Source organism: Streptomyces sp. NPDC050509, from assembly GCF_044457965.1.
Taxonomy (GTDB): domain Bacteria; phylum Actinomycetota; class Actinomycetes; order Streptomycetales; family Streptomycetaceae; genus Streptomyces.
Map to the genome: position 1 here is coordinate 112,366 of NZ_JBITHL010000004.1, position 55,535 is coordinate 167,900.

Below are 55,535 nucleotides of genomic sequence, written 5' to 3' on the forward strand. Positions count from 1 at the left end.
GCGAAGAAGAAGGCGTCGGGGCTGTGGAACAGCATCGCGACGGAGTACGACCTGACGAAGCGGGCCCCGACGCAGCTCTGACGACGCGGTCCGCCGGGCGGGGCAGTCACCGGGCGGGGCAGTCACGGGGCAGGGGAGTCACCGGGTGGGGAGCCGTACCTCCCGCCCGGCGCGACCGGCTCCACGTAGGGCCGTAGGGCCGTACGGCCCTACGGCTACCGGGCCGCGCCGCCCAGCAGCGTCTCGCCCACGTCCACGAAGCCCTTCCGCTGGCTCACCAGCCGCCCCTGCTTCACCACTTGGAACGTCACGTCCCCGTTGACGATCCGCGGGAAGTTCGGCGTCCCGAGCATGTCCTCGTACCGCCAGCGCAGCGTCGGCGTGAGGCCGCCGGTGTTCACCTCCACCCCCCGGTCCAGGGTGTCCGTGATCTTCTCGGGGGTGATCTCGTCGGTGTCGAGCGACTCGACGACCTGCTTCAGCACGGTGTACGCGATCCACGTGGTCTGCGTGCCCGGGTTCGTCGGGTCGATGTCGTTGTTCCCGAAGGCGAACCGGTCGATCACGCCGCGCATCGGCCCCCACGCCCGGTCGTTCGCCACGGGGTACCAGCCGGTGAGGTACGCGTTCTCGAAGATCCCGTCCTTGCCGCCCGTACGGTCGATGAGCGACTGGTCGACGCTGCCCAGCACGGAGGAGACCCGGATGGACCTGCCGTCCTCGGGGAGCCTGCGGTAGGAGTCGAGGAAGGTCTCGGTGCGGTCCCCGAGCACCGCCGTGACGCAGCCGCCGTCCCGGGCCCGCTCGCGCGCCAGCTCCGCCCGCCGGGTGTAGTCGGTGGCGTCCTCCGCCGCGCGGATGTCGGAGACGGGCCCGCGACCGCCCTGGGAGAGCCCGGCGTCGATCAGGTCGGGCAGCTTGTCGCCGCCGATGGTGTCGGGCCGTACCAGCGCCGTACGGGCGCAGTTGCGCGCGACCTGCCGGCCACTGCCCGCGAGGAGCGTGGCCTGCCCGCCGTTGACGGGGTAGGAGAGGAAGCTCGTGAACTCCTCCTCGCTGATGCCGTATCCGCCGATGTACGGGATGCCCGCGGCCTCCAGCGGTGCCATGAACTCACGGCCGAACTGGCTGTACGAGCCGACGACCGCGACGGCCTTCGCCTTCACGGCCCGGCGGGCGCACTCGGCGGCGCCCGCCGAGTCGTTGCGTTCGTTGCAGGTCAGGACGCGCAGCTCGTGGCCGCCGATGCCGCCGGAGGAGTTGACCCAGCGGGCGTACGCCTGCGCCATGGCCGGCATGCCGGGCAGATTGGTCGCGTTGGTGTCGATCGGCGCCCAGGTCATGACCGTGACAGGGGTCCGGGAGCCGCCGGAGTCCCCTGGCAGGATGCCGCAGCCGGACAACAGGGTGGCGACGGCGAACAGCGCACCGCTCTGGAAGGTGCGGAAGGAGGAGAAACGTCGCCGACCGGTCATAGCTCCTCACGCTCCCGTCCCGCGGGGAACTGCGCAGTGAGCGCTCTTCAACGGTGGGTGACGTGGAGGTGAACACCGGGGGCCCTAGGTGACATCGCCCGGCGGACCGTAAAGTCGGGGCTGTGCAGCCAGCTTCCGAGAACCCTTCCCGTCGCGGCCGTCGCTCCCCCACCATGGGCGGCATGCCGCTCAACGACATGCCGTGGTGGCGCTGGCGCAGCAACGTGCGCTCGGCGCTGCACATGCTCTCCGATCCCGTCTTCCACCACGAGTGCTGGCTGGCCGGCCGCGAGGGGTACGGGGACGTCACCGACGCCGTGTACCGGCTGGTCGAGGACACCTGGCTCGACAACTGGTCCGCCGAGAAGTACGTCGGAACGATTTTCCGCGACTCCGGCGAGGCCGCGCTCGTCGATCTCGCCGTGCTGCGGGTGCTGCGCATCATGCACCAGGTCGGCGCGGACGCGCCCGTCTCCGCCTACCTGGAGCACCACGGCTGGCCGGAGGCGGTCCGCGCGGCCCGCGAGGCGCACGTACGGCTGGCGGCGGGCGACGGGGACGACCCGGACGCGCCGCCGCAGACCCTGGACGTGCTGCGCATCATGACGCGGTCCGCCTGAGGCGGCGCGGCGATGTGGGATCCTTTGTGGTCATGAGCACCGCCGCGCAGCCCTCCGCCACGCCTGCCCCGTCCGGCCGCACCGACCACCGGGACCGCACCGATCAGTACGTGCTGACGCTGTCCTGCCCGGACAAACAGGGCATCGTGCACGCCGTGTCGAGCTATCTCTTCATGACCGGCTGCAACATCGAGGACAGCCAGCAGTTCGGGGACCACGACACCGGGCTCTTCTTCATGCGGGTGCACTTCTCGGCGGAGGAGCCGGTGACCGTGGAGAAGCTGCGCGCGAGCTTCGCCGCGATCGGCGACTCCTTCCGGATGGACTGGGCGATCCACCGTCCCGAGGAGCGGATGCGGATCGTCCTCATGGTCAGCAGGTTCGGCCACTGCCTGAACGATCTCCTCTTCCGGGCGAACATCGGCGCGCTGCCGGTGGAGATCGTCGCCGTCGTCTCGAACCACACGGACTTCGCCGAGCTCGCCGCCTCGTACGACATCCCCTTCCACCACATCCCGGTGACGAGGGACACGAAGGCGGCGGCGGAGGCGGAGCTGCTGGAGCTGGTCAGGGCCGAGCAGGTCGAGCTGGTCGTCCTCGCCCGCTACATGCAGGTGATCTCCGACGACCTGTGCAAGCAGCTCAACGGCCGGATCATCAACATCCACCACTCCTTCCTGCCGAGCTTCAAGGGCGCGAAGCCGTACCACCAGGCGCACGCGCGGGGCGTGAAACTGATCGGCGCGACGGCGCACTATGTGACGGCCGACCTCGACGAGGGCCCGATCATCGAGCAGGAGGTCGAGCGCGTCGGCCACCAGGTCACACCGGAGCAGCTCGTGGCGATCGGCCGGGACGTGGAGTGCCAGGCCCTGGCGCGCGCGGTGAAGTGGCACGCGGAGCACCGGATCCTGCTGAACGGCCACCGTACGGTCGTCTTCGCCTGAGCCGAGGCCCGAAGGGGACCGGCTCTTCGGAGGGGCGGGCTCAGAGCCGGCTCATCGCCGCCGCCGCGAACAGCACGTCCCTGATCGCCTCGCGGTCGCCGTCCTGACCCGCCGCCGCGTCCTCCGGCGAGACGCGCCCGGCCACCACCTGGCAGAACTCGACGGCGTCCAGCGCGACCTGGCCCACGGACAGCTCCCGGCAGCCGACCGCCGCCGGGGAGTCCAGCGGGATGTACCAGTCGCCGCCGCCCACCCCCTCGACCAGCAGATGCAGCGACCTGCCGGGCGAGCCCGCCGCCACGAGCTGCTGCGCCGGGCCCGCCAGACCCGCCCGGCGGCGCAGCGCGAGGGCGGCCGGGAGCAGCCGCGCGCCCAGGTCGATCATCGAACGGAGATGGGGCCCGCTCGGCGGTTTGTACGGGTAGGCCACCGCCTCCGCGATGTCCGTGCCGTGGATCCAGCACTCGAAGGCCCGCTCCAGCAGCGCGTCGCGCAGCGGAAGGGCGAATTCCCCGTACGTCACGGAGAGTTCGGCCACACCCCGGCCCGCGAAGGAGACCGTACGGATCAGGGCGTGGTTCTGCTCGCGCCAGGGCTCGTGGAGCGCGCGGGTGGGCGGCGGCGTCGCCGCGCGCCAGAAGGCCTCCGTACGGTCGGTGGGGCCGGCCGGTGCCCCGGGGCCCAGCGGGTCCTCCAGCCCGAGGGCCGCCGCGACCACGCCGTCCACGGTCATGAGATGGCCCATGACCCCGGCGACCGTCGTCCTGCGGAAGGCCGCCCGCTCGTTCTCGAACCACTGGAGCCGTACGGGCGCGTGCCAGTCCTGGGCGCCGATGTCACGGAGCAGCGCGTCGAGCCGGGCGGTCTCGGCGTCGTACGGAGCGGCCCAGCCGGGCACCGGAACGCGGGCGGGGCGGCGGCCGAGGCAGTCCTCCAGCACACGGGAGCGCAGCAGCGGGTCGAGGTCCAGATTCCCCTCGGCGTGCAGCAGCCCGACGGCGTCGCGCAGCCGCAGCGCCTCCTCGGCGCAGGGCGCGCACTCGGTGAGGTGGTCCTCGACGAGCCCGGTCTCGGCGGCCGAGCAGGCGGAGAGCGCCCAGGCCCCGAGGAGCGACTTCAGCACCTTGTGGGTGAGCGGGGGTATTTCGGGTGCGGGGACGGGTGTCGGCTCCGGGGCGGGTGCGGGTGTCGGCGCGGGTGCGGGTGCGGACTCCTGTGCGGGGTCCGGCGCCGATTCCCGTTCCGATTCCGATTCCGGTTCCGGCTCCGGCGGGGCCTGGTCGTCGCCCGCCGGCCTCGGGCCGGGTATCCGGAGGAAGGGCGTCGGTTCGCCCGGGTCGCGGCCGTCGTGGGAGCCGCCGTCCAGCGGGCCGGTCACCGGGAACGCCCGGTTTCCGGCGGCGGGAGACCGTCCCCGGTCCGGCTGTTGGCCGTGGAGAGCAGTTGCAGGCCCAGCCGCAGCCGGCGCCGCGCCTCGTCCTCCGTGACGCCCAGGTCCTCCGCCGTCTGACGGCAGTCCCGGCGCTGGAAGTACGCCAGCTCCAACGCGCTGAGCAGGGGCTTCGGCATCGACCTGACGATGTAGTCCGCACGGGCCGCCGCCGAGGCCCGGCGGATCTTCTGCTCCATCTCCTCCGTGGTGCCCTCGCCGCTCGCCTCGAACGCCCGGCGCTCCGTCTCGCGGAGCCGCCGCACGGCGAGATCCTGTGTGACATTCGCCACCCAGGAGCGCAGGGAGCCCTGCCGGGGATCGTAGGTGTCCGGGTTCTCCCAGAGGTGGCCGAACACGTCGCGGGTGACGCGGTCCGCCGCGTCGTCGTCGTCCAGTACGCGGTGGGCGAGGCTGTGCACCAGGGACGCGTACCGGTCGTACAGCTCACCGAGCGCCGCAGCCTCGCCCCGCGCGAGCCGCTGCTGCATCCTGCGGTCCCAGCGGGGCGGTGTGTTCTTCGCCATCCGACCCCCAGCCCTGTTCCTCTGGCCCTCGCCCTGTTCCCCCGGCCCTCTTCGGTTCCCTCATGATGCCGAAGTCAGGACCCCGTCGTCTCGTCGAATGTAGTGGGCACCACCGACAGCGCACGCCCCTTTGCGGTAAGTGCGCCCCATACGCCGACCAGCACGTCCCCGTACGCCGCCCCACGAAGTTTCGGCCACGGCTAAAGGGGCAGAGGCGACCAGGAAGCAATACTTCCGGATCGTCCCATCCGCCGAGGAGAAGGGCATCAGACGCGTGACGCTCAAGGTGAACGAGTCCGAGCAGGGCGCGTGGACCGTCCTGCACATCACCGGCGAGCTGGATCTCGTGACATCGCCGGAGGTCCGCCAGCGGGTCCACGACGCGGTGGCCGAGGGACAGCACGAACTCGTGCTCGATCTCTCGCATGTGTTCTTCTGCGACTCCAGCGGTGTCGGCGTACTGATCGCCTCCCGCAGACTGCTCCACTCCTGTCGCGGCAACCTCCGTCTCATCCTGCCCGCACGGGGCTCGGAGGAGGGCTCGCACGTGAACCGCGTTCTCGCGGCGCTCGGCGTACGCCGGCTCTTCGACGTCTTCCCCGATGTACCCAGCGCCGTCGACACCCAGGCGCAACCGCTGTCGGCGTAGTCTTCCGGGCCCCTCCACTCCCCGTTCATCTGCGCTTTCTCCGTAGGCCTTCCGGGCAAGCGGACACACGGCGGCCCTCCGCCGTCGTACGCTCCCGGCATGGACAGCGCAGAATACGAGGGCAAGATCGCCTCCAGGTTCGCCGCATTCGACCAGGACGGCAGCGGTTACATCGACCGGGAGGATTTCAGCGGGGCCGCGGCGGCGCTGCTCGCCGAGTTCGGCACGACGGCCCGTTGCGACAAGGGCCAGGCGCTCTACAGCGGGGCCGAGGCGTTCTGGCAGGGGATGGCCGGGATCGCCGACGTGGACGGTGACCAGCGGGTCAGCCGCCAGGAGTTCGTCACGGGCGCGGTGAAGCGGCTGCGCGACAACCCGGAGCGGTTCGCGGAGATCGCCCGGCCGTTCGTGAGCGCCGCGATCGATGTCGCGGGCGGGGACGGCGCGGCGCCCGCCGGTGGCCGCTCCGTGAGCCCGGCGGCGGCCGAACGCGCGCTGCGGGTACTGGGGGTCGAGCCGGAGGCGGCGGCCCGGGCGGCCGGCGAGCTGGACGCGGACGGCGACGGCAGGATCGGCGAGGCGGAGATCCTGAAGGGGTTCGCCGCGTACTACGTGACGCCGGAGCCCTGATCGGACCGGACACGCCACGGAAGTTGACCGGCTCAGGACCGAATCGAACCGGTCCTGAGCCGCTGTGTGTCCGGTTCCGACCGTACGGAAAGCGTTGGCCTCAGCCCTCTGATGCGTCACCGTACGTGGTGAGGGGCCGACCGCCGCGGTCGATACCGGGTTGTGTCCTTACGGTTCGCCGTCACACGCCGGAGTCACCACCGGGCTCCGGTACGCTCCCTTGGGTGCGAGAGGTAGTGAGGCGCGAAGGGCGCGGTGTTGCCGGTACGGCGGCTCCCGCGTCGTGCAAGTGCGCCGCTCGGGCGCCGCGAATGCGCCGTGCACGCCCGTGTTCGACTCCCCGCAGCGTGCGTCGCACAGTATGCACCACGCCTACTCCTTCGCGCTGGAATATGCCCGAAGCGCTTGTTGCGGTGACTGTACGTCAACCATGCTGTCCCGTAAGGGAATCACGTTGGGTGATCTCGTCGAGGACCCTGTCGAGGCGCGAGGCGATGTGTCCGCCGGTTCGGATGGTGTGAGCGGTGCAGGTGCTTCAGGTTCAGTTGGAGATCGGGCCCGACCCCGCGGAAGTGGGGCGGGCGCGCAGATGGGCCAGATCCAGGCTCGTCGGTTCGGGCATGGGGGATGACGAGCCGGTCGCGGAGACGCTGATCCTCCTCATCTCCGAGCTGGTCACGAACGCCGTGGTGCACACCGGCTGTCCGGCCGTGCTGCGGATGCTCTTCGGCTCGGGCGCGGCGGAGGCGGGCACCGTACGGGTGGAGGTCGCCGACATCAGCGCCTGCCCGCCCCGCCCGCGCCACGCGGCGGGCGAGGACACCAACGGCCGCGGCCTGGAACTGGTCGACGGCCTCGCCGACCGGTGGGGATGGCAGCCGGAGGGCGCGGGCAAGCGCATCTGGTGCGAGGTCGACCGGGGCGCACCGGGGTGCGCGGCGGACGGCCCCGACGAGCCCCAGGGCGCGACGGCGCGTGCCACGGGCGTGCCGAGTACGGCGAGCGGCCCGGCGAGCGCGTCCGACGCCGGTTCCCGGGCCGGTTCCGGCTGCGGTTCCCCGAACGCCTCCGGCGGCTACGGCGCGACGGCGGGATACGGCTCCCCGCCCCGCAAGCCGTCGTACGGCGTCCCGCGCCCGGCCTAGGCAGCGACCATCCAGGGGGCTCGGGGCGCCCGCCTAAGGGGTGCCCGCCCGGAACGTACGCCGGTACACCGTCGGCGGGACACCCAGCGCCGCCTGGAGATGCTGTCGCATCGACTGCGCCGTACCGAACCCGGCGTCCCGCGCCACCTGGTCGACCGACAGCTCCGTCGACTCCAGCAACTGACGGGCCCGTTCGATGCGCTGCCGCAGCAGCCACTGCCCGGGGCTGACGCCCGCCTCCTCGCGGAACCGGCGCGTGAACGTCCGTACGGACACGGACTCCCGCTCGGCCATGTCCCGTAGCTGGATGGGCTCGTGGAGGCGGGCGAGCGCCCAGGCCCGCGCCGCCGCGGTGGTCGCCGCGTGCGGCTCGGGGACGGGGCGCCGGATGTACTGCGCCTGGCCGCCGTCCCGGTGGGGCGGGACGACCGTACGGCGCGCGACGTCGTTGGCGACCGCCGCGCCGTGGTCGCGGCGCACGATGTGCAGGCAGAGGTCGATCCCGGCGGCGACCCCGGCCGAGGTGAGCACGTCGCCGTCGTCGATGAAGAGCACGTCGGGGTCGACCGCGACGCGCGGGAACAGGCGCTGGAAGCGGTCGGCGGAGGCCCAGTGGGTGGTGGCGGGCCGCCCGTCGAGGAGCCCGGCGGCGGCCAGGACGAAGCCGCCGGTGCAGATCGACACCAGGCGGGTGCCCGGCCGGATACGGGCGAGGGCGGCGGCCAGTTCGTCGGTGAGGACGCCCTCCTCGTAGACGGGGCCGAGTTCGTACGACGCCGGGACGACGACGGTGTCGGCGGTGGCGAGCGCCTCGGGGCCGTGCTCCAGCAGGATCGCGAAGTCGGCGTCGGTGGGGACCGGGCCCGGCGCCCCGGCCCCGCAGGTCACGGTCGCGTAGAGCGGCTTCCCCGTGGCGTCGCGGGCGCGGCCGAAGATCCGCTGCGGGATGCCCAGTTCGAAGGGGATGACGCCGGGGAGGGCGAGCACGACGACACGGTGCGGACGCGCGGTGTGGTGCGGACGCTCGGGGCGGTGTGACGTGCGGTGCGGTCGGTGGGCCATGGCCCGATCCTAGCGAAGGGTGTCCTCCGGGCCACTCGTACGACCGGGGCCCGCGCTCGATGCTGATTGACGTGACACAGTCAACGGATCTCTCGCCGAAGGACCCCTCGAAGGATCCTCTGAATGACCTCCCGAACGACCTTCCGAAGGGCACTCCGAAAGCCACTCCGAAGGCTCCTCTGAAGGACCTCCCGCCGCTGGGCGCCCCGCGCGCGCCGGGGCGGGTCCACCGGGCGTGGTCCGTCGCCGCCGTCACCTTCGTGACGATCATCGGCGCCGCCGCCTTCGCCTCGCTCCCCGGTCTGCTGATCGAGCCGCTGCACGCGGAGTTCGACTGGTCACGCGGCACGATCGGCTTCGCCGTCTCCGTCAACCTGGCGCTGTACGGGCTGACCGCGCCGTTCGCCGCCGCGCTGATGGACCGCTTCGGGATCCGGAAGGTCGTCGCCGTCGCGCTGACCATGATCTCGGTCGGCGCGGTGCTGACGGTCTGGATGACCACGGCCTGGCAACTGGTGATGTACTGGGGCGTTCTGGTCGGCCTGGGCAGCGGCTCGATGGCGCTGGCCTTCGCGGCGACGGTGACCAACCGCTGGTTCGTGGCCCGCCGCGGCCTGGTGACCGGCGTGCTGACGGCCGCGGGCGCCTCCGGGCAGTTGGTCTTCCTGCCGCTGCTGTCCTGGCTGGTCGAGGACCACGGCTGGCGCCCGGCCGCGGTCACCGTCTCGCTGACCGCGCTCGCGGTCGTCCCGTTCGTCTGGCTGCTGCTGCGCGACCACCCGGCGGACGTGGGCCTCTCCGCCTACGGCGCCCCGGAGTTCACCCCGAAGCCCGCACCGGTGCGGGGCGCGGCGCGGCGGGCGCTGTCGGTGCTGGCGTCGGCGGTGCGCACGGGTCCTTTCTGGCTGCTCGCCGGTACGTTCGCGATCTGCGGCGCCTCGACCAACGGCCTGGTCAAGACCCACTTCGTACCGGCCGCGCACGACCACGGCATGCCGATCACGGCCGCCGCCTCGCTGCTCGCGGTGATCGGTGTCTTCGACGTCGTCGGCACGATCGCCTCCGGCTGGTTCACCGACCGCTACGAGGCGCGCCGCCTGCTCGCCGTCTACTACGCGCTGCGCGGCGTCTCGCTGCTCTTCCTGCCGATGCTGCTGGCGCCGACCGTCCACCCGGCGAGCCCGTCGATGGTGCTCTTCATCGTGTTCTACGGCCTGGACTGGGTCGCCACCGTCCCCCCGACGCTCGCCCTGTGCCGTGAGCACTACGGCGAGGACAGCGCGATCGTCTTCGGCTGGGTCCTCGCCTCGCACCAGGTCGGCGCGGCGGTCGTCGCCTTCGCGGGCGGTGTGGCACGGGACGTCTTCGGCTCGTACGACGTGGTCTGGTACGCCTCGGGCGCCCTGTGCGCGGTGGCGGCGCTGATGGCGCTGGTGATCAGGCGCCGGCCGGCGGTGGCGTAGCGGCTGCCGGCCGGGACCCGCCCGCGCGGGCCTTGCCGCGGGTCCGGCGGGCGACCGCCTTCCCGATGCGGTGCGCGTCGAGCGCCATCTCGCGGAAGTTGCCGCTGATGGGGTTGGTGAAGCCGGTGAAGTACAGGCCGGGCGCCTGCTTCGGGGTCCTGCGGCCGTGGGTCACCGGGCGGCCCCGGGCGTCCAGTACGCCCAGGTGGCCCACCAGGCCCTCCAGCGCGCGGTGGTAGCCGGTCGCGGCGATGACGGCCTCGGGGGTGACGCGCGAGCCGTCCGCCAGGACGACCTCGTTCCCCTCGAAGGACTCCACCGCCGCCACCGGCTCGACTCTCCCTCTCCGTACGGCCTTGATCAGCCCCACGTCCTGCACCGGGATCGCACCCTGGCGCGCCCGCGTGTAGAGCCCCGTGTCCGGGCGGGGCAGCCCCTTCGCCGACAGGTCGGGGAGCGCGATCCGGCACAGGACCGCGGCTCCCAGGTCGACCAGCCGGGTCGGCAGCCGGCGGACCAGGATCCCGGTCATCTGCGCGGGCCAGCCGAGCGTGGAGCGGCGCAGGATGTGGGGGACGGTCCTGATGGCGAGGCGCACCCGCGCGGCGCCGCCCTCGGCGAGGTCCACGGCTATCTCCGCGCCCGTGTTGCCGACGCCGACGACCAGGACGTCCTTCCCGGCGTACGGCGCGGGGTCGCGGTACGCGGAGGCGTGCAGCACCGTGCCGCCCGCCTCCTCGTACGCCGCCAGGCCCGGCCAGGACGGCAGCCGGGGCGTGTGGTTGAAGCCGGTGGCCACGACGACCGCGCGCCCGGTCAGCTCCCGGCCGCCGGTGGCGCGCAGCAGCCATCCCGAGCCGTCGGGGGAGCGGTCGATCCGGGTGACCTCGACGCCGGTGACGATGTCCAGACCGTGGTGGACCGCGTACTTCTCCAGGTAGCGCACCACATCGGCGCGCGCCGGCCAACGCCCGAAGGAGCGCGGCATCCTGAGCCCCGGCAGCCCGGAGCGGGCGCGCGTGGTGTGCAGCCGCAGCCGGTCGTAGTGGCCGCGCCAGGAGGTCCCGACGGCGCCCGACTTCTCCAGTACGACGGCCCGTACGCCCTGTTGACGCAGGGCGGCGGCAGCGGCGAGCCCGCCCGGGCCCCCTCCGATGACGTACACGGGACGGTCGTCGGCGAGGGCGGAATCGGCACACATGAAAGCTGAGCGTAGGCTCCCGGACACTTGTTGGGTGCCGGTCAACAAGGAAACCGGTTGCGAATCGGTCACGCCCCGTTCCGTGCCGGCGGGTGTGGGTCACAGGTCGAGGACCAGTTTCGGGCAGGCGGCCCGGGACACGCAGATCATCATGGTGTCGTTCGCGGCCCGTTCGGCCGGGGTGAGGAGGGAGTCACGGTGGTCGACCTCGCCCGCCAGGACCTCTGTCTCGCAGGTGCCGCAGGTGCCCTCGCGGCAGGATGTGAGGACCTGGACACCGGCCGCCTCGACCACGTCGAGCACGGACTTCCCGGGCGGTACGGCGAGGGTGAGTCCGGTACGGGCGAGATCGATCTCGAAGGTTCCGTCCAGCACGGGCGCGGTCTGTTCCCCCGGCGTGAACCGCTCCACGCGCAGCGCGCCCTCCGGCCACTTCCGGCAGGCTTCCTCGACCGCCGTCAGGAGGGGTTCCGGGCCGCAGCAGTACACGAGTGTGCCGGGCCTCGGGGTGCCGAGGAGCGTGTCCAGGTCGAGCAGCCCGTGGGTCTCCTCGGGCCAGGGCCGCACCCGGTCCCCGTACCGCCCGCGCAGTTCCTCGCGGAAGGCCATGGAGCCGAGGGCACGGCCCCCGTAGACCAGTTCCCAGGTCCGGCCGTGCCGTTCGGCCTCCTCCACCATCGGGACCAGCGGGGTGATCCCGATGCCTCCCGCGAGGAAGAGGTACGCGGGTGACGGAGCCAGCGCGAAGTGGTTGCGGGGGCCGCGGACGCGGACGGTGTCACCTTCGGCGAGCCTGTCGTGCACGCGGGCGGAGCCACCGCGCCCCGCCGGCTCCCGCAGGACCGCGATGCGCCAGGCCCGGCGGTCGCCCGGCGACGAGCACAGCGAGTACGGGCGGGTCAGCCCCCCGGGCCCGGCGGCCCCGGCGGGTGCGTCCGGCCCGTCGAGCAGCAGGTCGATGTGGGCTCCGGGCTCCCAGACCGGCAGGTCGCCCCCGTCGGGCCGCCGCAGGACGAGGGAGACGACTCCGTCGGCCTCGTCCGTACGGCGGGCCACGACGAGGTCGAGTTCGGCCTCGGGCGCGCGGTCCGTGCTGGTCATCGGTGGTCCTCCGGCGTTACGGGCGGAACGGGCGCCGCGTCGGCGCGGGGATGGCGCCCGGGGTGGGCGAGCAGCCACTCCCACAGCTCTTCGGGACCGTCGCTCTCGCGTGACTCGCCGCACCAGCACCAGCCGCGCAGCCGGTCGCTTCCGGGGATCCAGACGACCCGGTGGACGGTGTCGCCCCGGAGCATCCGGTTCGGGTTCATCGCAGGGCCGCCGTTCCCGGTGCGGCGCCCTCCTTGACCAGCCGCTTCAGGATGCGGCGGGCGGCCAGACCGCCGGTGTCGATGTTGATGGAAAGCTCCTGGGTGCCCTCGGGTTCGGAGGCGATGACGGTCTCCAGCTTGTCCAGGGCCACCACGTCCTGGAGGACGACGGTCCGGTTGTTCTGTGCCAGGAACGCGGAGACCTCCTCGTCGCCGAGGGCGAAGTCACGGGCGACGGCCCAGAAGTCGTGCGTGGTGTGCTCGGTCTCCGGAGTGATCGCGTAGACGACCTCGACGTGGAAGGCGTCCGGGTCACTGCCGTCGGCGGCGGGTCCTGGGGTGCCGACGGGGGCGATGCGCGAGTGCAGCAGGTAGAGGCAGGGTGCGTGGTACTCGATGTCCTGCCAGCGGGTGATACGGCCCTCGATGCCGGTGGACTTGGCGTAGAACGGCGGGCAGGCCGCGTCGTCCATGTGCCGGCTGACGTGGACGACGCCCGCCGCGTCGTCGACCTCGGTGGTGATGGGGGTCTCGGCGACCTCGGGGGTGCCGATGTAGCCGCCGTGCAGATACGTCTCGTGGGAGAGGTCCAGGAGGTTGTCCACGAGCAGGCCGTACCGGGCGGCCAGCGGCTCCATGCCGCACACGGTGCTGTAGCGCTCCGAGTCCAGCCAGGGCGCGCGCGGGATCAGGCTCTCGTCGGCCCGGTCGCGGTCCCCGATCCAGACCCAGACGAAGGAGTCCCGCTCCTTGACGGCGTACGTCGCCAGCCGGGCCGTACGGGGGACGCGCTTCTGGCCGGGGACGCTGACGCAGACACCGTCGGCGCCGTACGTGAAGCCGTGGTAGCCGCACACCACGGTGTCGCCGTCGAGGCGGCTCGGCTCCTCGGAGAGCGGAAACCGGCGGTGGACGCAGCGGTCGGCCATGGCGGTCACCTCGCCGGCCCCGGTCCGCCAGAACAGGATCGACTCGCCGCACACGGTCCGCGTGAACAGGTCACGCCCGATCTCGGTGCCGTAGGCGGCCACGTACCACTGGTTGCGGGCGAAGTACGGCGATGTCGCGGTGGCCGTGTTGGCCGCGTTGGTCGCGTTGGTCATCGTTGACTCAACTCCCTAGCGCTGTGCGGGTTTACGGTGCCGGGTCGGGAGGGGCGTGTCCAGGGTGCTGCGGGGCGGCGCCCCCGCCCAGGGGCTCTTCCGCTCAGCGGAAGGGTCAGGGCTGGGTCACGGGGCGGGGGGCGGGCACCGGCCCCGGTGGAGGCTCCGTGGCGAGCGCGCCCTCGGCGTCCGGTGGCAGCCGCCGCTGAGCCCGGCCGAGCCCGAACAGCAGCACGATCATCAGGACCGGGCAGAGGGCGAAGACCGTGAAGGCGCCCCGCGCACCCATCCCGGTGTCGAGGAGGACACCGCCGAGCCAAGGACCCACCATCGCGCCGATCTTGGCGACGGACGAGGCCCAGGCGGCGCCGTTGGCACGGACCGCGGTCGGATAGAACGTACTGGCGATGCTGGTGATGCCGCCGTGGCCGCCGTTGACGAACATCTTGGCGCTGATGATGAAGGCGACGTACATCGCGGGGACGAGCGCCCCGAGCCCGAGGGTGAGCATGCAGGCCGCGGCGGCCAACGGCATCCACAGGATGACGCCCGCGCCCTTGCGGTCCACGAACCGGCTGATGGCGAGCTGCCCGAGCGCTCCGGCGACACTGGCCGCCGCGGCGATGGTGGCGGCGGCACTCACACTGAAGCCCATGCGCTCATTGATCATCGGCGTCCAGAAGACCATGAAGTAGATCAGCGCCGACGACAGCAGATACACGGACCAGAGAAGAGGTGTGATGGCGGCGAGCGGGCCACGGAACAGGGCGGACGGCCTGAACCCCGTGGACGCGGCGGCCTCCTGGGGGTCGCCGGTGACGAAACGGGTGCCGGGGGCGAGGGAGAGTCCCGGCTGGAGCCGGCGCAGGATGCCGGCGATCCGCTCGTCGCTGCCGGGCCGGGCGCGCAGCGCGAGGAAGCGGACCGACTCGGGGACGAAGAGCCAGATCGCCACCACCGTGAGCAGCGAGCAGGCCCCGCCGAGCACGAACACGGAACGCCAACCGTGCTCGGGAATAAGCCAGTTGGAGACCGGACCCCCGGCGGCGCCGCCCAGCGTGTAGCCGACCATGATGATCGCGACGCCCGTCGCCCGGAACCGCTTGGGCGCGTACTCGGCCGCGAGCGCCCAGGTCAGCGGGAGGACTCCGCCGAGGAAGATCCCGGAGGCGATCCGCAGCGCGAACAGGTGCGCGTAGGTGTCGGCGTAGGCGAACGCCAGCATGAATCCGCCGAACCCGACCACCGAGACGATGATGGTGGGGCGGCGGCCGATACGGTCCGCCAGATAGCCCATGATCAACGCGCCGATCATGGTGCCGAACAGGCCGACCGTGCCGAGGGTGCCGAGCTGGGTGCCGGTGAGGTCGAAGTCCTTCTTGAGGTAGGTGGCGGCGAAGGACAGGATCTGGAAGTCGAAGCCGTCGAGGAAGGTGACGAGGCAGCAGACGCCGTACATCAGCAGCCAGCTGCGGTTGCGGCGCTGGCCTTCGACGATGGGGGCGAGCGGCACGGTGGGTGGGGTGGTCATGGACGTCTCCTCGTCATTGCGGAGTCATGAGCCGGTGGTACGGGGACGGTGACCGGGGAGGCGGGGTGCACCGTGACGGTGCCGTGGTCGGCGTCGACGCGGACCCGGTCGCCGCTACGGATCACGGTCAGCGGGTCCCGGTCGAGCCCGGTGACGGTGGGGACGCGGGTCACGACGGCGCCGAGTGCGGCCTTGGAGGTGATCGTCACGAAGACCAGCGCGAGGGGTGCGGTGCCGGAGAGCCGGGTCGCCTGGAAGAAACCGGCCCAGCCCGACGACCCCTTGGCCCCGGGGAAGACCAGCACCTTGCCGGCGAAGGACACCCCGTACAGCGGGTGACGGCGTTCGATGACGACGCCGCGCGCCGGGTCGATGCCGCCCCAGCCGGAGATCGTCTCGTACGACACCAGGGCCTCGCCCTCGGCGACGCCGGGGACGACGGTACGGCCGTGCAGGACCAGGGCGTGTTCCGGGTCCTCCGGCGGCGTGACGGAATCGGGGATCACCGCAGTTCTCCTTTCCAGCGGCCTGTGACGGCGGCGTCCACGCACTCCGCGAGCGTGCCGAACCACGCCTCGATGCCGAGGATCGCGGGCAGGTAGTGGGCCTGTTTCGCCGAATCGGTGGCGAAGACCTTGGTGCCGGGCGGCGCGGAACGGGACATCGCCGGGCACGAGTCGGTCAGCACCCGAGCGCCGGCCCGCTCGATGATCCGCGTCCAGCCGTTGCGATCGGCCGTGGTGCGCAGGGCGCGCGGCACCATCAGCCACAACTGCGTACCGGAGGACAGGCGACGGCCGTCCAGCAGGCGGGCGGTGTCGCGGACCTGGTCCAGGGAGGCGTGCGGGCAGCCGAGGAGGACGAAGCCGACGTCGGTGCTGTCGCCCTGCGAGTTGAGGTCCGCGTAGACGGCGGCCCGCTCACGGGCGCCGTAGACGGCGGCCTCGGGGGCCGGGCGCCCGCCGAACGCCGCTTCCAGGGTGGGTGCTTCAGGGGTGATGCCGGGCAGGTGGTAGATCTCGACACCTCCCGAGGAGGCCGCCGCCGCCCCGAAGTGCTTGAGGTCGAGGAGATCGGGCTGGGCCAACCCGCCGGTGACGACGGGCCGTTCCTCCTGGACGAGGCCGCCCGCGAAGTAGCCGAGCATGCCCCAGTCGAGCGGTCCTGAGACGGCTGTCCGTACCTCGATGTGGTGGGTGCCGAGCCGGTTGGCGGCGTGGTGGTTGCCCCAGCAGGGGATGCGGCCGGTGAGCGAGGCGGCGCCGGTGGACGCGGTGCCCTCGCAGTTGGTGCGCGCGCCGAGTACGGAGTTGGCGTAGACGACGGCGGACGACTCCATCCAGGCGAGGTGCTCGCCCCGGACGGGGATGTTGCCGACCTGATAGGGCGTGCAGGTGGCGAGGATGTTCACGCCTTTGCGCCCGTAGAACGCCTCGGCGTCCGACTGGAGCGCGATGAGCTCCTGCGGGTAGGGCGCGACGCCTTCCGCGTCGGGCCCGAAGCTCTGCTGGAGCTGGCAGGTGGGCACCTTCATGTCGGGGATGGTGAAGTCGCCGTCACTGTCGAGGTTGAGGACGGCGTACGCCTTGTGCCAGCCGCCCTCACGGACGAGCCGGGCCTTGATCGGTGAGGGCTGCGTCATGGTGCCGGCGACATTGCGCACGTCGCACAGTTCCTCGGCGTCCAGGGCCTGTCCGTAGCGGACGAGCAGGTCCATCGCGGCGGCGACGGCCGGGCCCTCGGCGCCGTCGAGCATCGCCTTGTCGGTGTCGTCGAGCTTCACGCGGGCCGTCCTCCTTCGGTGGAGTGCTCTGCGGCGGTTCGGGTCCGGGGTACGAGAACGGCGCCTTCCTGGAGCGGACGCACGGTGCGCCGGTACACCGACAGCCAGCCCGTCGCCGGGTGGCTGTCCTGGGCGGGCGCCGCCTCGGCCGCGCGCGCCGCGAGTTCGTCGTCGGGTACGAGGAGGTCGGCGCGGCGGGCGGCGAGGTCGATGGAGATGGTGTCGCCGTCCCGGACGAGGGCGAGTGGTCCGCCGTCCGCGGCCTCCGGGGAGACCTCGCCGACGACGATGCCCTTGTTGACGAGGCCGGAGAGCTGCCCGTCGGTGACGACGGCGACCTGCCCGGTGAGCCCGGCGCCGTCGAGTGCGAACACCGGCCGGGACGCCATGCCCATGCCGGGGGTGCCCTTGGGGCCGAGTCCGCGCAGGACCAGCACCTGACCGGGCCTGACCTCGCCGTCGCGCAGCCCGTCGAGGGCGTCCTGCGGCGTCTCGTACACCCGGGCGGGGCCGGTGAAGGCCGTCGGGCGGTCCTCGTCGACGGCGAGTTTCACGATGCCGGTCGCGGGGGCGAGGCTGCCGCGGACGAGGACGATGGTGGGGCGGCGGCCGAGCGGGCGGTCCAGGGGACGGACGACCTCGGAGGCGCCGGTGGTCCTGGGCGCGTCCCGTTCACCGGCGGCGAGCTCGTCGCCGAGGGTACGGCCGGTCACGGTCACGGCGTCGGTGTGCAGGAGCGGGCGCAGTGCCCGCAGGACGGCCGCCGCTCCGCCGGCCGCCTCGAACTCCTCGATGCTGTGCGGCCCGTTGGGGCGTACGGCGGTCAACAGAGGGACGATGTCGGCGAGTTCTTCGTACAGCCGGTACACGTCGATTCCGGTTCCGGCCTCCTCGGCGATCGCCTGGAGGTGCTTCACGGAGTTGATGGACGCGCTGACGGCGAGCATGACGGTCACCGCGTTGGTGAACGCGCCCCGGGTGAGCAGGGTGCGCGGGCGCAGGTCCTCGCGTACGAGACCGACGATCCGGCGTCCGGCGGCGCGCGCGTCGGCCCACATACGGGGGCTGTCGGCGAGTACGGGTGTGGAGCCGGGCAGCGCCATGCCCAGGGCCTCGCAGGCGATGTGCATGGAGTTCGCGGTGCCCATGCCCGCGCAGACGCCGGGTCCCGCCACGGCGTTCTCGCTCATGCCGGTCAGCTCGTCGAGTCCGATACGGCCCTGGGCGTGGTGCCCGGCGCCGAGGAACACGTCCTCGATGTCGCAGTGCCGCCCGGCGAAGGTGCCGCAGGGCTGGTAGCCGCAGCCGACGATCACCGTGGGCAGGTTCAGCCGGGCCGCCGCCATGAGCTGCCCCGGCGCGGTCTTGTCGCAGGAGGCGAGACACACCATGCCGTCGAGCTGGGCGCCCTCGACCGCCGCCTCGATGTCATGGGTGATCAGATCGCGGGCCGAGAGGATGTAGCCGCCCCGGCCGCCCGCGCTGTGGATGAAGTCGCTGGGCGCGACCGTGCGGATCTCGAACCCGATGCCGCCGGCCTCGGCGATCGCCTCCTTCACGGCGGCGGCGATCCCGTCGAGGTGGCTGTAGCAGGTGGCGAGCTGGGACGAGGAGTTGACGATGGCGATCTTCGGTTTGGCCATGTCCTCGTCGGTGAGTCCCAGAGCCCGCCACTGGGCGCGCCGCACGGCCCACAGGGAGCTGCCGGCCGGGTAGTTGCTGCGGAGTTCGGTGCCGGGTTCGGTGCTGGGTTCGGTGGCGGGTTCGGTGGCGGGTTCGGTGCCGGATGCGGTCGCGTCGGCGTCGTGGAGTTCGGTCATGGTGAGGCTCCTCAGGCGTCCACGTTGGGGGCGAGCCGGGAACGGAGCGCGGTGCGGTCCACGGTGTGGACCGTGCCGTCCGGGCCCGCCAGATCGAGGGCGTGCGCGGCGCCCGCGCCCATGGCGGCGCACGGCCCCATGACACGGATGCTGGACAGGGCGGCGGCGTCCCCGTCGGCGCAGCGCCCGGCGGCCACGAGGTTGTCGCAGTCGGGCGAGAGCAGGGATCGGAGCGGCACGTAGTGGACGTGGTCGGCGTCGAAGGTCTCCCACACATAGCCGTCGGCCCGGTCGTGCAGTTCGACGGGCCAGGCGGTACGGGCCACCGCGTCGTCGAACCGGGTGCCGGCGCGGACCTCGTCCAGGGACAGTTGGTGCACGCCCTTGAGCCAGCGGGTCTGGCGGCGGCCCGGGAATCCGTACGCGCGGACCCGGGCGTCGCCGAACGCCTTCGGAAACTCGGCGCGCAGGAACTCCACGACCCGGTCGGCCTGATCCCGTCCTTCGAGCTGCGCGGCGGACGCCTCGACCGGGTCGAGGGGGGCGGGGATGTGGGTCATGTTGAGGACGGCGGTGCCCCGGCCGGGGAAGAAGAAGGCGAGGCCGTCCCGGCGCGGCAGTCCGTAGGCGTCGGCCCGCGCGTGGACGCGGTCGGCGAGTTCGTCACGTCCGGGCTGGTGCTCCTCGCGCAGGTGCTCCAGGACGATCTGCTGGGAGCCGTAGATGGTGCGTTCCGGCAGGCGGCAGGGGAGTCCGGCCTCCCAGGCGAGGGCCGCGTCGCCGGAGGCGTCCACGAAGCCGGGCGCGGTGACGCGGACGGTGCCGTAGCGGGTGGCGAAGGCGGCGTCGGTGATCCGGCGCCCTTCGCGGGTCACGCCGGTGAGGGACGCGCCGAGGACGACGCGGATGCCGAGGTCGCGGACGCGCCGTTCGATCCAGCGGCCGAGTGCCACCTCGTCGTAGGTGACCGTGACGGTGTGGCCGCGGTTGTGGTGCAGGTCCCCGGAGCGTTCCAGGTCGGTGAGGATGTCGTCGAAGATCCCGCGGGTGAGGCGGCGGTAGGCGGGGCCGTTGCCGAACACTCCGCAGAACAGGCCGATGAGGGAGTTGACCATCTGGCCGCCGAGCACGGGCAGGCTGTCGACGAGGACGACATTGCGTCCCAGGCGGGCCGACTCGATCGCGGCGGACAGCCCCGCGACACCGGCGCCCACGACACAGACGTCGGCGGTCAGCGGGTGACTCACGGTGCCGGCGGGTTTGGTGACGGTGTGGACCTTCAACTCGGTCAGTGCGTGCGGCATGGCTGCCTCCTGTGCGGGGCGAGTCGGGACGCGGCGGCGAGGACGGCTCTCTCGCGGCCTGCCGGGCACAGTAGGAAACCGGGGGTTGCGGGGGGAATGCCCAGGTCGATAGAGCGTTTGACTACGGGGTATCAACGCCGTTTATGGCAGGGACCGCGCGAAGGGGCCGCCGTCCACGGTCCGGTCGGCGGCCCGGCGGCCCGGCGGCCCCGGCCGCCCGCGGTGCGGCGGCCCGGCGGCCCGGTTCGGTCAGGGGCCGAGTAAGGCGGCGGCCCGTGCCACCAGGTTCCGCAGCCAGGAGTGCGCGGGGTCCTCGTCGCGGCCGGAGTCCCACCACAGGTGTTCGGCGAGGGGGTCCAGCGGGACGGGACAGTCCAGGGCCAGAAGCCCATGGGTGCCAGGGAGCGCGGCGACGAGCAGGTCCGGCACGAGGGCGACGCGCCGGGTGCCCGCGACGAAGTCGGGGACGGCACGGTAGCTCTCGACGCGTACGGCGATGTGCGGGCGGATACCGAGGGCGCTGAGCTGGCGGGTGGCCGGGGCGGCCGAGGGGTAGCCGTCGTCGCGGTGGTAGGGCACCACCCAGGGCTGCCCCGCGAGGTCGGCCACGCCGAAGGACTCGGCGGTGGCCAGCGGATGCCCCTCGGAGACCAGACAGACCCAGCGGTCCTCGAACAGCGGCCGGGACGTCACTCCGGGAGTGCGGAAGTGGCCGAGCGGCGGCGACACCATGCCGTCGACCAGGGAGATCGTCTCGACCACGTCGCGGCCGAGTGTCTCCCGTACGAGCTGGAGGTGCAGGGACGCGCAGGGGGCCTCGTCGGCGAAGAGCCGGGACAGCACGGGACCGAGGACGGTCGCCGGGTAGTCGGCCATGAGCAGGGTGAACTCGCGCCGTGAGGCGGCCGGTTCGAAGGCGCTGCCGGTCGCGAACAGCCGCTCGGCGGCGGCGCACACGGTCTCGACCTGCCCGGACACCTGGGTGGCCAGGGGCGTCAGGACATAGGCGCCCTGGACGCGTACGAGCAGTTCGTCGCCGAAGTGCCGGCGCAGCCGGGACAGTGAGGCGCTGACGGCGGGCTGGGTGACCCCGAGGCGCCGGGCGGCCCGGGTGACATTGCGCTCGCGGCACAGCGCGCGCAGGGTCACCAGGAGGTTGAGGTCCAGGTTGCCGAGCTGGGTCGTGGGGCGGGTGAGGTCGGTCATGGCGGCGAGGGGCGGGTGGTGCCGGGCGCTCCGCCCGCCAGGGGGCAGGCGGGCGGGCCGGCCGTCGCGGCTGCCGCGACGGGCGCGAGCTCGGCGCCCAGCGCCCGCGAGATGTCCCGCGCGGCGAGGGTGACGAGCGGGGCCAGGGCGTGCGGTCGCACGGTGTCGGCGTGGGCGACGACGGAGACCGCGGCGACCACCGTGTTGCCGGGCCCGTGGACGGGAGCGGCGACGGACACCGCGTCCATCGTCACCTGGCGGTCGCTGACGGCGACACCGGTGCGGCGGACCTCGGCGAGCGCACGGCGCACGTCGTGCGGGGCGGTGAGGGTGCGTTCCGTGTGCCGGTGCGGGGGCAGGGCGAGGGCGCGTTCCTGGACGTCCCCGGGCGCGTGGGCGAGCAGGACGAGGCCGACGCCGGTGGGGGTGAGGTCGAATCGGCCGCCGACACGTGTCAGTACCCGGACGGCGTGCCTGCCCGCGAGGCGTTCCACGTAGACGACCGACAGGTCTTCTCTGACGGCGAGCTGGACGTTCTCGCGGGTCAGGTGGCACAGGTCGGAGAGGTGGGGCAGGGCCGCTTCGCGCAGGCCGAGCCCGCGGGGCGCGAGCGAGGCGATCTCCCACAGGCGCAGCCCGATGCGGTAGCCGCCGTCGGGGTCACGCTCCAGTGCGCCCCAGTCGGCGAGTTCCTTGACCAGTCGGTGGGTGGTGGTCAGGGGCAGTCCCGCGTGCCGGGAGATGTCGGCGAGGCGCAGGACGGGGCGGGCGGTCGTGAAGGACTCCAGCACCTGCAGGGCCCTCGCCGTCACGGACGGATTCGCCGGGGCGGCCGGAGCGACCGCGCTGTGCTGCATGAGGGCCTCCTTGCCCTGGGGGTACCTGGGCGTACCCGGACGTGTCTCGACGTGTCTCGACGTGTCTCGACGTGCCCCGGACGCGTCCGATCTGCGGAGATCGGGGCACCCCAAGGGAAAGCTAGGCAGGGTCTCGACGGCAGTCAAGACGTCGGCGAACGTTTCTGTACGGGGAGTGCGGGGCCCGGCGCGGGGCGAGGCGCGGGTCCCGGCGCCGGGTCCCGCGCGGGGTTCGGCACCGTCTTCAGCAGCTCGGCGGCGAGTGCGCGGGCCGGCGCGTCGACCCGGGCGTCGGCCCGCCGGAACACGTCCTCGGCCGAGGACGCGGGCCAGTCGGCGGGCAGGTGCCGCACGGGGAGGTGGGGGTCGGCGCGGACGATCTGGAGCCATTCGGTCAGCAGCCGCAGCTTGACGGAGAGGGCGTCCGCCGCCGTGTCCGGGGCGGGAGTGGTGCGGGCGTCGGGACCCGGCGCGCCGTGGCCGTCGGCGAAGGCCGTCCACCGGTCGCGGAAGGCCAGGTATCCGGCGCTCGTGGCCGCCAGGTCCCAGGTGTCGTGGACCATGCGGTCGATGTCGGTCGCGGGGTCGGCGGTGGAGCGGAACACCCGGACGTACGGGCCGAGTTCCGGGTCCCCGGTGATCGTCGTGACGTCGGCGGTGCCGGGCGCGATCCACAGTCCGCCGATCAGCGGCCCGAAGCCGGCCCAGGCGAGCTGGGAGCGCAGGTCGTGGCGCTGGCGCTGCGAGGACTCGGGCAGCGAGAAGGCGAGCAGGGTCCAGACGCCGTCCCAGTGGTCGTTGACGGCGCCCCGCTTCCAGACCCGGTACTCGCCGTCGCGCAGGATCGCGGAGGCGCGTTCGGTGAGGCCGAAGTACATACGGCGGCCTTCGCGACGGCGCTGGAGCAGACCGCGGTTGACCATCCGCGTCAGGGTGGACCGGGTGGCGTGTTCGCCGATGCCGGCCCGTCCGAAGACCTCGATGATGCTGCCGGAGTAGACGCACACGTCGCCGCCGAGGACGAAGTTGCCGAGGAAGGTGAGCATCAGCGACTGGGGTCGCGGCGCCACCTCGTCCCCGCCGGTCCCGCGCTGTTCCTGATGCGTCCGCACGTCGCCCATGTCTCCCCCTCACGGCCCCTGGTCGGGGCACTGCAACGGGACCAATGTTGCGCACTCTATTGACCGATGCAAGGGATGTGCATAACGTCGCGGCAGATCGAGGGGCTTCCGCCGCACGTCCGGCGTTGCGAGCCCCGCCCTCCTTCCTTCGCAGAGGAGACACATCCATGGATCTCTCCGGCAAGGCGGCCGTCGTCACCGGCAGCGGACGCGGTCTCGGCCTCGCCTACGCCCGTGCGCTCGCCGCGGCCGGCGCGTGCGTCGTCGTCAACGACGTGGACGCCGACGCGGCGCGGGCCGCGGTGAAACAGATCACCGAGGACGGCGGCAAGGCCGTCGCCGAGCCGGTCGCCGTCGGCACCGACGAGGCGGCGCGGGCACTGGTGGACCGGGCGGTCGACACGTTCGGCCGACTCGACGTCATGGTCACCAACGCGGGTGTGCTGCGTGACCGGGTGCTGTGGAAGATGTCCGACGACGACTTCGACACCGTCCAACACGTCCACCTGCGTGGCACGTTCACCTGCGCCAGGGCCGCAGCGATCCGGATGCGGGAGCAGGGCGAGGGCGGACGTATCGTCGTCGCCGGCTCCCCGGCCGGGCAGCGCGGCAACTTCGGGCAGACCAACTACGCGGCGGCGAAGGCCGGGATCGCCGCGATGGTGCGGACCTGGGCCATGGAGCTGGCGAAGGCGGGTATCACCGCGAACGCCGTCGTACCCAACGCGGCGACCGAGATGACGAAGTCGATTCCCCTGTTCGCGCCGTACATCGAGGCGTACGAGCAGGACGGGACGCCGTTCCCCGACACGCTGCGCAAGGGGCTCGCGTTCGGGACCGCCGAGGACTGCGCGGGTCTGGTGGTGTTCCTCGCGTCCGACGCGTCCGCCGGGGTCACGGGCCAGTGTGTCGGCATCGGCGGCGACAAGCTGTCGCTGTGGTCGCATCCGCAGGAGGTCAGCGCGGCCTACACCGAAGGCGGCTGGTCGGCGGAGCGGATCGCCGCGGTCTGGCCGACCTCGGTGGGCGGCCGGCCGGAGACGTACGGCATTCCCGCACCGACGCTGTAGAACCGCACGGTCGCAGGGCCGGGCCCCCTGCCGGTCCCGGTCCCCGCAGGACCGGACTCGGCAGGACCGGACTCCGTCGGACCGGACTCCGCAGGAAGGATCACCCATGACCGGCCTGGACGTCGGCGCGCTCACCGCGATCGACATGCACACCCACGCCGAGGTCTCCTCGCGCGGGCAGGGCTCGCTCTCCGCCGAACTGGAGGAGGCGTCGAGCACGTACTTCAAGGTGGACGGCCGCCACCGCAAGCCCACGCTCCCGGAGATCGCGGCCCACTACCGCGAACGGCGCATGGCCTGCGTGGTGTTCACCGTGGACGCGGAGGCGGCGACCGGGACACCGCCCGTACCGAACGAGGAGATCGCCGAGGCGGCGGCCGAGAACCCGGATGTGATCATCCCGTTCGCGTCGATCGACCCGGCCAAGGGGAAGGCGGGCGCGAAGGAAGTCCACCGTCTCGTAAGGGACTTCGGGGTGAAGGGCTTCAAGTTCCACCCCAACGTCCAGGCGTTCTACCCGAACGACCGTGCCGCGTACGTCCTGTACGAGGCGATTCAGGAGGCCGGTGCCATCGCCGTCTTCCACACCGGCCAGACCGGCATCGGAGCCGGCGCGCCCGGTGGCGGCGGTATCCGCCTCAAGTACTCCAACCCGCTGTACGTGGACGACGTGGCCGCCGACTTCCCCGACCTGTCGATCGTGCTGGCCCATCCGTCCTTCCCCTGGCAGGACGAGGCCCTGTCCGTCGCCACGCACAAACCGCGGGTGTACATCGACCTGTCGGGCTGGTCGCCGAAGTACTTCCCGCCGCAGCTCGTCCAGTACGCGAACACACTGCTGAAGCACAAGGTGCTGTTCGGCACGGACTATCCGCTGCTCACGCCCGACCGATGGCTCAAGGACTTCGCCGCACTGCCCGTCAAGGACGAGGTCAGGCCCCTGATCCTCAAGGAGAACGCGGCCCGCCTCCTGGGACTCACCGAGGAGTGAGGGCCTGTCCGGCCGAGGTCGCCCGACAGGCTCCGCACCGCCGACCACCACACGCAGGGACGCAAGGGACGCAAGGGACGCAAAGGAGCTTCCGCAATGCGCGATCACGGCGTCGGATCCTGGACCGCACGACGCGCCCGCAAGACGCCGCACCGCACCGCGGTCGTCCACGAGGGCACCTCGTACACCTACGCACAGCTCCACGACCGCACCACCCGGCTCGCCCGTCATCTGCTCACGGCCGGGGTGCGGCGCGGTGACCGGGTCGCCTTCCTCGGCCCCAACCACCCGGCCTTTCTGGAGACCCTGTTCGCGACGGCCCGCCTCGGCGCGGTCTTCGTCCCGCTCAACACCCGCCTCGCGGAACCCGAGTTGGCGCACTGCCTCGCCGACTCCGGCGTGTCGCTCCTCGTACACACCACGGGGTTCGACGAGTTCGCCGCGGGATGCGGCACCGCCCGGACCGTCGCGGTCGGCGCCGCGTACGAGCGTGTCGTCGGCGAAGGCGGGAGCGGACCCGTACTGGACGAGCCGGTCGCCCTCGAAGACCGGGCCATGATCATGTATACGTCCGGCACGACGGGCCGCGCCAAGGGTGCCGTGCTGAGTCACGCCAATCTGACCTGGAACAGCGTCAACACCCTGGTGGACGGCGACTTCGCGTCCGACGAGGTCACGCTGCTCTCCGCCCCCATGTTCCACACGGCCGCGCTCAACATGACCTGCCTGCCCACGTTCCTCAAGGGCGGCACACTCGTCCTGGAGGAGTCCTTCTCGCCGTCCCGCACCCTCGATCTGGTGGAACGGCACCGGGTGACCGTCATGTTCGGTGTCCCCGCGATGTTCCGGCTGATCGCCGCCGAGCCACGGTTCCCCGACGCCGACCTGTCGTCCGTACGCCGGATGATGTGCGGCGGAGCACCGGTCCCCCTGTCGCTGATCCGCGCGTACGAGGAACGGGGTCTGCGGTTCGTCCAGGGGTACGGCATGACGGAGGCGTCGCCCGGTGTGTGTCTGCTCGACGCCGACAACGCGGGGCGCAAGGCGGGCAGCGCGGGCGTGCCGCACTTCTTCGGCGACGTACGGATCGTCGACCCGGACGGGAACGACACCGGGCGCGGTGAGCTGATCACCGAGGGGCCCAATGTGATGGCCGGCTACTGGGGGCTGCCGGACGCCACCGACGCGGCCTTCACGGACGGCTGGTTCCGCACGGGCGATGTGGCGGTCGCCGACGAGGACGGCTACCTCACCATCGTGGACCGGGTGAAGGACCTCATCATCTCCGGCGGCGAGAACATCTATCCCGCCGAGGTCGAGGAGATCCTGCACGACCATCCGGCCGTCGGGGACTGCGCCGTGATCGGGGTGCCGGACGCGCGGTGGGGCGAGGTGGGGCGGGCGGTCGTGGTGCTCGCGCCCGGCGCCGACGTGTCGGCCGACGCCCTCCTCGCCTCGCTGGACGGCCGGCTGGCCCGCTACAAGATCCCCAAGTCCGTCGTCTTCGCCGACGAGCTGCCGCGTTCCGGCACCGGCAAACTCCTCAAACCCCTGATCCGTACCGCCTATTCGGGAGACCTCGCATGACCGACGCCCTGCGCACCGTGACCGGACTCGACGAGATCAAGGCTCTCGGCGGCGCCGATCTCGGCCGTACCGACTGGCTGGAGATCACCCAGGACCGCGTGAACACCTTCGCGGACGCGACCGGGGACCACCAGTGGATCCATGTCGACCCGGAGCGGGCGGCGGCCGGTCCCTTCGGCGCACCCATCGCCCACGGCTATCTGACGCTGTCCCTGATCATCCCTCTCTTCACCGATCTGCTCGCGGTCGAGTCCGTCTCGATGAGCATCAACTACGGCCTGGACAAGGTGCGTTTCCCGCTTCCGGTGAAGGTCGGCGCGAAGATCCGGCTGCACGGCACCGTCGACGAGGTCCATGAGGTGCGGGGCGACGGGGTCGAGATGCGGCTGACGTTCACGGTCGAGGTGGAGGGAGAGGAGAAGCCGGCGTGTGTGGCGTCGGCGATCTACCGGCACTACGCGTGACATACGCCACCGGACAGCGCGAGGGGCGCGGGGTCACGGCCACAGCAACTCGCGTACCCAGGTGCCGGCCGGGGCCTCCTGGGCGGGGCGGCGGTAGCGCAGGCGTACGTGGCGGCGCCGCTCCTCGCCCTGGAAGAACTCCACCTCGTCCGGGACGAGGACGTACTCCGTCCAGGTGGGCGCCTCGGCGGTCGGGTCGTGGCGGGCCCGGTCCCAGGCCGTCCGGTTGGCCTCCGCCAGTTCCCGTGCGGAGCCGAGCACCTCGCTCTGGCGGCCCACCAGGGCCGCGGCCAGGGCCCCCGTCGAGCGGTTGCGGAGATCGGCGGCGGCGTCCCGCGGGGGCGCGGTGCGCACCGTACCTCTGAGGCGTACGGCCCTGGCCTGCGTGGGCCAGTAGAAGCCGAGGGCGGCCTCGGGGCGGGCGGCGAGCTGGCGGCCCTTGCGGCTGGTGGTGTGCGAGGCGAAGTGCCAGCCCTGGTCGTCCGCGTCGTGCAGCATCAGCGTCCGTACGTCGGGGCGGCCCCGCTCGTCGGCGGTCGCGAGCGTCATCGTGTGCGGCTCGGGCTGGTGCGCGGCCACCGCCCGCGCGAACCACCGGTGGAACAGGGTCAGCGGGTCCCCGGGCGCCGTGGCCGGGTCGAAGGCGGGCAGCGGGGAGCCGTCGGTGTCCCAGACGCGCTGGGCGCGCAGCAGGATCCGGAAGGTGTCCTGGGAGATGTCCTGGGAGACGTCCTGGGAGGTTTCCCGGGGGTTCCGCGCGGAGTGGCCGTTGTCGTTGTCGTCCATGCGGGACATTCAATCCCCGTACGCGTTCCTGGTACGCGTTCCTGTACGTGTTCCTGGTACGGGAACGCCGACGGGGATCAGTGGGATGACCCCCGTCGGCGTGACAGGACGGAGAGAGGGCACGCCCGTACCGTGCCCGCCGGCCAGTGCGCCGGATCGTTTCGGCGCGTTACTTCGTGGGCTTCTTGCCGGTCATGCCGAGATGGACCAACAGGGCCAGGTTCGGCTTCAGTTCGGTCTGCTTCACGCCCCAGCTCTGGAAGCCCTTCTGGTGCGAGGCCACCGAGGCGAGCATGACGACCAGCGAACCGGCCACCGCCGCCGGGCTGACGTCCTTGTCGACGCGTCCCTTGGACTGGAGCTCCGCCACCGACTCCGTGAGGGAGTTGGTCACGGAGTTGAGGATCTTCAGACGGATCTTGTTGAACCGCTTGTCGCCCTCCGCCGCGCCCAGGTCGACCACCCGGAGGATCGCGTCGTGTTTGCGCCAGAAATCGAGGAACCCCTCGACAAGGTCTTCCGACGTCTGCCACCCGGCCTTGCCGACCCAGGAACGGCCGGAGACCAGACCGGTCAACCCGGTGCCCTCCTTGGCCATCTCCTCGGCGATTTCGAGGACGGCGCCCTCGACGTCCGGGAAGTACTGGTAGAAGGTCGCTGGTGACGTGCCCGCTTTACGGGCGACGTCGATGACTTTGACGTCCCGGTACGGCGAGGATCTGAGCATCTCGCCGAGGCAGTCGAGCAGCTTCTGCCGCGTCGCCTGTCCGCGTCGACCAGCCACGCGGCCGTCGACGGTGCGCACTTGTCCTGTCATGTCGTCAGCTTACCGAGGGGTGATCGGAGCGCGATTCGGCCGACTGCAAATGGGGAACCGGCCATCTCCCGCACGGCCGAGCCGGGCCCGGGGCGCGGGTTGTCCACAGGTTTAGTGTTATCAACAGCCTGTGGACAACGTCGGTGGATAACTCGGGGTGGCGACGGCTTCACCCTGGGACAATGAGCCAATTGTTCGATTTCTTCGGCTTGCGTTTCCGGCCAACCCGCACCAGCTTTGCTGTGACGGGCGCCACACGCCGGTGGCGTACGCGGCGCCGCACAGGGAAGGATCCGGTCCATGGCCGCATTCGCGGATGGCACGCCGTGCTGGGTGGATGTGTCGCTGCCCGACCTGGCGGCGGGCAAGCGCTTCTACGGGGAGCTGTTCGGCTGGACCTTCGGCCGGGGCGCCGGCGCGGAGTACGGGCACTACACGGAGGCGTTCAGCGACGGGAAGCGGGTCGCGGGACTGGTCGCCAAGCGGGACGGCAGGATGCCCACCGCCTGGGGCGTCTACTTCGCCACCGCCGACGCCGTCGCGCTCTGCGGACGGATCGTCGAGGCGGGCGGCCGGCTCGTCCAGGAGCCGGTGGCGGTGGGGCGGTCCGGCGTCCTGGCCCAGGCGGCGGACCCGGCCGGCGCCGTCTTCGGGCTCTGGCAGGCGGGTGACGACACGGGGTTCGAGAAGAAGGGCCTGCCGGGATCCTTCTGCTGGACGGAGGTCTACACGCGGGACAAGGCGCGGGTGGACCCCTTCTACGAGGGCGTCTTCGGCTTCCGGGGCACGGACGTCCCCGGCGGGGACTCCGGCGTCGACTTCCGGCTGTGGTACCCGGCGGGCGCGGCCCCCGGCGCGGCGGGCGCCGTCGGCGGGCGCAGCGTGATCACGGACGCCTTCCCCGCGGAGCTGCCGGGCCACTTCCTCAGCTACTTCTCCGTCGCCGACTGCGCCAGGACCGCGGGTACGGCGGTCCGGCTGGGCGGCCGGATCACCGCGCCGCCCTTCCCCATCGCGTCCGGCCGGATGGCCGTCCTGGTGGACGACCAGGGCGCGTCCTTCGCCGTCCTGGAGGAGAGCCGGGACGCGCCGGGGAACGGAAAGAACACGCGGGGGGCGGAAGAAGCGGAAGACTCGGAGCGGGCGCCGGAACGGAATGCGCCGGAGCCGCCCCTGACGGAATCGGCCCCGGAATCCGTATCGGAGCCCGAGCCCCGCAGAAAGTGGCGGCGGGGCCGGAAACGGACCGGCGATTGACGGACGACGGGACTTCGGCCCCGGAACCGGGGGAGAATCCCCGGTAGGCGGGTATGCGAGGCGCATGTGGTGTCCGGATCGGGACGAGACACCCCGATCCGCCCCCGGGTTCGCAACCGCCGCCTCCGGCAGGAAGAATCGGGGGGCACGGGGCCGTACCTTTGTGGCCCGTACGGGGAGGTGGCAGGCAAGTGGAGCAGCTTACGCAGCACGACCCGAGGCGTATCGGCCCTTTCGAGGTGCTGGGACGGCTCGGGGCCGGCGGCATGGGGCTGGTCTATCTCGCTCGTTCGGCGTCCGGTCGCCGCGTGGCGATCAAGACCGTCCGTACCGAACTGGCCGAGGACCAGCTCTTCCGGGTCCGATTCACGCGTGAGGTGGAGGCCGCCCGCGCCGTCAGCGGCTTCTACACAGCCGCCGTGGTGGACGCGGACCCGCGGGCCGCGGTGCCCTGGCTGGCCACGGCGTACGTGCCCGCGCCCTCGCTAGAGGAAATAGTGAACGAGTGCGGTCCGATGCCGGCCCAGGCGGTGCGCTGGCTGGCCGCCGGGATCGCGGAGGCCCTCCAGTCGATCCACGGGGCCGGCCTCGTCCACCGCGACCTGAAGCCGTCGAACGTGCTGGTGGTCGAGGACGGGCCCCGGGTCATCGACTTCGGGATCGCCTCCGGCGTCTCCAACACCCGGCTGACCATGACGAACGTCGCCGTCGGCACGCCCGCGTACATGTCGCCCGAACAGGCGCGTGACTCGCGCAGCGTGACCGGCGCCAGCGACATCTTCTCCCTCGGGTCCACCCTCGTCTTCGCCGCCACCGGCCACGCCCCCTTCCACGGGGCCAACCCGGTCGAGACGGTCTTCATGCTGCTGCGCGAGGGCCCGGACCTGGAGGGGCTGCCGGACGAGCTGAGACCCCTCATCGAGTCCTGCATGCAGATGGACGCCGGACTGCGGCCCTCGCCCGCCGACCTCCAGTCTCAGCTCGCGCCCCATCTCTTCGCCTCGGGCAGCGACGACAGCGGTACGGCGTCGGCCTGGCTGCCGGACTCCGCCACCGCCATGATCGAGCGCCGCCGCAACGGAGGCCGGGTCGCCGCCGCGGCGCGGGCCGCGGCCCCGGCCGTACCCCCGCAGCCCCTGCACCAGCCGCCGCGGCCCGCGCAGGCGCCCGACTGGGACGCCGCGTGGCGCCCCGACGGCGCCGGCCGGGGCGGCGGCGGACCCGCCGGTGCGCACGCCGGTGGCGCGGGCGGCGCACACGGCGCCGGGCACGGCGGGCGGCCGGCGCCCCGGCCCGTCGCGCAGGGCGCGGCTATGCCCGCCGCCGCGCACCCGGCCAGCCCGGTCCAGCTCCCGGGCGCGCCGGTGCCGATCGGCCCCGGACCGCGCGTCGGGGACGCGCACGCCGTCGCGGACGCCGGTCCCGCCACCGGCTGGATCCGCCCGCCCGCCGGGCTGCTCGGCGCGGAGCCCCCCCACGGCGCCGCGCCGCACCCGCCCGTACCGCCCCTGCCCGCGCCCGCCCAGCCGCCCGAGGGGGCGGCCGACGCGCAGCGCTGGCGGCCCTGGCGGTTCCGGATGTCCAACGACGTCTGGGGGACGCCCGTCGTCGACGGGGACCTGCTCTACGTCACGTCCTTCGAGGTGCACGCGCTGGACGTGGGGAGCGGGCGCCGTCAGTTCAAGACCCGGGACGTCGCCTGGGCGATGGCGGTGTCCGGCGGCCGTATCCACGCCTCGGACGGGCCCACGCTCTACGCGCTCGACAGCACGACCGGCGCGGAGCTCTGGCGCCTCCAGACCACCTCCTGGGTGTACTCCCTCAAGGTCGACCGCGGCACGGTCGTCACCGGCACGCGCGGCGGCGGCGTCCAGGCGTGGGAGGCGTCCAGCGGCGAGCGGCTGTGGGAGATCGCGGGCGCCCAGACTGACTTCGAGACCCCGGAGTCGGGCCCCACGATCCACGACGGCACGGTCTTCGTGTGGAAGGACGCCCGGCTCCAGGCGCTGGACGCGCGCTCGGGCACCGAGCTGTGGTCGTACCCCATCGGCGACGCGGCCTCCTGCGGCGGTGTCCCCGTACGGGTGAGCCCCGCCTCCGACGGATGTCTGTACGTCGCGGCGGGTACGCGCGTGCTCTGCGTCGACCTCGTCACCGGCCATGTCCGCTGGCACTTCGAGGCGCCCGCCGTCTTCCTCTCCCCGCCCGCCTTCGCGCCGGGCCCGGCCGTCACGGGCGGCGGTGTCTACCTCGCCGACTACCTGGGCACGGTGTACGCGCTCGACGCTGCCACCGGCAAGGACCGCTGGCGCATCGCCACGGAGTCCCGCCAGTCGATCGAGCCGGCCCTGGTCGCCGACGGCAACGTCCATGTCGGCAGCGGCAGCGCGCTGTACACCCTGGACGCGGTCACGGGCACGCCCAAGTGGCGCTTCGCGGCGGGCGGCGAGGTCATCGGCGCCCCGGTCGTCGCCGACGGGCGGCTCCACTTCGGCTCGGCCGACCACGCGCTCTACACGCTGGACGCGAGCGGCGGCCAGCTCCGCTGGAAGCTGGCGACGGGCGGCGAGATCACCGGGTCGCCGGTGGCGCGGCGGGGCGTGGTGTACGCGTGCAGCAAGGACCGGTGCGTGTACGCGCTGGACGCGGTCAAGGGGACGGCGACGGGACGCGGTTCACGGCCCTAGCGGTCCGGGGGCTCAGCGGTACGAGGGGCCCAGCGGTCCGGGGGGCCCAGCGGTACGGGGCCTCAGCGGTACGGGTCGTCGGGGCGGGGGGTGCGGCCGGGGTCGGGGGCGCCGTTCTCCTCGTACCACCGGCCCGTGACGGGCAGGGACTGCGTGTCCCCGTCCTGCGTCCGCGGCCAGGGGTCCGGTTCGTACCGCTGGTCCTGGTCGTACCGCTGCGGCTCGTATCCCTGCTGCTGTCCGTACCCCTGCGGCTGCCCGTAGGCCTGCGGCTCGTACTGCCGGGGGTCGTAAGGCTGCGGCTCGTACGGCTGCGGGTCGTACGGCTGGGACGCGGGCGGCTGCTCCCGGTCCAGGCGCCCGGCGCGCCTGCGGCCGGACATGAGGAGCGCGGCCAGCAGCAGCGCCACCCCGCCGCCCGCGGTGTACGCGACGCCGATGCCCAGGCCCGAACCGTCCCCGCTGATGACGAGGGAGCCCGCGGCCTGCCCCTGACGCACCATCCACAGCACGGTGAAGCCGAGGACGATCAGCCCGGCCAGCGCCACCAGCGGACGCGAGCGCGCCACCACCCCGACCAGGGTGACCAGGGCCGCGAAGGCGAAGGGCAGCAGGAGCGAGGTGAAGAGCCCGGCCCCGTTCGGGGTGACCCCGTCGAACAGGTCGGCGACACGGTAGTCGCGTCCGATCCGCCCCTCGTACCAGGCGTGGAGCGGCCCGAAGACAGCGGCGGCCGCCCCGGCGAGAGCGAGGATCGAACCGAAGATGTTGCGGACCATCGCCCGGCCTCCTTGGCTGTGCGGAACCCTGCTCCAGGTGCCGACGCTACGCCGGGTGCCTGGTGTGCGCCATGCGGCGCCTGCGGCTGTCCGTACGCGCTGCTAAGGTGTCGCGCGCACTTGACAGGTTCATGGGCTCCTCGGTGGTACCGGGGAGTGATACGTGTCCAACGGGGGAGTGACTCGACTTGATGCGTCGACGTCTGAGGTTCGCGGCCGTACTGGTCGTGGTGGTGCTGGCTCTGACGGGGTTCTCGTCGGCCAAGTCCGGCAAGGGGGGCAGCGGGAGCAAGGGGAAGTCGAGCAGCAGCGGCGGCAGCAGCGGCGGAGGCTGCTCGAACTCGAAGAAGAGCAACGGGTCGTCGGGGTACGACTCGGGCTCGCGCTACAACGATCAGGACGACTACGGCGACGAGAACGGCTCGTCCGACAGCGGCTACGACGACCCGACGCCGACGACCGCCGCCACGGCGACCACGGGCGGCGTCGAGGCGCGGATCGTCACCTGCGTCCGCAAGGCGAAGGGCAAGCGCAAGGCCGTCACGTACGCGACCGTACGGGTGGAGACCGCGGCGGGGGTGACCGACCGCTACGACATCGACGTGACGTTCACGGACGCCACCGGCCGGGTCATCGACTCCGGTGAGACGGAGATCGACCTGGAGAGCGGCGAGACGACGACGGTCAAGGTGGCGATGGACAGCCCGCGCCAGGTCACCCGCGTGAAGAAGTGCACGGTGAGCACGGCGCTCGACACCTGACCGGCGGCGAGGACACACAACGGAGGAGAGGGCCGAGCGCGATGCTCGGCCCTCTCCGCGTCGGTCGGTGGGTCGCGGCTCAGGTGATGTGGACGTCCTGCGGCTCGACGGTGACATGCCGGTCCTGAGGATGGTCGGTGATGTGGATGTCACCGGCGAGGGCCGGCGACGCCGCCGCCGCGCCCGCGGTGACGATCAGAGCGGCCGTGACCAGGATTCTCTTTGCGAGCGTTATCTCAAGTGTCATGTCGAAATTCTTTCCGGTAGGCACTGCCGCAACCGCCGACGGCGCATCGGTAAGTGGTATCAGGGGTTCCGGCCCCTGACACGCCAAGGCCGCGGCGGCTCCCCCTCCGCGCCGCCGCGGCCGATACCCCCGTCGAAAAGGCTTGATCAGGCAGGCTCGCTGGTGATGTGCGTGTCCTGCGTGGTGATGTCACCGCTGGTGATGTGCGTGTCGAGCGGCTTGGGCGTGGTGTCCGGCTCGCCCGTGATGTGCGTGTCGCCCTGCGGCTTGACGATCTGCTCGGTCTTCTTCTCGCTCTTCTTCTCGCTCATGGCTGAACTCCCTCGTGTAGAGCGATGTGGTGGGGCATGAGGCCCGTCCGGCCGTTCCCCCGAATAGCCGGACGGGCGTCTCAAGGCCGCCCACCCTAGGGGTTCGGCCTCACATCGATCCGTCTGCCCCCCGACGCAACGGATTCGACGTGGACGACAATGCCGTGTTCCGCTAAACGATTGATGAACGTGCAGGCCAGCCCCGTCGTGCGGCGGGGCCGCTGCGGCGGTTACGCGACCGCGGAAGAGGTGATGAGGCTGTGCACCTCTGTCGCCTCGGGGGAACCCAGTTCCTCGAAGATGCCCAGCGCCTCCTGCCAGCAGACCTGGGCGCGCCCCGTCTGCCCTATGCCGTTCAGCGCCCGGCCGAGCGCGGTCAGCACCTGGGCGCGCCGCCACTCGCCGCCGATGCCGCGCAGCACGGTCAGCGCCATCTCCGCGTTGGACGCGGCCGGCGCGGGGCGCCTGCCCGCCAGATCGACCTCGGCGAGCCGGAACAGGGTCATCCCCTCCCAGAGCCGCTGCCTGCTGTCGCGGAAGGTCTCCAGGGCCTCCGAGAGCCGCTGGGCCGCGTCGGAGAGATGGCCGCTCTTGGTGAGGGCCAGGGCCAGCGCGTAGCGGGCGTTCGCGGCGCGCAGGGCGTTGCCCATCCGGTCGTAGATACGGATGCCCTCCTTGGCGAGGGCGACCGCGCTGGCCGTACGTCCCAGGGCGAGATGGGCGCGGGAGAGGTTGCAGAGGGCGGACGCCTCGCCGGGCGCGTTCGCCGCGGCCCGGAAGTCCGCCACCGCGCGCTTCAAGTGGGCCTCCCCGTCCGCGTACCGGTTCTGGTAGACGGCGATGGCGCCGCGGATGTTGCTCACCCAGCAGACGGTCAGCGTGTCGCCCGTGCGCTCCGCCAGCGTCATGGCCTGCCGGGTCTCCTCGTCGGCCTGCTCGAACCGGCCCGTCACCAGGTGCACATTGCTCAGGGCGATCAGCGCCCGGCCCTCGGCCCGATCGTCCCCGAAGGCGCGCGCGGCGTCCCGTACGGCCGTCGCCGTCGCCTCGTACTCCTTGGCGTTGGCCCCGGACTCGCCGAGGTCCAGCGACGCCCAGAGCAGGTCCACGGCCCGGCGCAGCGTGTCCGTACCGGTCGCGTCCGTACCGGAGCCGGTCGCCGTGGACGAGGTCGCCGCGGCGGGCCCGTCGGCGGACTGGCGTACGCACGCCAGCAGGCAGTTGGCCTCCGCGTACAGCCAGTCCTGCGCGTGGTGCCGGTCGGTGAACGACAGCCCCTCGTACGACGTCGGCTCCAGGTGGTCGACGAGCCGGTCGCCGGGGCGCTCCAGCGCGTACACCCGCGCCGAGGTCGTCAGGTAGAAGTCCAGCAGCCGCGAGAGCGCGGACCGCCGCTCCGAGGGGTCCTGCTCGTCGCGCTCGGCGCACGCACGCGCGTAGAGCCGTACGAGATCGTGGTAGCGGTAGCGGCCCGGGGCGGCCGACTCCAGCAGGGACGTGTCGACCAGCGACTCCAGCAGGTCCTCCGCCTCCCGCTGCTCCAGGTCCAGCAGCGCGGCGGCGCCCGCCAGCGAGAGGTCGGGGCCGTCGGCCAGACCGAGCAGCCGGAACGCGCGCGCCTGGGCGTCGTCCAGCGCGCCGTAGCCCAGCTCGAAGGTGGCGGCGACCGCGAGATCGCCCGCCTGCAACTCGTCCAGTCTGCGCCGCTCGTCCGCGAGCTTCGCCGCGAGGACCGAGACCGTCCAGGTACGGCGGGACGCGAGGCGGGACGCCGCGATCCGGATGGCGAGGGGCAGGAAGCCGCAGGCGGCGACCACGTCGAGGGCCGCCTCGCGCTCCGCGGTGACCCGCTCCAGGCCGACGATGCGGGTGAAGAGCTGAAGGGCCTCCTCCGGCGACATCACGTCGAGGTCGACGAGGTGCGCGCCCACCAGGTCCACCAGCCGGGCCCGGCTGGTGATCAGCGCGGCGCACCCCGTCGTACCGGGCAGCAGCGGCCGGATCTGCGCGGCGTCCCGGGCGTTGTCCAGCAGGACGAGGACGCGCCGGCCGTCGAGCGTGGAGCGGTAGAGCGCGGAGCGTTCGTCGAGCGAGTCGGGGATCTCGGTATCCGTAGTGCCGAGGGCCCGCAGGAACGAGCCCAGTACGGCCTCCGGTTCCGCCACGCGCGTCCCGGCGCCCTGGAGGTCCACGTACAACTGGCCGTCGGGGAAGTGCGTGCGCGCCGCGTGCGCGACGTGGACCGCGAGCGTGGTCTTGCCGACGCCGCCGATCCCCGCGAGCGCGGAGACCGCCATGACGGACCCCTCGGCGGTGGCCAGCCGGTTGCCCAGCTCCCGTACGAAGGCGGCGCGGCCCGTGAAGTCCGGTACGGTCGCTGGCAGTTGGGCGGGGCGCGGTACGGAGTGCACCGGCTCGGGCTCCTCCGGCGGGCGCGCCAGGTCCTCGTCCGCCTGGAGGATGCGCCGCTGGAGCTCGGAGAGTTCGGGCCGGGGGTCCACGCCCAGCTCGTCGGCGAGCAGCCGGCGCGTGTCCGCGTACACGGCGAGCGCCTCCGCCTGCCGGCCGCTCCGGTAGAGCGCCACCATCAGCAGCTCGCGCAGCCGTTCGCGCAGCGGGTGTTCGGCGGTCAGGGCGGTCAGCTCGGAGACGGCCTCCGTGTGGGCGCCGACCTCCAGGTCCAGGTCGAGCAGCGCCTCGGTGAGCTGGAGGCGCCACTCCTCCAGCCGGGTGCGCTGTGTCTCGGCGTACGGTCCTGGCACGGAGGCCAGCGCCTCGCCGTCCCACAGGTTCAGCGACTTGCTGATCAGGGAACGCGCCTGGCCGCGGTCGCCGGCGGCGCGCGCCTTGTCCGCGTCGGCGGCCAGCTCCTGCGCCACGTTGAGGTCGAGCGCGTCGGGATCGGTCCGCAGCGCGTAGCCGCCGGACTCGCTGACCAGCACGCCCGGCGTGAGGACCTTGCGCAGGCGGGAGGCGTACGTACGGACGGCGGCGAGGGCCTGCGAGGGCGGTTCGTCGCCCCAGAGCCCGTCGATGAGTTCGGCGGCGGTGGCGGTACGCCCTTCGCGCAGGAGGAGCGAGGCGAGCAGGGCGCGCTGCTGCGGCGAACCGGAGGCCAGCGCTTCGCCGCCACGCCAGGCGCGGACGGGACCGAGCACGCTGAAGCGCAGGTGGCCGGCTTCGTTGGGGGCCCCGGGCACGACGCTGTCGGCCTTGCCGCTGAGCAGCTTGTCGTCGATCACCGTGCCGCTGAGCGCGCGGGCGCCGGCGCCGTTGGCGTGGGTCCTCCCCGTGCCGTTGGCGCCGTTGGCTCCGGTCGTGCCGTTCGCGCCGGTGTGGGTGGTGCCCGTGCCGTTGGCTTCGCTGGTGCGCCTGGTCGCGCTGGTCCTGTCCGTGTCACTCGGCGCGGCCGGAGCCCACTGCTCCGGTACGCGTGGCCCGCCGTCGAGGCCCATAGCTCCCCCTGCCCGCCGCTCACCGGTATCGCCCCGCACAGTCTGCCTTGTCGTGGGCCGTGCGTCAGCAGTGAGTAAGGCTCTGCACAAGCCCTCGACAGGTTCAGGACCGCATGTGGCTCAAGCGTCACGGGTCGATCGAGGGGGCGGAGTGCTCCCACCACCTCCCTCTTCGTCTCTTCTCTCTCCCTTCCCCCTCCGCCTGTTCCCTTCCCCCTCCGCCCAATCGTCCGAAACAGGAGCGTCCCGCGGCCCCGGTGCCTACTCCCCGAGGAACACCGGGTTCGTGAACGCCGCCAGCGCCCCCGGCAGCCCGGCCACCTTCGGGGCGTGCCGCACCTCCGCGCGGACGTAGGCGGCGTACGAGGCGGTCGTACGCCATTCCACCGTGCCAGGGCCCGACTCCGGCAGCACGGAGCTGTACAGCGGACCCTGGTCGGTGACGAAGTACGCGGTGCGGCCCGGGGCGCCGGTCACCTCCAGGCGTACGGTCACCGGCGCGTCCGGGGCGACGCGCAGCCGCTCGCCGATACCGGCGTGGAGCCCCCGGCCGCCCGCCGCGCCGAAGCTCAGCGAGACGGCGGCGGATTCGGCGACATAGCTGTGGCCCGCGCGGATCCCGGCGAGGATCGCCTCGCGGGTCAGGTCGTCGGCGAGGACGACGGTCTGCGGGGTGCCGATCGGGTCGGGGTCGCGGTGGGCGTCGCTGTTGCCCATCGCGGGGGTCCACGTCCGCCCCGTACCGCCCGTACCGCCCGAACGGACCGATGCCACCAGCGAGTTGTCCCACTCGGCGAGGGAGATCTCGTCGTCCGGGGTGTACGCGCCGTTCCACACCTCCACCGCGTCGGCCTCCGCGAAGCCGAACTTCCAGGTGCAGCCGATGCAGGTGCCGTGCGGATGGGCGGGCACGACGAGGCCGCCCGCGCGGGAGATCTCCCGCGCGAACCGCCCGAAGCGGTTGTCGCGGGCACGGTAACGCCAGTCGATGAAGGTGCCGGGGTCCGTACCGAGCGCGAGGACATGGCCGTTGCGGGTGGTGACCTCCTCACCCGTGAGGATCAGCAGGTCGTCGCCCCACAGGCCCTCCCAGGCGCGGTGCCCGGAGTACGTGTTGTGCTCACTGGAGTTGATGAAGTCGAGCCCGGCCGCGCGGGCGAGCGCGGCGATCTCGGCGGGGGTGCGGCGCCCGTCGGAGTGCACGGAGTGGATGTGGCAGTCGCCCCGGTACCAGGCCCGGCCGCGCCCCTTGGCCCGCTGGGGCGGGTGGACGGGGGCCGGGGTGGTGCCGGGGGCGCCGTAGGTGAGGGTGATGGTGATCTCGTACGGCAGCCCCTGCGGCGCCACGGTGTATGGGCCGAGCGCGATGTGCCAGGTGCCCGCGCGGACCGGGCCCGGGATGTAGCCGGGGGTGGCCGCGTCGGCGCGTACGAAGAACTCGGTACGGGCCCCGCCGGACCAGCCCCGGAAGCCCCGGCCGCCCAGCTCCGTACCGCGCTCGTCGAAGAGCCCGATGTCGAGGGCGTTGCCCGGGGTGCCGGCCGGGACGGCGGGGCGCTCGTAGGAGTAGGCGACATGGATCTCGTTGACGCCGCGCGGTACCTCGACGGGGAGATGGACGAAGTCGGGGGCGCCGGGCGGCAGGGTGCCACGGACGGTCCTGGTCCGTCTGCCGTCGGCGCCCGGGGAGCCGGAAGCGGGACTGGCTTGGGCGAAGCTCACGGTACTCAACGTAAGGGCGGTGGCGGCTCCCGTCACCAGGAGACCGCGACGTCCGAGGGGCTGGCTCATACCGGCTGCTCCAGAGGTGAGAGAGGAGGGTCTGAGAGGTGGAGGGTCTGAGAGAGGAGGGTCCCGCCACTCTCGTAGCCCGCGGTGAACCGGGGCGCAAGGCCCGGCGGTCGGCGGATGGCGGGAACGCGGCCGACGGATTGCGCCAGGCGCGCACTTACCCGCAAGTAACACGAGGGGTACGGTGACGCGGACCGATCGACGTACCGGCGACATCGACCTACCGGCGACTTCGACCTACCGACCACGGAGGCACGACGCATGCGGATCGCGACCACGATCTTCCTCACCGACGAGACGATCACGCCCGTACGGCTCGCCCGGGAGCTGGAACAGCGCGGCTTCGCCGGTCTCTATCTGCCCGAGCACACCCACATCCCCGCCGAGCGGTCGACGCCGTACCCGGCAGGCGGTGAACTCCCGCGCGAGTACGGCCGTACGCTCGACCCCTTCGTGGCCCTCGGCCAGGCGGCGGCGGTCACCGAACGGCTCGGCCTCGGCACCGGCATCACGCTGGTCGCGCAGCACGACCCGATCGACCTGGCGAAGCAGATCGCGACGCTGGACCACCTCTCCGGCGGACGCTTCACGCTCGGGGTCGGCTTCGGCTGGAACAAGGAGGAGGCCGCGGACCACGGCGTGGAGTGGTCGACGCGCCGCGCGCTCACCGGCGAGCGCCTGGCGCTGATGCGCGCGCTGTGGGCGGCCGAACCGACCGCGTACAAGGGCGAGTTCGGCTCGGTACGGGCGAGCGTGGCGTTCCCGAAGCCGGTACGGGGCAACCCGCGCACCCTGATCGGCGGCGCGGCGGGCCCGAAGCTCTTCGCGCAGATCGCCGAGAGCGCGGACGGCTGGCTCCCGATCGGCGGCCGGGGCCTGACCGAGGCACTGCCCGCGCTGCGCACGGCCTGGGAGGAGGCGGGCCGCGCCCCGGAGACCCTCCAGGTCGTCCCGTACGCGACGCTGCCCAGCGAGGGAAAGCTGGCGCACTACGCGGAGCTGGGCATCGAGGAGGTCGTCCTCCAACTGCCCCCGGCCGACGAGTCGGAGGTCCTGCGCACGCTGGACGCGTACGCGCCGTACGTCTGACGCGGGGGGCGCGGCGGCGGCGCGGGCGCGGTGCGGCGGGCCGGTCCGGGACTCAGGACGAGCCCGCGCCGCCGCCCCCGTCCTTGCTCCCGACCCCGTCCTCGCCCTCACCCAGCTCGGCGAAGTGGTCGAACTCCCCGGCCAGGACGCCCTTCACGAACGCCTCCCACTTCACCTGGTTGGTGGTGACGATGTTGTCGGGGTCGCTGGTCTCCCGGAGATGAATCAGATCCCCGGCCCCGGCGGCCACCTCGATCCAGGGCCCGGGCCCCTCGTCGCCCTCGGGGGCGGCACGGACCCATTCGAGACCGGTGGGTACATCAGTCATGGCTGTGGGACTCCTTGAGCGAGCGGAGGAAACCGGCCCAGGTGGCCGGGTCGGTCGCCAGTATGGATCGCGCGGGGTCGGCGCTCTCGGTGAGCTGTATGGCCCGGCCGGGCGTCGCGGCGACGCTCAGACAGGCCTCGCCCTGAGCGCAGTACGACGACTTCTGCCAGGTGGACTCCGCCACGGTGCGCCCTTTCACAGGCTTTCAAGGTTTTCGGCGTGCAGTTCACTCATGGCTGTGGGACTCCTTGAGTGAGCGGAGGAAGCCGGCCCAGGTGGTCTGGCCGGTCATGAGTATGGATGGTGCGGGGTCGCCGGTCTCGGTGAGTTGTATCGCGTGGCCGGGCGACGCGGCGACGCTCAGACATGCGTCGCCCTCGCTGCAGTACGACGACTTCTGCCAGTGGTCCGTGGCCATGAGCGGTCCCTTCAGGTCAGAGCTGCTGGGCGATGGAGTGGATGTAGTCGCGGGAAGCCGTCTCCGTCAGCGCCACGGAGTCCAGCCGTTCGAAGAGCAGCCGGTACTGGTTCAACTGGGTCTCGGCGTCGATGAACGCCACCCCGTGGGCCTGGTCGAGCTGCACGGTGTCCAGCGGGGGCACGGGGCCGTATCCGTAGTACGCGGTCTGCCCCGACCCCGGGAAGGACCCGAGCGCGAAGGGAATGACGCGGATCGTCACGTGCGGCATCTCGCCCAGAGTGAGGAGTTGGCGCATCTGGGCTCGTGCCACGTCGGGGCCGCCGAACTGCATGCGCAGAGCGGCCTCGTGGATGATCGCCCGGTACGGAGCGGGGTTCTCCCGGTACAGGACGGCCTGGCGCTTGATCCGGTGCGAGACGCGGTGCTCGACGTCCGGCGGACTGAACGACGGTACGGCCTGGCGGTAGATCTCCCGCGCGTGTTCGACGGTCTGCAACAGGCCGGGAATGTGCGCGGTGTGCACCGTCCGGAATCCGGTGGCGTAGTGCTCGAACTCCGAGAGGTCGAGGAGCCCGGCGGGCAGAACGCCCCGGTACTCCTCCCACCAGCCGCGCGTCCGGTCCTGGGTCATGTCCACCAGAGCGGAGACGAAGGGCTCGTCCCGACAGCCGTAGGCGACGGCCATCGCGCGGACGCGGTCACCGCCGACCCCGAACCGGGCCGTCTCGATGTTGCTGATCTGCCCCGGTCGCGTACCGAGAAGCTCTGCGGCTGCGGTTGACGTCAGCCGTGCTCGCTCACGGAGTCTCCGCAGCTCAACACCCAGGCGCACGCGCCGCGCCGTGGGGTCGGGCTTGGCTGCCATCGTTCAACTCGCCTTCCGGGCCGTACGGGTGAGGTCACTCACACGAGTGAGATGCGGGAGTATTACTTGGAACGCTATCAAGTATTCCTTTTTCGCGGTCTAGTCTCTGGGGCAGGCCACCGCCTGGAAGCACCCCGCTCGACGGAGCGACCTGGTCACCGGGCATCGCACCTCGCATCCCCAAACTGGGGAAATCCCCTCCGCGATCGGAGACTTCCGTGCAAACCGTATCCCCGCACTGGGCCTACACGCTCCAACTCCCGCCCGATCCCCGCGCCCCCGGAATCGCCCGCGGCACCGTCCGTAACGTGGTCAGGGCGCACCGGATGAGCGAACTGACCGACACGGCGGAACTGTTGGCCAGCGAGCTGGTCACCAACGCGTACCGGCACGCGCCGGGCCCGTACGCCCTGCGTATCCGCGCCCTGGAACCGCACCGGCTCCGGGTCGGTGTCTGGGACAGCAACCCCGAGATCCCGCCCCCGTTCAACGGCGACCTCCTCACCCCGCCCGCATCCGCCCCCGCGACGGGAGCCCTGCCGGAGTGCGGGCGCGGGTTATGGCTCGTACAGCTTTACGCCGACGACTGGGGCGCGTACCGCCTCGGCGAGCAGTCCGGGCACCGCGGAAAGCTGCTGTGGGTGGAGTGCGGGCGGAAGGGTGGCGAGGCCGAGTGTCAGTGGCGTGACGTAGCGTGACCAAGTGCGAGGAATCCGGTGAAAGGAGTCGTGATGTCCGAGGCCCAGGATTATGCGTGGCGGTACGGTGGAGACACCGCAGAGCGGGACACGGGTCCTCCCATCGTGTCCGTTCGCGCGGGCGAAGAGCCGGAGCCACAGGGATGGAGGCCACCAGCCATGTCCGTCGTGCCGTTGCTGCGTCCGCGCCCGGGGAATCTGCGCGAGGTCGCCGAGAAGATCGAAGAAGCGACTGGTCTGCGGGTGCAGATCCTGGGAGGAAGCCTCGTGATGTCCCCGACTCCGCGTGGGAAGCACGCGGGCGTCATCAGGCGCCTGCGGGCGCAACTGGATCCTGCCCTGCCGGACGGACTCGCCGTCTATGAGGTCTCTTCCGTGGCCATGCCGGATGACCCCGACGACTACGCGACACCGGACCTGATCGTTCTGCCCGACGCCTGGGACGATGACGACAACTGGCTCGCGGACGCGGCGGACGTAGGGCTCGCGGTCGAGGTCATCTCCCGGTCGGAGAAGGCCCGGGGCATCACGCAGAAGAACGACTGGTACGCCGTCGCCGGAGTCGCGGTGCTGCTCGTCATCGACCCCCGCCACGGTACGTGGGCGTTGCACACCGGCCCCCGGGACGGCGCGTATCAGGACATGGCGCGGGGCAAGTACGGCGAGGAGATCCCGCTGCCCGTGCCGTTCTCTCTGGATCTGGCCACGGACGACCTCCCGCTGTACGGGGTCGGGGCGACGCCCGGCCGTCACTGAGCGGGACGCGCCGGTCAGGCGCGGGGCGGACGGAGCATGAAGACATCGACCAGGTCCTCGGACTCCAGGACGAATCCGTGCCGCTCGTAGAGCCGGCGGGCCGCGCTGCCCTGGAGGACGTTGAGGCGGACGGGCGTGTTCCGCTCGTCGGCACGCCTCAGCACCGTACGCAGGACGGCTGATCCGAGCCCGTGGCCCTGGTGGTGGGGGGCGAGGTAGAAGTGTTCCAGCAGGAGTCCGGCGGGGGTGGGGCGGAGCGTGAGGCAGCCCGCGACCGCTCCCTCGCCGGCGTCGGCGTCGGCGTCGTCGGCTTCGGCGGTGACGATGATCGAGGTGTGCTCCGTGGAGAAGGAGTCGCGCAGCCGCTGCCGCACCCGGTGCTCGTCGTACCGGCCGAGGCGTTCCAGGTCGGCGCGCATGACCGTGGCCCGCAGTTCGGCCACCGGTTCCACGTCCGCAGCCGTGGCGGCCCGTAGCCGCCACGGGGACAGGCGGGGCGGCCGTATCCCCTGTCCGGTCGTTCGTGCCCCTGCTGTTCTCGTCTCCGCGTCCATGACCGAAGTGTCGCAAACCGGTCGCACGCCCCTTCAGGCGCAGGGGGAGACGAAGGCCACCTCTTGCCGCGCAACCAAGATCCACCCCGGCGCTCGTATGCTCGGAGGATGACTACGAGCGCACCGCAGGGCCCCGGGACCGGACAGCCGACCGCCAACGGCATGCGCCGTGCTCTGAAGCGCGCCCGTGACGGTGTCGCGCTCGATGTCGCCGAGGCCACCGTGCTGCTTCAGGCGCGGGGTACGGACCTCACCGATCTGGCCGGGTCCGCCGCGCGGGTGCGGGACGCCGGGCTGGAGGCCGCCGGGCGGGCCGGGGTGATCACGTACTCCCGGAAGGTGTTCATCCCGCTCACCCGGCTGTGCCGCGACAAGTGCCACTACTGCACCTTCGTCACCGTCCCCGGCAAGCTCCGCCGGGCCGGGCACTCCATGTTCCTGTCGCCCGACGAGGTCCTGGCGATCGCCCGCCAAGGTGCCGACATGGGGTGCAAGGAAGCCCTGTTCACCCTCGGCGACCGGCCCGAGGACCGGTGGCCCGAGGCGCGGGAGTGGCTGGAGGCGGAGGGGTATGACGACACCCTCGCCTATGTGCGCGCCATGGCGATCCGTGTCCTGGAGGAGACCGGGCTGCTGCCCCACCTCAACCCCGGGGTGATGTCCTGGACCGACCTCCAGCGGCTCAAGCCCGTCGCGCCGAGCATGGGCATGATGCTGGAGACCACCGCCACCCGCCTGTGGTCCGAGCCCGGCGGCCCGCACCACGGCTCGCCCGACAAGGAGCCCGCCGTCCGGCTGCGGGTCCTGGAGGACGCGGGACGGTCCAACGTGCCGTTCACGACCGGGGTGCTGATCGGCATCGGCGAGTCGTACGAGGAGCGCGCCGACGCCCTCTTCGAGCTGCGCCGGATCCAGCGCGCGTACCACGGCGTCCAGGAAGTCATCGTCCAGAACTTCCGCGCCAAGCCCGACACCGCCATGCGCGGCATGCCCGACGCCGAACTGGAGGAGCTGGCCGCGACCATCGCCGTCGCCCGGCACATCCTGGGCCCGTCCGCCCGGATCCAGGCGCCGCCCAACCTGGTGGACGCCGAATACGCGCTGCTCATCGGCGCGGGCATCGACGACTGGGGCGGGGTCTCGCCGCTCACCCCCGACCATGTCAACCCCGAGCGCCCCTGGCCGCACATCGACGAACTGGCCGCGCGGACCGCCGAGTCCGGCTTCGAGCTGCGCGAACGCCTCACGATCTACCCGGAGTTCATCCAGCGCGGCGAGCCCTGGCTCGATCCCCGCCTGATGCCGCACGTACGGGCGCTCGCCGACCCGGAGACCGGGCTCGCACGCGAGGGCGTCACCCCGTCGGGACTGCCCTGGCAGGAGCCGGACGAGGGGTTCACCGCCACCGGCCGCACCGATCTGCACCGCACCATCGACACCGAGGGCCGCACCGCCGACCGGCGCGACGACTTCGACGAGGTGTACGGGGACTGGGAGGCGCTGCGCGAGGCCGCGGCCCCCGGCATGGTGCCCTCCCGTATCGACACCGACGTACGGTCCGCCCTCGCCCAGGCCGCCGACGACCCGACGAAGCTCAGCGACGACCAGGCCCTCGCCCTGCTCCACGCCGACGGGCCCGCGCTGGACGCGCTCACCCGGATCGCGGACGAGCTGCGCCGCGACACCGTCGGCGACGACGTCACGTACATCGTCACGCGCAACATCAACTTCACCAACGTCTGCTACACGGGCTGCCGCTTCTGCGCCTTCGCCCAGCGCCGTACGGACGCCGACGCGTACACCCTCTCCCTCGACCAGGTCGCGGACCGCGCGGAACAGGCGTGGGAGGTCGGCGCCACCGAGGTGTGCATGCAGGGCGGCATCCACCCCGACCTGCCCGGCACGGCCTACTTCGACATCGCGCGCGCGGTGAAGGAGCGCGTCCCCGGTATGCACGTCCACGCCTTCTCGCCGATGGAGGTCGTCAACGGCGCCTCGCGCACGGGCCTTTCGATCCGCGAATGGCTGACGGCCGCCAAGGAGGCCGGACTCGACTCGATCCCCGGCACGGCGGCCGAGATCCTGGACGACGAGGTCCGCTGGGTCCTCACCAAGGGCAAACTGCCGACGGCGACCTGGATCGAGGTCGTCACCACCGCCCACGAACTGGGCATCCGCTCCAGCTCCACGATGATGTACGGCCATGTCGACCAGCCCCGCCACTGGCTGGGCCACTTCCGTACCCTCGCCCGCATCCAGCAGGAGACCGGCGGCTTCACGGAGTTCGTGACGCTCCCCTTCATCCACACCAACGCCCCCGTCTACCTGGCCGGCATCGCCCGTCCGGGCCCCACCGACCGGGACAACCGCGCGGTGATGGCGATGGCCCGGCTCCTCCTGCACCCGCACATCCCCAACATCCAGACCAGTTGGGTGAAGCTCGGCACGGAGGGCGCGGCGGAGATGCTGCGCTCCGGCGCCAACGACCTGGGCGGCACCCTGATGGAGGAGACCATCTCCCGGATGGCGGGCTCCAGTTACGGTTCCTACCGCTCGGTCAAGGACCTGGTCGCCATCGCGGACGCGGCAGGCCGCCCGGCGAAGCCGCGCACGACGCTGTACGGAGAGGTCCCCGAGGAGCGGGTCAGGGCGGCGGCGGCATCGGACGGACACCTGCCGGAGCTGCTGCCCCTGCTGGCAGACTGAGCGGCGGACCGAGCGGGCGGGAACGGGCGAACACGGGGGAGTACGCGGGTGGCGCAGGCGGACCAGGTGCCGATGGCCGAACTCATCGCGCGCCGCAGCAGATTCGTCGGCCGGGGCGCCGAACTCGGCGCCTACCGCGAGAACTTCGGCCACCCGCCCGAGGACGAGCGGCACCGCTACCTGTTCCACGTCCACGGCAACGCGGGCGTCGGGAAGACCTCCCTCGTACGGGAGTTGGAGCGGGCCGCCCGGGAGTGCGGCGCGCTGACGGCGTACGTGGACGAGTCCGTCAGCAGCGTCCCGGAGGCGCTGGCCGCGATCGCCGAACAGCTCGGCCGGCAGGGGCACCCGCTCAAGCAGCTCGACCGGCAGCTCGCCACCTACCGGCAGCGGCGGCACGAAGCCGAGTCGGCCGCAGGGGCGACGGCCGGGGGGACAGCCGGGGAGCCCCCCGCCGCGTCCGCCGGGTCCACCGCCGCCGTCACGGCGGGCATGATCGGGCTCCGGATGGTCCCGGTCGTCGGACCGTTCGCGGACGTCGTCGACCCCCAGCACCTCGCGGCGGGCGCCGACCGGCTCCGCGCCACCCTGAGCGCCCGCTTCCGCGACCAGGAGGACGTCCAGCTCGTCCTGAGGCCGGACCAGGTCCTCACCCCCGTCCTGATCACCGAACTCACCGGGATCCCCCGTGACATCCCCTGGATCGCGCTCTTCTTCGACACGTACGAACGCACCGCGCCCTTCCTGGACACCTGGCTGCGCGACCTGATCAAGGCAGGCCGGTACGGGGACTTCCCCGGCCGGGTCGTGGTGACGCTCGCGGGCCAGCGCCCCCTCGACACCGCCTGCTGGGGCGGGTACGGGGACTTCGCGACCAGCCTGCCGCTGGCGCCCTTCACGGAGGGGGAGGCGCGCACACTCCTCGCGGCGAAGCGGGTCACGGACGAGTCCGTCGTGGAGGAGGTGCTCCGGCTCTCCGGCGGCCTGCCCGTCCTCGTCTCCACCCTCGCGGAGAACCAGCCCACCGACCCCGACGACGTGGGCGACCCCAGCGCCACCGCCGTCGAACGCTTCCTCAAGTGGGAACAGGACCCCGTACGGCGTGCGGCGGCCCTCGCCTGCGCCCTGCCCCGCCGGCTGGACGAGGACGTCTTCCGCGCGGTCGTGCCCGAGGACGCGGCGGGGCTGTACGACTGGCTGCGGACGCTGCCCTTCGCCACGCGCAAGGACGGCGGGGTCGCGTACCACGGCGTGGTGCGCGCCCCCATGCTGCGCCTCCAGCGCACCCGCTCCCCACGCGGCTGGCGCGAACGGCACACCGCGCTCGCCGCGTGCTTCGCCGACTGGCGCGCGGAGACGGAGACGGACCTGCCCGCTGACGAGGCGTGGGAGAACGCCGAATGGCGCGCGCTGCGCTTCGAGGAGACCTACCACCGCCTGTGTGCGGGTCCGCGCGGCGCGCTCCCCGGGGCGCTGCGGGACGTGGTCGACGGCTGCTGGCAGAGCTCGGCGGCGGCCCGGCGTGCGGCACAGGTGCTGGCGGAGGCGGGCGAGGACACCGGCGACGCGACGGCCCGGGAGTGGGGGCAGCGGCTGGTGGCCGTGCTCGACGACGAGGAGCAAGGCGTACGGAAGGCCCTGGGCCTGTTGCTCGACCGGGCGGGCCTGGACATGCGGGGCCGGGCGGCGGCGCACCGAGTGCGGGGCCGGGAACTGCGCGAGGCGGGTGCGTACGCAGAGGCGTTGGCCGAGTACGACCGGTCGCTCGCCCTCGACCCGGACGAGCCCCGGGCGTACTTCGGCCGTGGGTTCACCCATCAGGCGGGCGACGACCACGACGCCGCCCTGGCTGATCTGCGCCGGGCCGACGAACTGGCCCCGGACACGGCGTGGATCCTGGAGGAGTACGGGGAGACACTACGGCTCGCGGGCCGGGGCGAGGAGTCCCTCGATCTGCTGGACCGTGCCCTTGCACTCGACCCGGTCAACTCCTACGCACTGGCCTGCCGGGGCGCCGCCCACCACGGGCTGGGGAGGCATGCGGCCGCTCTGGCCGACTTCGGACGTGCCCTGGAACTGGATGTCCACTATCTGTGGGCGCTGGTCCGCAGATCCCGGGTGTTGCGCGACATGGGGGAACTCGCCCCGTCCTTCGCGGATCTGGACCGTGCGGTCGAACTGGCGCCGGACAACGCCTGGATCGCCTCCGAGCGCGCTGAGGCGTACCGGGTCGCCGAGCGGAACGAGGACGCGGAACGGGAGCTGACCCGTGTCCTGACGATCGACGCCGATCACGCCTCGGCCTGGGCGGGCCGGGGGGCCGTGCGCCATCTGCTGGGGCGGCACACCGAGGCGCGCGCCGATCTGGACCGGGCGATCGAACTGCACCCCGAGTACGCCTGGGCCTTGGCGCACCGGGCCCAGTTGCGCTCCGAACTGGACGATACGGCAGGCGCTTTGGCCGATCTGGACCGTGCGATCGACGCGGATCCGGGCACCACTTGGATCCGGCGGGTGCGAGCACAAGCCCGGTGGGTCGCCGGACTTTACGAGGAGGTGGTTGCGGATCTCACCGAGGTGCTGAACCAATGGCCTGGCGACGACTGGGCGCTTTGCCTGCGGGGTAGGGCCCACCACGCCTGTGGGCGCTACGGCCAGGCCCTCGCCGACCTGGACCGTGCTCTGGAGATCGACGCGAACGACGCGTGGCCGTACTTCCTCCGGGCCACGACCGCACTGGCTGTGGGCCGTCCCGAGCAGGCCCGCGCCGACTTCCGGCGGAGTGTCGCGCTGAACCCGGACACAGACCACGCGGACATCCCCCGGCGCGGAGCGGCGACCGTGAGCCTGCTTCTCGGCCGCCCCGGGGAGGCTCTTCAATGGCTGGACGAGCTGACCACTGACGATAACGGCGCCCTGTTCGATCGCTGCGAGGCGCTGCGCCGTGCCGGACGGTGGGCCGAGGCGCTGGCGGTGGCTGAGCGGTACAGCGCCGAGAATCCGGTGTCCGGCACGCTCCAGCGGGCCATGGCGGTGACCGTGGCCGAGGGTGCGGGTGCCGGGGTCCCGCTGTGGCGGGAGCTGGAGCGGCTGCTGGCGGAGGCCGAGGACCTCGCGGTCGAGATGCCCCCGTACACAGCCGTGTTGAGTGGGGCCGTGCGCGGGGACTGGGAAGTGCTGGACGCCGCTCTCGTCGCCCTGTTCGCCACGGAGCCCGAGTGGGACGACCTCGCGCAACTGGCCTCCGACCTTGGAGAGCTGCTCGACGCCCCCGGTATCGACACCGCCGCCCTGAGCCCCCGCCTAGCCCGCGTGGCCGCCGCCCGCGACGCCTTCGCCGCCCGCTGGGCTGAGGCCGGAGCCTGATACGCGGCCGACCGAAGAAACCCGCCCGCGCTACTTTGGTCGGATGCGGCGGCCCGCCCCCGCTCCGTACCGTCGTACGGTATGACAGCACCCTCTCCGACCGAGCCCGCCCTCCCGGGCGCACCAGGACTCGGCAAGGCCCCGACCGCGCGCCTCGCGGATGTCGACGCGCTGCGTGGCTTCGCCCTCTTCGGCATCCTGATGGTCAACGTCCCGTTCTTCGCGAGTGGTTACACCCTTCTGGACATGCCCGACCCGGCCAGGACCGCCTGGCACGACCATCTCGCCTCGGGCGTGGTCCAGTTCCTCTTCGAGTCGAAGTTCTATCTCCTCTTCTCCTTCCTCTTCGGCTACAGCTTCACCCTCCAGCTCAACTCCGCCGCCGCGCGCGGGCTTTCCTTCCGGCCCCGCTTCCTGCGGCGGATCGGCGGGCTGTTCCTGATCGGCGTCGCCAACGCGTTGCTGCTCTTCTACGGCGACATCCTCGTCACGTACGCCCTGCTCGGCCTGGTGCTCTTCCTCGTACGCGGCATCTCACCGCGCCGCGCGCTGTGGGTGGCCGGGATCATCACCGGGGTGATCGTGCTCATCTTCCTGGCGGTGGCCGTCCTCGTGGCCGTCATCGACGGCGCCTCCGCCGCCCCCACCGCCGCCGAGCGGGCCACCATGCTCGCCGACGGGCGGACCGCCACCGAGGCGATGCGCGGCGGGCTCGGGTCCGTCGTCGGGGAACGGCTGGACTCGTTGACGACCGCGCTTCCGCTGATCCTCTTCTTCCAGGGGCCGCTGGCCTTCTCCGCCTTCCTGGTCGGGCTGGCCGCCGGCAAGCGCCGCGCGCTCGACCACACCGCCGCCCCCGACCCCGCCGCGTACCGGCGGAAGCTGCGGCTCATCCAGCTCGTCGGCTTCCCGGTCGGCCTGGCGGGTTCGCTCGCCTACACCGTCGCCGGGCCCGACAACCTCTTCGCGCCCGCCGCGCACCTCGTCACCGCGCCCTTCCTCACGGCCGCGTACGTCGCCACGCTGCTGAGCGTCTTCCGTACCGCGCGCGGCGCGCGGCTGGCCGAGGTGCTGGCGCGGCCGGGGCGGATGGCGCTCACCAACTACCTGAGCCAGTCGCTGCTCTGCGGGCTGGTCTTCACCGGGGTGGGGCTCGGTCTCATCGGGCGGGTGCCCTACGCCGCCGTGTTCGCCGTCGCGGTCGGGATCTTCGCCGTACAAGTGGTGTGGAGCGCCTGGTGGATGCGGCGGTTCCGGATCGGACCGGTGGAGTGGCTGCTGCGCGCCGCCACGCATCTGGAGCGGCCTGCCCTGCGCGCCTGAGTGCGCCCTCAACCCGCTGTTCCCGTTCGATTACAGTGCTGCGCAGTCGCGCGGAGGCACATCGGGGGCCCGGCAGGGGAGGGGGACGTGTGAGCACACTGTCCGGAGCCATCTGGGGTCGTGCCGAGCAGCAGGACTTCCGCAGCCGGGTACGGGGCGCCCTGCTCGGCGGTGCCATCGGGGACGCGCTCGGTGCCGGGGTCGCCACGCTCACGCTCGACGAGATCAGGGCGGCCCACGGCGGTGACGGGGTCGTCGACCTCGTCCCCGCGTACGGCCGGCGCGGCGCCGTCACCGCGTCCACCCAGCTCACCCTGTTCACCGTCGACGGGCTGATCCGCGCCCAGGTGCGCCGGGACACCGGGGCCTGGCATCCGCCCACCGACGTGCACCGTTCGCATCTGCGGTGGGCGGCGACCCAGCGCGACTGGGGGCCCGACCTGCGGCGCAAGGACAACGGGTGGCTCGCCCAGGAGGAGTGGCTGTACGTACGCCGCGACCCGACGATCTCCTGCCTCACCGGCTTCGGCGACCAGGTCATGGGCACCCTGGACCGGCCCAAGAACCCCATCGCGCGGGACGCGGGCGCCCTCGTACGGTCCGCGCCGTTCGGGCTGCTCGTCGGGTGGGAGCCGCAGCTCGTCTGCCAGCTCGCGCTGGAGTGCGCCGTCCAGACGCACGGCTGCCCTGGGGCGTTCATCTCGGCGGGCGCCTTCGCCGTGATCGTCCACGAGGTGGCGCGCGGCGGGACGCTGGAGGCGGGCGTGGAGCGGGCCTGCGTGCTGATCGCCCCGCGCACCGGCCACGAGCCCGTCACGGTGGCCCTGCGGCAGGCGCTCGAACTCGTACGGCAGGGCGTGCCGGGCCCGGACCAGATCGCCGCGCTCGGCGACGGGCGCACCGCCGAGTCGGCGCTCGCCGTCGCCGTCTACTGCGCGCTCGTCGCCGAGGACGTACGCCACGGGCTGCGCCTCGCCGTCAACCACGAAGGACCCTCCGCCGCGACCGGCACGCTCTGCGGGGCGCTGCTGGGGGCCCTGCACGGCGAGACGGCCCTGCCGCCCGCCTGGCTGGCGGAGCTGGAGGGCCGGCCCACCCTGCTGGAGATCGCGGACGACTTCGCGATGGAGATGACCCAGGGGCCGGCGCTGCACAGCGCCGCCGTCACGGAGTCGGGGTGGCTGTCCCGCTACCCGCGCGGCTGATCCCGCCGTCCTTCCCGTTCGCGTCGCCCGCGCCGTCGGTCGGCTCGTGGCCGTCCCCGTCGATCCGCCCCAGCAGCGCGTCCCGCTCCGGGGTGTCCTCCGGCTTCAGGAAGCCGATCACCACGTACAGCACCAGCGAGACCGCGAGCGGTACGGAGACCTGGTACTGGAGCGGTACGCCGCCGTCCACGGCCCAGTTGATCGGGTAGTTGACCAGCCAGAACGCCAGCAGCCCCATCGCCCAGCTCACCAGCGCCGCCGTCGGGCCCGACCTGCGGAACGGCTTGAGCAGCCCCAGCATGAACGGGATCGCGATCGGCCCCATCAGCCCGGCCACCCACTTGATGACGACGGTGATGATGTCCTTGAACGTCGGCGAGTTGACCTGGGTGGCGATCGCCATCGACAGCGCGAGGAACGAGATCGTCGACAGCCGCGCCGCCAGCAGCCCCGCCCGGTCCGACCAACTGCGCGCCGCGCGGGAGAGCACCGGCGCGATGTCCCGGGTGAAGACCGCCGCGATGGCGTTGGCGTCCGAGGAGCACATCGCCATGGTGTGCGAGAAGAAACCGACGATGACCAGGCCCAGCAGACCGTGCGGCAGGAGCTGTTCGGTCATCAGGGCGTACGAGTCGGAGGCGTCCGGCTTCTGCGCCTCCACCAGCAGCGGCGCGCACCACATGGGGAAGAACAGCACCAGCGGCCACACCAGCCACAGGGCGGCGGAGAGCCGCGCCGAACGCGTTGCCTCCCGGGCGCTGGCCGTGGCCATGTAGCGCTGCGCTTGGTTCCACATGCCGCCGTTGTACTCGAAGGTCTTGATGAAGAGGAACGCCAGCAGGAACGTCACGGTGTACGGCCCGGCCGTCGGCTCGGCGTGGCCCTCGGGGAGCTTGTCCCAGACCGTCCACAGCGCGCTGAAGCCGCCGAGCTTGCCCATGACCGCGACGAGCATCGCGATGCCGGCGAAGAGCTGGATGACGAACTGGCCCAGCTCGGTGAGCGCGTCGGCCCACAGCCCGCCGACGGTGCAGTAGATGCCGGTGATGACACCGGTGATCAGGATGCCCTGGTTGAGGGAGATCCCGGTGAACACGGAGAGCAGGGTGGCGATGGCGGCCCACTTGGCGCCCACGTCCACGATCTTCAGCAGCAGCCCCGACCAGGCGAGCGCCTGCTGCGTTCTCAGGTCGTACCGGTTCTTGAGGTATTCGAGCGGGGAGGCGACCCGGAGCCGGGAGCGCAGCCGGTTGAGCCGGGGCGCGAAGATCTGCGCGCCGATCCCGATCCCGATGGCGATGGGGAGGGACCAGGTCACGAACGAGGTGACGCCGTAGAGATAGGCGATGCCCGCGTACCCGGTGAACATCACGGCGCTGTACCCGGACATGTGGTGCGAGATGCCCGACAGCCACCAGGGCATCTTGCCGCCCGCGGTGAAGAAGTCGCTGACATTGTCCACGCGCTTGTGCGACCAGAGCCCGATCGCGATCATGACTCCGAAATACGCGATGAGCACGATCCAGTCGAGGCTGTTCATGTCACCCCTCCAGGGGTCCGCCTGTTGAACGTCGGAGCACTTCGTCAGAGGGTGCGTTCCGGTCGGCGGTAACCCCGTGCGGGAGCGGGGACTTGGGGATTGAACCGCCTGGCGCGGCGGCGGGTCAAGGGTGCGTCGGTCAAGGACATGAACGCAGATCAGGAAGTAGAACGGTTTTGCCTGTTCTTGACCTTCCGTGGCGTTGTCGTGACCGTGATCGCGCACACACGATGAGCGAGCACTTCGTCAGCGGGCTCCGGCGCCTTCCGCCGGGCTCCGGTCGTACCGAACAGAGACGGTCGTACGGGCCCGAAACGGTCGTACGGAACGGAACGGCCGCGCGGGATGCGGGTCCCGCGCGGCCGGGCATGGCCGAGCCCCCTCGGCCAGGACGGCGGACCGGTCGAGAGGGCTCTGTCTGTGGTGCGGTGAAACGCGGCCGACGGCCAAGGTGCTGCCGACGGCCAAGGTGGCGCCAATGGCCAGGGTGAACCGGCC

50 protein-coding genes (1 of these 50 running past the window's edge) are annotated in these 55,535 nt (G+C 72.2%); 21 read left to right on the forward strand and 29 right to left on the reverse strand.

What is annotated here, in order from left to right; translation table 11 throughout:
* Window positions 1-81, forward strand: the 3' portion of a protein-coding gene (locus ACIBJC_RS13015; RefSeq protein WP_399291505.1) for a hypothetical protein. The gene continues 1,818 nt to the left of window position 1, outside the view; 81 of the gene's 1,899 nt are visible here — the last part of the coding sequence; its start codon lies beyond the left edge, outside the window; it ends in the stop codon at window positions 79-81.
* Window positions 82-215: 134 nt separating this feature from the next.
* Here the strand turns inward: ACIBJC_RS13015 and ACIBJC_RS13020 are convergent, their stop codons facing one another.
* Window positions 216-1,475: an ABC transporter substrate-binding protein gene (locus tag ACIBJC_RS13020; protein ID WP_399291507.1), complete on the reverse strand. Its 1,260-nt coding sequence runs from the start codon at window positions 1,473-1,475 to the stop codon at window positions 216-218.
* 173 nt (window positions 1,476-1,648) lie between these two features.
* Between ACIBJC_RS13020 and ACIBJC_RS13025 the strand changes: the two genes are divergently transcribed.
* Together ACIBJC_RS13025 and purU are read left to right on the forward strand one after the other, a co-directional pair.
* Window positions 1,649-2,095: a hypothetical protein gene (locus ACIBJC_RS13025; protein ID WP_329825125.1), complete on the forward strand. Its 447-nt coding sequence runs from the start codon at window positions 1,649-1,651 to the stop codon at window positions 2,093-2,095.
* A gap of 32 nt (window positions 2,096-2,127) precedes the next feature.
* Complete coding sequence (gene purU, locus ACIBJC_RS13030) at window positions 2,128-3,042, forward strand: formyltetrahydrofolate deformylase (RefSeq protein ID WP_399291509.1); 915 nt, start codon at window positions 2,128-2,130, stop codon at window positions 3,040-3,042.
* 40 nt (window positions 3,043-3,082) lie between these two features.
* Here the strand turns inward: purU and ACIBJC_RS13035 are convergent, their stop codons facing one another.
* On the reverse strand, window positions 3,083-4,420 hold the full coding sequence (locus tag ACIBJC_RS13035; protein WP_399291511.1) for a maleylpyruvate isomerase N-terminal domain-containing protein: 1,338 nt from the start codon (window positions 4,418-4,420) through the stop codon (window positions 3,083-3,085).
* Entirely contained in the window at window positions 4,417-4,998 is a 582-nt protein-coding gene (locus ACIBJC_RS13040; RefSeq protein ID WP_399291513.1) for a sigma-70 family RNA polymerase sigma factor, read from the reverse strand. Before ACIBJC_RS13040 ends, ACIBJC_RS13035 begins: the two co-directional genes overlap by 4 nt.
* Window positions 4,999-5,272: 274 nt before the next feature.
* Between ACIBJC_RS13040 and ACIBJC_RS13045 the strand changes: the two genes are divergently transcribed.
* The 3 genes from ACIBJC_RS13045 to ACIBJC_RS13055 all read left to right on the forward strand — a co-directional run bounded on the left by ACIBJC_RS13045 (window position 5,273) and on the right by ACIBJC_RS13055 (window position 7,422).
* The gene (locus ACIBJC_RS13045) at window positions 5,273-5,647 is read left to right on the forward strand and encodes an STAS domain-containing protein (protein ID WP_329825013.1); all 375 of its coding nucleotides are present in this window, start codon (window positions 5,273-5,275) and stop codon (window positions 5,645-5,647) included.
* A gap of 99 nt (window positions 5,648-5,746) precedes the next feature.
* A complete protein-coding gene (locus ACIBJC_RS13050; RefSeq protein WP_399291515.1) occupies window positions 5,747-6,277 on the forward strand; it encodes an EF-hand domain-containing protein in 531 nt (176 codons plus the stop codon).
* Window positions 6,278-6,801: 524 nt separating this feature from the next.
* Window positions 6,802-7,422, forward strand: coding sequence for an ATP-binding protein (locus tag ACIBJC_RS13055; protein ID WP_399291517.1), 621 nt, complete (start codon window positions 6,802-6,804; stop codon window positions 7,420-7,422).
* A 33-nt stretch (window positions 7,423-7,455) separates the two neighbouring features.
* On the opposite strand, the gene ACIBJC_RS13060 is transcribed toward ACIBJC_RS13055, so the two are convergent.
* Window positions 7,456-8,484, reverse strand: a complete 1,029-nt coding sequence (locus ACIBJC_RS13060; RefSeq protein ID WP_399291519.1) for a GlxA family transcriptional regulator — start codon at window positions 8,482-8,484, stop codon at window positions 7,456-7,458.
* 59 nt (window positions 8,485-8,543) lie between these two features.
* Here ACIBJC_RS13060 and ACIBJC_RS13065 point away from each other — a divergent pair, with 59 nt between their 5' ends.
* The gene (locus ACIBJC_RS13065) at window positions 8,544-9,947 is read left to right on the forward strand and encodes an MFS transporter (protein ID WP_399291521.1); all 1,404 of its coding nucleotides are present in this window, start codon (window positions 8,544-8,546) and stop codon (window positions 9,945-9,947) included.
* Here the strand turns inward: ACIBJC_RS13065 and ACIBJC_RS13070 are convergent.
* The 12 genes from ACIBJC_RS13070 to ACIBJC_RS13125 form a co-directional block, all read right to left on the reverse strand.
* Window positions 9,922-11,148, reverse strand: coding sequence for a flavin-containing monooxygenase (locus ACIBJC_RS13070; RefSeq protein ID WP_399291523.1), 1,227 nt, complete (start codon window positions 11,146-11,148; stop codon window positions 9,922-9,924). The genes ACIBJC_RS13065 and ACIBJC_RS13070 overlap by 26 nt on opposite strands.
* 99 nt (window positions 11,149-11,247) lie before the next feature.
* Window positions 11,248-12,249, reverse strand: a complete 1,002-nt coding sequence (locus ACIBJC_RS13075; RefSeq protein WP_399291525.1) for a PDR/VanB family oxidoreductase — start codon at window positions 12,247-12,249, stop codon at window positions 11,248-11,250.
* Entirely contained in the window at window positions 12,246-12,458 is a 213-nt protein-coding gene (locus ACIBJC_RS13080) for a hypothetical protein (RefSeq protein WP_399291527.1), read from the reverse strand. Before ACIBJC_RS13080 ends, ACIBJC_RS13075 begins: the two co-directional genes overlap by 4 nt.
* On the reverse strand, window positions 12,455-13,561 hold the full coding sequence (locus ACIBJC_RS13085) for an aromatic ring-hydroxylating dioxygenase subunit alpha (RefSeq protein WP_399291529.1): 1,107 nt from the start codon (window positions 13,559-13,561) through the stop codon (window positions 12,455-12,457). Before ACIBJC_RS13085 ends, ACIBJC_RS13080 begins: the two co-directional genes overlap by 4 nt.
* A 115-nt stretch (window positions 13,562-13,676) precedes the next feature.
* Window positions 13,677-15,092 carry an MFS transporter gene (locus tag ACIBJC_RS13090; protein ID WP_399291531.1) on the reverse strand — a complete coding sequence of 472 codons (1,416 nt, stop codon included), beginning with the start codon at window positions 15,090-15,092 and terminating at the stop codon, window positions 13,677-13,679.
* The gene (locus tag ACIBJC_RS13095; RefSeq protein WP_399291533.1) at window positions 15,089-15,598 is read right to left on the reverse strand and encodes an aconitase X swivel domain-containing protein; all 510 of its coding nucleotides are present in this window, start codon (window positions 15,596-15,598) and stop codon (window positions 15,089-15,091) included. Before ACIBJC_RS13095 ends, ACIBJC_RS13090 begins: the two co-directional genes overlap by 4 nt.
* Complete coding sequence (locus ACIBJC_RS13100) at window positions 15,595-16,875, reverse strand: aconitase X (RefSeq protein ID WP_399291535.1); 1,281 nt, start codon at window positions 16,873-16,875, stop codon at window positions 15,595-15,597. Before ACIBJC_RS13100 ends, ACIBJC_RS13095 begins: the two co-directional genes overlap by 4 nt.
* Window positions 16,872-18,695 carry a dihydroxy-acid dehydratase gene (locus tag ACIBJC_RS13105; protein WP_399291537.1) on the reverse strand — a complete coding sequence of 608 codons (1,824 nt, stop codon included), beginning with the start codon at window positions 18,693-18,695 and terminating at the stop codon, window positions 16,872-16,874. The genes ACIBJC_RS13100 and ACIBJC_RS13105 overlap by 4 nt, the downstream gene beginning before the upstream one ends.
* Before the next feature lie 11 nt (window positions 18,696-18,706).
* Window positions 18,707-19,999, reverse strand: coding sequence for an FAD-dependent oxidoreductase (locus tag ACIBJC_RS13110; RefSeq protein ID WP_399291539.1), 1,293 nt, complete (start codon window positions 19,997-19,999; stop codon window positions 18,707-18,709).
* Window positions 20,000-20,248: 249 nt separating this feature from the next.
* Window positions 20,249-21,205: a LysR family transcriptional regulator gene (locus ACIBJC_RS13115; RefSeq protein ID WP_399291541.1), complete on the reverse strand. Its 957-nt coding sequence runs from the start codon at window positions 21,203-21,205 to the stop codon at window positions 20,249-20,251.
* The gene (locus ACIBJC_RS13120) at window positions 21,202-22,062 is read right to left on the reverse strand and encodes an IclR family transcriptional regulator (RefSeq protein WP_399291543.1); all 861 of its coding nucleotides are present in this window, start codon (window positions 22,060-22,062) and stop codon (window positions 21,202-21,204) included. The genes ACIBJC_RS13115 and ACIBJC_RS13120 overlap by 4 nt, the downstream gene beginning before the upstream one ends.
* A 143-nt stretch (window positions 22,063-22,205) precedes the next feature.
* The gene (locus ACIBJC_RS13125) at window positions 22,206-23,183 is read right to left on the reverse strand and encodes a PaaX family transcriptional regulator C-terminal domain-containing protein (RefSeq protein ID WP_399291545.1); all 978 of its coding nucleotides are present in this window, start codon (window positions 23,181-23,183) and stop codon (window positions 22,206-22,208) included.
* 167 nt (window positions 23,184-23,350) lie between these two features.
* Between ACIBJC_RS13125 and ACIBJC_RS13130 the strand changes: the two genes are divergently transcribed.
* The 4 genes from ACIBJC_RS13130 (at window position 23,351) to ACIBJC_RS13145 (ending at window position 27,295) form a co-directional block, all read left to right on the forward strand.
* Window positions 23,351-24,253, forward strand: a complete 903-nt coding sequence (locus ACIBJC_RS13130; RefSeq protein ID WP_399291547.1) for an SDR family NAD(P)-dependent oxidoreductase — start codon at window positions 23,351-23,353, stop codon at window positions 24,251-24,253.
* Window positions 24,254-24,359: 106 nt separating this feature from the next.
* A complete protein-coding gene (locus ACIBJC_RS13135; RefSeq protein ID WP_399291549.1) occupies window positions 24,360-25,244 on the forward strand; it encodes an amidohydrolase family protein in 885 nt (294 codons plus the stop codon).
* Window positions 25,245-25,340: 96 nt separating this feature from the next.
* Entirely contained in the window at window positions 25,341-26,831 is a 1,491-nt protein-coding gene (locus ACIBJC_RS13140) for a long-chain fatty acid--CoA ligase (protein ID WP_399291551.1), read from the forward strand.
* A complete protein-coding gene (locus ACIBJC_RS13145) occupies window positions 26,828-27,295 on the forward strand; it encodes a MaoC family dehydratase (RefSeq protein WP_399291553.1) in 468 nt (155 codons plus the stop codon). Before ACIBJC_RS13140 ends, ACIBJC_RS13145 begins: the two co-directional genes overlap by 4 nt.
* A 33-nt stretch (window positions 27,296-27,328) precedes the next feature.
* Here the strand turns inward: ACIBJC_RS13145 and ACIBJC_RS13150 are convergent, their stop codons facing one another.
* A complete protein-coding gene (locus tag ACIBJC_RS13150; RefSeq protein ID WP_399291555.1) occupies window positions 27,329-28,081 on the reverse strand; it encodes a pyridoxal 5'-phosphate synthase in 753 nt (250 codons plus the stop codon).
* 169 nt (window positions 28,082-28,250) lie between these two features.
* Window positions 28,251-28,898, reverse strand: coding sequence for a TetR family transcriptional regulator (locus ACIBJC_RS13155; protein ID WP_399291557.1), 648 nt, complete (start codon window positions 28,896-28,898; stop codon window positions 28,251-28,253).
* Window positions 28,899-29,198: 300 nt separating this feature from the next.
* Between ACIBJC_RS13155 and ACIBJC_RS13160 the strand changes: the two genes are divergently transcribed.
* On the forward strand, window positions 29,199-30,155 hold the full coding sequence (locus ACIBJC_RS13160; protein ID WP_399291559.1) for a VOC family protein: 957 nt from the start codon (window positions 29,199-29,201) through the stop codon (window positions 30,153-30,155).
* Window positions 30,156-30,346: 191 nt separating this feature from the next.
* Window positions 30,347-32,842 (forward strand): PQQ-binding-like beta-propeller repeat protein, encoded by a 2,496-nt coding sequence (locus ACIBJC_RS13165; RefSeq protein WP_399291561.1) that lies wholly within the window; start codon window positions 30,347-30,349, stop codon window positions 32,840-32,842.
* A gap of 62 nt (window positions 32,843-32,904) precedes the next feature.
* On the opposite strand, the gene ACIBJC_RS13170 is transcribed toward ACIBJC_RS13165, so the two are convergent.
* Window positions 32,905-33,621, reverse strand: a complete 717-nt coding sequence (locus tag ACIBJC_RS13170; protein ID WP_399291563.1) for a hypothetical protein — start codon at window positions 33,619-33,621, stop codon at window positions 32,905-32,907.
* Between the two features lie 191 nt (window positions 33,622-33,812).
* On the opposite strand from ACIBJC_RS13170, the gene ACIBJC_RS13175 reads away from it, so the two are divergent.
* Window positions 33,813-34,382, forward strand: coding sequence for a hypothetical protein (locus tag ACIBJC_RS13175; protein WP_399291565.1), 570 nt, complete (start codon window positions 33,813-33,815; stop codon window positions 34,380-34,382).
* Window positions 34,383-34,461: 79 nt separating this feature from the next.
* On the opposite strand, the gene ACIBJC_RS13180 is transcribed toward ACIBJC_RS13175, so the two are convergent.
* The 4 genes from ACIBJC_RS13180 to ACIBJC_RS13195 all read right to left on the reverse strand — a co-directional run bounded on the left by ACIBJC_RS13180 (window position 34,462) and on the right by ACIBJC_RS13195 (window position 40,186).
* Entirely contained in the window at window positions 34,462-34,629 is a 168-nt protein-coding gene (locus tag ACIBJC_RS13180; RefSeq protein ID WP_399291567.1) for a hypothetical protein, read from the reverse strand.
* A 146-nt stretch (window positions 34,630-34,775) separates the two neighbouring features.
* Window positions 34,776-34,940 carry a hypothetical protein gene (locus ACIBJC_RS13185; RefSeq protein ID WP_399291569.1) on the reverse strand — a complete coding sequence of 55 codons (165 nt, stop codon included), beginning with the start codon at window positions 34,938-34,940 and terminating at the stop codon, window positions 34,776-34,778.
* 230 nt (window positions 34,941-35,170) lie between these two features.
* Window positions 35,171-38,395, reverse strand: coding sequence for an AfsR/SARP family transcriptional regulator (locus ACIBJC_RS13190; RefSeq protein WP_399291571.1), 3,225 nt, complete (start codon window positions 38,393-38,395; stop codon window positions 35,171-35,173).
* A gap of 261 nt (window positions 38,396-38,656) precedes the next feature.
* Window positions 38,657-40,186 (reverse strand): CehA/McbA family metallohydrolase, encoded by a 1,530-nt coding sequence (locus ACIBJC_RS13195; protein ID WP_399291573.1) that lies wholly within the window; start codon window positions 40,184-40,186, stop codon window positions 38,657-38,659.
* Window positions 40,187-40,447: 261 nt separating this feature from the next.
* Between ACIBJC_RS13195 and ACIBJC_RS13200 the strand changes: the two genes are divergently transcribed.
* Window positions 40,448-41,275 carry an LLM class F420-dependent oxidoreductase gene (locus ACIBJC_RS13200; protein WP_399291575.1) on the forward strand — a complete coding sequence of 276 codons (828 nt, stop codon included), beginning with the start codon at window positions 40,448-40,450 and terminating at the stop codon, window positions 41,273-41,275.
* Between the two features lie 52 nt (window positions 41,276-41,327).
* Here the strand turns inward: ACIBJC_RS13200 and ACIBJC_RS13205 are convergent, their stop codons facing one another.
* Genes ACIBJC_RS13205 through ACIBJC_RS13220 form a run of 4 tightly spaced genes read right to left on the reverse strand, consistent with a single transcriptional unit; the run spans window position 41,328 to window position 42,889 of the window.
* Window positions 41,328-41,603 (reverse strand): DUF397 domain-containing protein, encoded by a 276-nt coding sequence (locus tag ACIBJC_RS13205; protein ID WP_399291576.1) that lies wholly within the window; start codon window positions 41,601-41,603, stop codon window positions 41,328-41,330.
* Window positions 41,596-41,787: a DUF397 domain-containing protein gene (locus ACIBJC_RS13210; RefSeq protein WP_399291578.1), complete on the reverse strand. Its 192-nt coding sequence runs from the start codon at window positions 41,785-41,787 to the stop codon at window positions 41,596-41,598. The genes ACIBJC_RS13205 and ACIBJC_RS13210 overlap by 8 nt, the downstream gene beginning before the upstream one ends.
* A 42-nt stretch (window positions 41,788-41,829) precedes the next feature.
* Window positions 41,830-42,021 (reverse strand): DUF397 domain-containing protein, encoded by a 192-nt coding sequence (locus ACIBJC_RS13215; protein WP_399291579.1) that lies wholly within the window; start codon window positions 42,019-42,021, stop codon window positions 41,830-41,832.
* A 16-nt stretch (window positions 42,022-42,037) separates the two neighbouring features.
* Entirely contained in the window at window positions 42,038-42,889 is an 852-nt protein-coding gene (locus tag ACIBJC_RS13220; protein WP_399291581.1) for a DUF5753 domain-containing protein, read from the reverse strand.
* Window positions 42,890-43,107: 218 nt separating this feature from the next.
* Here ACIBJC_RS13220 and ACIBJC_RS13225 point away from each other — a divergent pair, with 218 nt between their 5' ends.
* Window positions 43,108-43,587, forward strand: coding sequence for an ATP-binding protein (locus ACIBJC_RS13225; protein WP_399291583.1), 480 nt, complete (start codon window positions 43,108-43,110; stop codon window positions 43,585-43,587).
* A gap of 159 nt (window positions 43,588-43,746) precedes the next feature.
* Window positions 43,747-44,343, forward strand: a complete 597-nt coding sequence (locus tag ACIBJC_RS13230; RefSeq protein ID WP_399291584.1) for a Uma2 family endonuclease — start codon at window positions 43,747-43,749, stop codon at window positions 44,341-44,343.
* A gap of 14 nt (window positions 44,344-44,357) precedes the next feature.
* Here the strand turns inward: ACIBJC_RS13230 and ACIBJC_RS13235 are convergent, their stop codons facing one another.
* On the reverse strand, window positions 44,358-44,897 hold the full coding sequence (locus ACIBJC_RS13235) for a GNAT family N-acetyltransferase (RefSeq protein WP_399291586.1): 540 nt from the start codon (window positions 44,895-44,897) through the stop codon (window positions 44,358-44,360).
* A 108-nt stretch (window positions 44,898-45,005) separates the two neighbouring features.
* Here ACIBJC_RS13235 and ACIBJC_RS13240 point away from each other — a divergent pair, with 108 nt between their 5' ends.
* The 4 genes from ACIBJC_RS13240 (at window position 45,006) to ACIBJC_RS13255 (ending at window position 53,497) form a co-directional block, all read left to right on the forward strand.
* Complete coding sequence (locus tag ACIBJC_RS13240; protein WP_399291588.1) at window positions 45,006-47,603, forward strand: bifunctional FO biosynthesis protein CofGH; 2,598 nt, start codon at window positions 45,006-45,008, stop codon at window positions 47,601-47,603.
* A 48-nt stretch (window positions 47,604-47,651) separates the two neighbouring features.
* Entirely contained in the window at window positions 47,652-50,969 is a 3,318-nt protein-coding gene (locus ACIBJC_RS13245) for a tetratricopeptide repeat protein (protein WP_399291590.1), read from the forward strand.
* An 81-nt stretch (window positions 50,970-51,050) separates the two neighbouring features.
* Complete coding sequence (locus tag ACIBJC_RS13250) at window positions 51,051-52,292, forward strand: DUF418 domain-containing protein (RefSeq protein ID WP_399291592.1); 1,242 nt, start codon at window positions 51,051-51,053, stop codon at window positions 52,290-52,292.
* A gap of 89 nt (window positions 52,293-52,381) precedes the next feature.
* Window positions 52,382-53,497 (forward strand): ADP-ribosylglycohydrolase family protein, encoded by a 1,116-nt coding sequence (locus ACIBJC_RS13255; protein WP_399291594.1) that lies wholly within the window; start codon window positions 52,382-52,384, stop codon window positions 53,495-53,497.
* Here the strand turns inward: ACIBJC_RS13255 and ACIBJC_RS13260 are convergent.
* Window positions 53,457-55,037, reverse strand: coding sequence for a sodium:solute symporter family protein (locus ACIBJC_RS13260; RefSeq protein WP_399291596.1), 1,581 nt, complete (start codon window positions 55,035-55,037; stop codon window positions 53,457-53,459). The two genes, ACIBJC_RS13255 and ACIBJC_RS13260, sit on opposite strands and share 41 nt — an antisense overlap.
* Window positions 55,038-55,535 lie beyond the last annotated feature (498 nt).

What these genes read in the sequence shown, in the direction of transcription:
- ACIBJC_RS13120 (WP_399291543.1), bottom strand. Translation starts at nt 22,062, where the DNA reads ATGCAGCACAGCGCGGTCGCTCCGGCCGCCCCGGCGAATCCGTCCGTG.
- ACIBJC_RS13190 (WP_399291571.1), bottom strand. Translation starts at nt 38,395, where the DNA reads ATGGGCCTCGACGGCGGGCCACGCGTACCGGAGCAGTGGGCTCCGGCC.
- ACIBJC_RS13250 (WP_399291592.1), top strand. Translation starts at nt 51,051, where the DNA reads ATGACAGCACCCTCTCCGACCGAGCCCGCCCTCCCGGGCGCACCAGGA.
- ACIBJC_RS13235 (WP_399291586.1), bottom strand. Translation starts at nt 44,897, where the DNA reads ATGGACGCGGAGACGAGAACAGCAGGGGCACGAACGACCGGACAGGGG.
- ACIBJC_RS13020 (WP_399291507.1), bottom strand. Translation starts at nt 1,475, where the DNA reads ATGACCGGTCGGCGACGTTTCTCCTCCTTCCGCACCTTCCAGAGCGGT.
- ACIBJC_RS13150 (WP_399291555.1), bottom strand. Translation starts at nt 28,081, where the DNA reads ATGGACGACAACGACAACGGCCACTCCGCGCGGAACCCCCGGGAAACC.
- purU (WP_399291509.1), top strand. Translation starts at nt 2,128, where the DNA reads ATGAGCACCGCCGCGCAGCCCTCCGCCACGCCTGCCCCGTCCGGCCGC.
- ACIBJC_RS13215 (WP_399291579.1), bottom strand. Translation starts at nt 42,021, where the DNA reads ATGGCCACGGACCACTGGCAGAAGTCGTCGTACTGCAGCGAGGGCGAC.
- ACIBJC_RS13155 (WP_399291557.1), bottom strand. Translation starts at nt 28,898, where the DNA reads ATGACAGGACAAGTGCGCACCGTCGACGGCCGCGTGGCTGGTCGACGC.
- ACIBJC_RS13135 (WP_399291549.1), top strand. Translation starts at nt 24,360, where the DNA reads ATGACCGGCCTGGACGTCGGCGCGCTCACCGCGATCGACATGCACACC.
- ACIBJC_RS13115 (WP_399291541.1), bottom strand. Translation starts at nt 21,205, where the DNA reads ATGACCGACCTCACCCGCCCCACGACCCAGCTCGGCAACCTGGACCTC.
- ACIBJC_RS13040 (WP_399291513.1), bottom strand. Translation starts at nt 4,998, where the DNA reads ATGGCGAAGAACACACCGCCCCGCTGGGACCGCAGGATGCAGCAGCGG.
- ACIBJC_RS13175 (WP_399291565.1), top strand. Translation starts at nt 33,813, where the DNA reads ATGCGTCGACGTCTGAGGTTCGCGGCCGTACTGGTCGTGGTGGTGCTG.
- ACIBJC_RS13180 (WP_399291567.1), bottom strand. Translation starts at nt 34,629, where the DNA reads ATGACACTTGAGATAACGCTCGCAAAGAGAATCCTGGTCACGGCCGCT.
- ACIBJC_RS13170 (WP_399291563.1), bottom strand. Translation starts at nt 33,621, where the DNA reads ATGGTCCGCAACATCTTCGGTTCGATCCTCGCTCTCGCCGGGGCGGCC.
- ACIBJC_RS13230 (WP_399291584.1), top strand. Translation starts at nt 43,747, where the DNA reads ATGTCCGTCGTGCCGTTGCTGCGTCCGCGCCCGGGGAATCTGCGCGAG.
- ACIBJC_RS13060 (WP_399291519.1), bottom strand. Translation starts at nt 8,484, where the DNA reads ATGGCCCACCGACCGCACCGCACGTCACACCGCCCCGAGCGTCCGCAC.
- ACIBJC_RS13065 (WP_399291521.1), top strand. Translation starts at nt 8,544, where the DNA reads ATGCTGATTGACGTGACACAGTCAACGGATCTCTCGCCGAAGGACCCC.
- ACIBJC_RS13200 (WP_399291575.1), top strand. Translation starts at nt 40,448, where the DNA reads ATGCGGATCGCGACCACGATCTTCCTCACCGACGAGACGATCACGCCC.
- ACIBJC_RS13130 (WP_399291547.1), top strand. Translation starts at nt 23,351, where the DNA reads ATGGATCTCTCCGGCAAGGCGGCCGTCGTCACCGGCAGCGGACGCGGT.
- ACIBJC_RS13125 (WP_399291545.1), bottom strand. Translation starts at nt 23,183, where the DNA reads ATGGGCGACGTGCGGACGCATCAGGAACAGCGCGGGACCGGCGGGGAC.
- ACIBJC_RS13025 (WP_329825125.1), top strand. Translation starts at nt 1,649, where the DNA reads ATGGGCGGCATGCCGCTCAACGACATGCCGTGGTGGCGCTGGCGCAGC.
- ACIBJC_RS13080 (WP_399291527.1), bottom strand. Translation starts at nt 12,458, where the DNA reads ATGAACCCGAACCGGATGCTCCGGGGCGACACCGTCCACCGGGTCGTC.
- ACIBJC_RS13075 (WP_399291525.1), bottom strand. Translation starts at nt 12,249, where the DNA reads ATGACCAGCACGGACCGCGCGCCCGAGGCCGAACTCGACCTCGTCGTG.
- ACIBJC_RS13090 (WP_399291531.1), bottom strand. Translation starts at nt 15,092, where the DNA reads ATGACCACCCCACCCACCGTGCCGCTCGCCCCCATCGTCGAAGGCCAG.
- ACIBJC_RS13145 (WP_399291553.1), top strand. Translation starts at nt 26,828, where the DNA reads ATGACCGACGCCCTGCGCACCGTGACCGGACTCGACGAGATCAAGGCT.
- ACIBJC_RS13195 (WP_399291573.1), bottom strand. Translation starts at nt 40,186, where the DNA reads ATGAGCCAGCCCCTCGGACGTCGCGGTCTCCTGGTGACGGGAGCCGCC.
- ACIBJC_RS13220 (WP_399291581.1), bottom strand. Translation starts at nt 42,889, where the DNA reads ATGGCAGCCAAGCCCGACCCCACGGCGCGGCGCGTGCGCCTGGGTGTT.
- ACIBJC_RS13205 (WP_399291576.1), bottom strand. Translation starts at nt 41,603, where the DNA reads ATGACTGATGTACCCACCGGTCTCGAATGGGTCCGTGCCGCCCCCGAG.
- ACIBJC_RS13185 (WP_399291569.1), bottom strand. Translation starts at nt 34,940, where the DNA reads ATGAGCGAGAAGAAGAGCGAGAAGAAGACCGAGCAGATCGTCAAGCCG.
- ACIBJC_RS13140 (WP_399291551.1), top strand. Translation starts at nt 25,341, where the DNA reads ATGCGCGATCACGGCGTCGGATCCTGGACCGCACGACGCGCCCGCAAG.
- ACIBJC_RS13110 (WP_399291539.1), bottom strand. Translation starts at nt 19,999, where the DNA reads ATGCCGCACGCACTGACCGAGTTGAAGGTCCACACCGTCACCAAACCC.
- ACIBJC_RS13105 (WP_399291537.1), bottom strand. Translation starts at nt 18,695, where the DNA reads ATGACCGAACTCCACGACGCCGACGCGACCGCATCCGGCACCGAACCC.
- ACIBJC_RS13260 (WP_399291596.1), bottom strand. Translation starts at nt 55,037, where the DNA reads ATGAACAGCCTCGACTGGATCGTGCTCATCGCGTATTTCGGAGTCATG.
- ACIBJC_RS13160 (WP_399291559.1), top strand. Translation starts at nt 29,199, where the DNA reads ATGGCCGCATTCGCGGATGGCACGCCGTGCTGGGTGGATGTGTCGCTG.
- ACIBJC_RS13070 (WP_399291523.1), bottom strand. Translation starts at nt 11,148, where the DNA reads ATGTGTGCCGATTCCGCCCTCGCCGACGACCGTCCCGTGTACGTCATC.
- ACIBJC_RS13240 (WP_399291588.1), top strand. Translation starts at nt 45,006, where the DNA reads ATGACTACGAGCGCACCGCAGGGCCCCGGGACCGGACAGCCGACCGCC.
- ACIBJC_RS13085 (WP_399291529.1), bottom strand. Translation starts at nt 13,561, where the DNA reads ATGACCAACGCGACCAACGCGGCCAACACGGCCACCGCGACATCGCCG.
- ACIBJC_RS13050 (WP_399291515.1), top strand. Translation starts at nt 5,747, where the DNA reads ATGGACAGCGCAGAATACGAGGGCAAGATCGCCTCCAGGTTCGCCGCA.